We start from the raw sequence: 56716 nt of genomic DNA, 5'->3' as shown, positions 1-56716 counted from the left end.
CGCGTGTGGACCGCGTATGCGTGGCCTGGCGTCGCGGCGCTCGTCGGCGGATTGCTGCTGATCGGCATCCTCGCTTCGGCTCGCCTGCGCGCACGCGAACGCGTCGGCGCGGCGTGACGGGCGCGCGTCAGCCGATCCATGCACGGGGCGAGCAAAAACGACCATAAAAGCAGCTCGTACCGCCCGTTCGACAGACGAAACGCATATTCAGAAAGGCCTGTGTAAGAGAAGGCCCGCGACGCTAGGGAGCGCGCGGACGGCGTGCGCGGCGCGCCGAGCCTTGCCCCGCTTCGGTTTGCCGTGCCGGCGACGGACGCGCGCATGCGCCGCATCTCACACATTGCCTCGACACCGTCGCCTATACTCGTTGCAGGCGCGCCGCATGCAGTCGCGCCCAACGAGTACAACCATGTCGCATGGGACACAGGAGACGAGCATGCACTATTTCACGATCGGTGATTTCATTCTGGTCATCCCGATGGCACTGGCCGGGGCTCTCTTTCTCGGCGCTCTGCCCTGCAAAACCGAGTTCAGGCACAACACGTTGCGCGTGTTGGGCGCGCTGCTCGGAGTCATGTTTGCGGTCGTGCTCGTCGAAGGTCTTCCCGCGCTCGTCTAGCGAACCCCTCGCTCTTCGCACATGAGCGTCAAGTCGCCGTCTTGCGATGTTCGATAGAAAAGCCGCCCTCGCAGGCGGCTTTTTCCTTTTTGCGCCGGACAAATCTGCTCGCCGATCCTGTGCAAGAGCGCGGATCAGATGTGCTGATCCGTCGACGGCTTTTCCCACAGATTCACGCCGCCTTCCGTCGCATGACTGTCGATTTCCGCGAGCTCTTCCGCCGTGAACGACAGGTTCTTCAGTGCCGCGACGTTCTCGCGCACCTGCTCAGCCTTGCTCGCGCCGATCAGCGCCGACGTCACGCGCGGATCGCGCAGCGTCCACGCAAGCGCCATCTGCGCGAGGCTTTGACCGCGGCGCTGCGCGATGTCGTTGAGCTTGCGCACGCGCTCGATGTTCTGCGCGCTCAGATGCTCCTGCTTCAGCGAGCCGCCGCCCGCCTTGTTGACGCGCGCATCTTCGGGCACGCCGTTCAGGTACTTGTTCGTCAGCAGGCCTTGCGCGAGCGGCGTGAACGCGATCGCGCCCGAGCCGGTTTCTTCGAGCGCGCCGAGCAGGCCCTTTTCGATCCAGCGGTTCAGCATGTTGTACGACGGCTGATGGATCAGCAGCGGCACCTTGTATTCGGCGAGCAGCTTCGCCATTTCGCGCGTCTTTTGCGCCGAATACGACGAGATGCCGATGTACAGCGCCTTGCCCTGCTGCACAGCGCTCGCCAGCGCGCCCGCCGTTTCTTCGAGCGGCGTGTCGATGTCGAAACGATGCGAATAGAAAATATCGACGTAGTCGAGACCCATGCGCTGCAGGCTCTGATCGAGACTCGCGAGTATGTACTTGCGCGAGCCGCCGCCCTGGCCGTACGGACCGGGCCACATGTCCCAGCCCGCCTTCGACGAGATCAGCAGTTCATCGCGGTACGGCTTGAAGTCGTCCTTGAAGATGCGGCCGAAGTTCGTTTCCGCGCTGCCATACGGAGGGCCGTAGTTGTTCGCGAGGTCGAAGTGCGTGATGCCGAGATCGAACGACGTGCGCAGGATTTCACGTTGCGTCGAGATCGGCGTGGTATCGCCGAAGTTGTGCCACAGGCCAAGCGACAGCGCCGGCAGTTTGAGACCCGACTTGCCGCAAACGCGGTACTGCATGTCGGAATAGCGTGCTGAAGCTGCTTCGTAAGCCATTGATGGAGTCCTTGTCGAGAACAGGAGTGAAGTCCGCGGTGCATGACTGCGCATCGCGTGAAGGGGATTCTTAATGGTGATGCGTTGGGTTTCCAGTGTGCCGACACAACGTTTTGATACCGGTATCAAACATGGTATCAAAACGACGGTTCCAGCGCCCCGGCGCGTGCGGTACACGGCGTGCAATCGCGCGGCAACGGATCAACACACTATGTTAGCCAATCGCCGCGCGCGCTGCAGTTGCTCGAATTGCGGGACGGAGCCTAGACTCGGCGGTGTCGGTCACATAGACTTCCGCCACTTTCATCCATCGAAGAGGATTGTTCATGACCAAAGCGATTTCGCTCGCATTGATCGTCGGCGGCGTCGTGCTGCTGTACTTCGGCGGCCAGTCGTTTCATTCGTTCAGCAACGACGTGTCGCGCGCGTTCACCGGCGCGCCGACCAACAAGACCATCTTTCTGCTCGCGGGCGGGATCGCCGCGACGCTCGCCGGATTGATCGGGCTCGCGTCGTCAAAGCGCTAATCAGGCGCGAACCGCGTTCGACGGCCCGCGTTAGAACGCCACTTCGGGCTTCGACGCCGAGCGCGAGCCCGGCAGCGGCACATTGCTCGCGCCGTGATAGGTGAAGACCAGAGAAAACTTCACCTGATCGGTCAGATTCTTACCCGCCGAATGCAGCGTGTTGCAGTGGAAAAACACGACATCGCCCGACTTCAGCCTGGGCGACACCGCCTTCTGGATCAGCAGCTGGTTCTCCGGCAGATCGGAGCGGAAGAACTTGGATTCGTCAAAGCGCTCCGACGTGAAAGCCGACGCGTGCGAGCCCGGCACGAGCCATAACGCGCCGTTGTCGACGGTCTCGTCGCCGAGCGCGAGCCACACCGACACCAGATCGTCCCGTTCGAACGACCAGTACCGCACATCGCGATGCCAGCCCGTCAGGCTGCCATACGCGGGATGCTTGGTCATCATGCAGTTGTGATGCGCGCGCGACAGGCGCGGCTCTTCGCCGAAATACAGCTCCATCCAGCCGCGGATTTCGGGCGCCGTCGCCCATTCGGCGAAGCGCGGATGGCGCGCGTACGCATCGAGCAGCCGCCGCACCGTGTGGCCGCCCGGCGCGTGCTTCGACTCGGGCGCGCCGGGATAGCGCAGGTCTGCTTCGAATTCGATGGGCGCCGCGGCTTCGTGCAACTGATCGCGCGCGATCCGTTTCATCTCTTCGCAGCGCTCGGGCGCGATGAGATCCGGCACCACGACAAAACCCTGTTCCCGCAACACCTGTATCTGCTCTTTCTTCGAATGGACTGACATGGACGTTCCGCTCAACTAGTGTTCTTCGACAACCCGGTAGCCATTGTAAAACGGGCACGATCGGACGGTGTGCGTGCTACGCGTCCGGCATGCGATGCGAACGGGCGGCATTGCACGCGGCGTGGGCAGCCATGCACGTGCATCGAGCGCAAAGGGTGCGATCGGCCCGGCTTCGTCCTCGTAAAAACCCTGATCGCGCCGGACTTTCGACGGTCACCAATCACGTGTAGCCTTGCACGCATGTCGATTGCACTACACGCCTCATCGCCGTCGGCGCGGCCATTCGTCGCCGCTGCCGCTTCATACCGCCTTTCCTCAGGCTATTGCGTCCCATCCGTTGGCATAAATGGTGCTGCTTTCGCAGCACTCTTCGTCGCGAGTCACGCTGCCTGATCTAATGCCATGCATAGCCCATTGAGCACTCGACTCACCCGCGCGTTCAACGCCGCGCGTCCCGCACGCCGCCACGTGGTGCGTGCGCTCCGTCATCATTCCGCGCGCACGCGCGCGCTCGCCGCACAGTTGCGCGATGCGAAGCCCGTCGATAGCGTGCGCATGTGGTTCCGCACTTTCTTCAGCGCATTGCGCACGCAGGATGCCTCGCGCCGCCTGTCGCTGCGCACACTGCTGCGCAATCCGTCGTCCGTGCGCATGCTCGGCGTGTCGCCGCGCGCCGCGAAGCAAGTCGCGCTGGCGGGCGCCGCGAAGCCCGCGAGTTCGCCGCATGGCACGAGCCGCCGTCCGCGCCGCGTATCGGCAACGAGCGAAGGCTGGTTCGCATTCGCGCACTGAGGTTGGATCGCGGGATTCGGTTGCGGGGTTTGCGTCGCCCGGCTTCACGTCGTTTGATGTTCGCGTTTGCGTGCAACGATCGCGCCTGATGCGCGCCACGCTCCACGCGGGCATCGCCCGGGTTGCGCTGCATCACGCGCGTTTGTTGGACGCAAACGCGCGCCGAATGACGCAAAAGACAACGCCCTGCATGTGCTTCACAGCGCATGCAGGGCGTTTTTTGCTTCAGTCCCGGATCTGGCCGAACCGCGCGGCATTCAGCCGCGCGATGACTTCACTGGACCACTGAACCGGCTCAGGCGAGCGCCGCAACCGGCTCCGTGCCAGCGGCCTCGGCCAGCACGAGCGCCTTGTCGGCGGCTTCCCACGAGAATTCCGGCTCTTCGCGGCCGAAGTGGCCATACGCAGCCGTCTTTTCGTAGATCGGACGCAGCAGGTCGAGCATCTGGATGATGCCCTTCGGACGCAGGTCGAAGTGTTCCTGGACGAGACGCGTGATCGTTGCATCCGACACGCGGCCCGTGCCGAACGTGTTGACCATCACCGACGTCGGCTGAGCAACGCCGATCGCGTACGACACCTGGATCAGCGCGCGCGATGCGAGGCCGGCCGCGACGATGTTCTTCGCGACATAGCGGCCAGCGTAGGCAGCCGAGCGGTCCACCTTCGACGGATCCTTGCCCGAGAACGCGCCGCCGCCGTGCGGAGCCGCGCCGCCGTACGTATCGACGATGATCTTGCGGCCCGTCAGACCGCAGTCGCCCTGCGGGCCGCCGATCACGAACCGGCCGGTCGGGTTCACGAGGAACTTGATGTCGCCCTTGATCAGATCGGCCGGCAGCGTCGGCTTGATGATCTCTTCGATCACGGCTTCGCGCAGCGTCGACAGTTCGATTTCCGGCGCGTGTTGCGTCGACAGAACGACGGTGTCGATCGAATGCGGCTTGCCGTCGACATAGCGGACGGTGACTTGCGACTTCGCGTCCGGACGCAGCCACGGCAGACGGCCGTCGCGGCGCAAATTGGCCTGGCGCTCGACGAGGCGGTGCGACAGGTGGATCGGCAGCGGCATCAGCTCGGGCGTTTCGTCGCATGCGTAGCCGAACATCAGGCCCTGGTCGCCCGCGCCCTGATCGAGGTTGTTGTCGTGCGCGCGGTCGACGCCTTGCGCGATATCCGGCGATTGCTTGTCGTACGCGACGAGAACCGCGCAGCCGCGATAGTCGATGCCGTAGTCGGTGTTGTCGTAGCCGATGCGCTTGATGGTCTCGCGCGCGACCTGGATGTAGTCGACGTTGGCCGTCGTTGTGATTTCGCCCGCGAGGACGACGAGACCCGTGTTGCACAGCGTTTCCGCTGCGACACGCGAGTATTTGTCCTGCGCGAGGATCGCGTCGAGAATGGCGTCCGAAATCTGGTCAGCGACCTTGTCCGGATGCCCTTCGGAAACCGATTCGGAGGTGAAGAGGTAATCGTTAGCCACGTTACAGGCTCCTTTATTGGTTACGGTTGAGTTTCACGTAGCCTGCTTCGAGCCTGAAGCGGCGACGCTTTAGCGGATTTCTGCACGACCGGACGACAATCTGAAAGATCACCGCCCGCCCGCTTCGCCCCGCAAGTTGTCTATTAACTCGGCGAAGCCCTTATTATAGCGACTTCTTTCATTTGTCACAGAGTGTCTGCGCGTGCGGTATATCGACCTTTTCGCCGTTTGTCTCGCCGTTTCTCTTTATCCAGCTGGATCATGCGCGCCCATCGGAGCAGCCGCATGCTGAGCCGCCTGGGCGTCACATTCGCAATCGGGCTGCTCAAGCTGTTCGCACTGCTGCCGTATGGCTTCGTCGCGCGCCTCGGCGACGGCCTCGGCTGGCTGCTCTACCAGATTCCGAGCCGCCGCCGGCGCATCGTCCATATCAACCTGAAGCTGTGCTTTCCCGAGTGGAGCGACGAGCGCCGCGAGGAAGTCGCGCAGAAGCACTTCCGGCACGCGATCCGCAGCTATCTGGAGCGCAGCGTGCAATGGTTCGGCTCCGCAAAGAAGCTCGAGAAGCTGATTCAGCTCGACAGCGAAATCGATCTCACCGATCCCAATCTGCCGCCAACGCTGTTTCTCGGCTTCCATTTCGTCGGCATCGAGGCCGGCTCGATTTTTCTCAACTATTCGCTGAAGCGCACATGCGGTTCGCTGTATCAGCCGATGTCGAACCCGCAGCTTGAGGAAGTCGCGAAAGCGCAGCGCGGCCGTTTCGACGCCGAAATGGCGAGCCGCGCGGACAGCGCGCGCGTCGTGCTGCGCTGGCTGCGCGAGCGCAAGCCGGTGATGCTCGGCGCGGACATGGACTACGGGATGCGCAATTCGACGTTCGTGCCGTTCTTCGGCGTGCCGACGTGCACGCTGACGGCCGTCGGCCGGCTGGCGAAAGTCGGGCGCGCGCAGGTGGTGCCGTTCATTGGCGAAGTGCTGCCGAACTATAAGGGCTACCGTCTGAAGGTGTTCAAGCCGTGGGACAACTACCCGACGGGCGACGACGACACCGACGCGCGCCGCATGAACGAATTCCTCGAAGAGCACATTCCCGACATGCCCGAGCAGTATTACTGGGTGCACAAGCGCTTCAAGACCCGTCCGCCAGGCGATCCGGGCTTTTACTGAAACGTGCCTGCACACAGTGGGCGAGACTGACAACCCGTCACTTACAATAGCGGCATGAAACTGAAATTCACCAAGATGCATGGCGCGGGCAACGACTTCGTCGTGCTCGACGGCTACACGCAGCCGCTTTCGCTGACGGACGCGCAAGTGCGCGCGCTCGCGAACCGGCACTTCGGCGTCGGCGCGGACCAGTTGCTCGTCGTCGAGAAGCCGACCGTCGAAGGCGTCGATTTCAGATATCGCATCTTCAATTGCGACGGTGGCGAGGTCGAGCACTGCGGCAACGGCGCGCGCTGCTTCGTGAAATTCGTGCGCGACACGCGCCTCACCGACAAGCGCAGCGTCCGCGTGCAGGTGCAAAAGGGCGTCATCACGCTGACCATGCAGGACAACGGCGAAGTCGTCGTCGACATGGGCGCGCCTGTGTTCGAGCCGGCTCAAGTGCCGTTCGACGCGAGCGGCCTCGACGCGCGCCAGGAAAGCAACGATTCGCTCTATCCGCTCGACGTCAACGGCGCGACGCGCTGGGTGTCGGTCGTGTCGATGGGCAATCCGCACGCGGTACAGGTCGTGGACGACGTCGAGGCGTTTCCTGTGCTCGTCGACGGTCCCGTGATCGAGCATCACCCGCGCTTTCCGGAGCGGGTCAACGCAGGCTTCGTGCAGATCGTGAGCCGCGGCGAAATCAGGCTGCGCGTCTACGAACGCGGCGCGGGCGAAACGCTTGCGTGCGGCACGGGCGCTTGCGCGGCCGTTGCGGCAGGCATCCGTCGCGGGCTGCTGGACGCGCCCGTGAAAGTGCACACGCACGGCGGAATGCTCACGATCACGTGGAACGGCGAACCCGCCTCGCCGCTGATGATGTCGGGCCCGGCGGCCACGGTGTTCGAAGGCGAAATCGAAATAGCCGACTGAATCGGATTGAATCTCTTACCGCTGCGCGGTCCATGGACGGCAGCAGCCCAGCAGCAAGACAAGCAAGACAGCACACAAGCGCGCAACCGAAAGCCGAAATCATGAACGATCGCGAAGTCGCCGACTATCTGCTAGCCAACCCAGAATTCTTCGCCGAACACGCGGAACTGCTCGCGACCGTGCGGCTCGCGAATCCGCATGGCAAGGCCGCAGTGTCGCTGCAAGAGCGCCAGATGGACATGCTGCGCGACAAGAACAAGCATCTCGAACGGCGTCTCGCCGAATTGCTGCGCTATGGGCACGAGAACGACAGCATTGCGTCGAAGTTCGGCCGCTGGACGACGCGCGTGATGGCCGAGCGCGATCCGGGCGCGCTGCCGCGCACGATCGCCAACGGGCTGCGCGACGTATTCGATGTGCCGCAAGCCGCGCTGCGCGTGTGGGACGTGTCCGAGCCGTACTCGCAGGCGGACTTCACGCGTCATGTCGGCGAGGAAGTGCGCATCTTCGCGAACAGTCTCGCCACGCCGTACTGCGGCGCGAACACGGGCTTCGAGGCCGCGCAATGGCTGACGCCCGCCGTATCGGCCGTTTCCAGCGATGCTGCGACTACGGCTGACGGCGCGCCGCCCGCCAACGGCACCGAATCGATCGCGCTGATCGCGCTGCGCGATCCCGAGGCCAAAGACGAAGCCGCTGCGTTCGGCCTGCTGGTGATGGGCTCGCCCGATCCGCGCCGTTTTCACGACGGCATGGCCACCGACTTCCTCATGCAGATCGGCGCGCTCGCCAGCGCGGCGCTGAGCCGTCTGCTGCCGCGCTAGGCGCTCGTCACGTGAGCTCCGCCGATCCGATCGTCATCTATCTGTCGAGCCTTGAGCACGAGCGGCGGTTGTCGGCGCATACGCTGCGCGCCTACACGCATGAACTCGACGAACTGAAGAAGCTCGCGAACGGACGGCCGCTCGAAAGCCTTACGGCCACGGATATCCGCGGCGCGGTCGCGCGCGCGCATTCGGGCGGCCTGTCGGCGCGCTCGATCGGACACCGGCTGTCGGCGTGGCGCGCGTTCTACCGCTGGCTCGCGGGACGCATCGATTTGCCCGCAAATCCCGTCGCCACCGTGCGCGCGCCGAAGCGCGCGAAGACGCTGCCGAAAGCTTTGTCCGTCGACGACGCGCACACGCTGATGGAATCCCCCGTGACGGCCACCGCCGAAGGGCTGCGCGATCACGCGATGCTCGAGCTGTTCTACTCGTCGGGCTTGCGGCTTTCGGAGCTGGTCGGCGTCGACGTGCATTTCGTCGACGCCGACGGCTACCGCTCCGCCGGCTGGCTCAAGCTCGACGAGGCGGAAGTCGAAGTGCTCGGCAAGGGCAACCGGCGGCGCTCAGTGCCTGTCGGCAGCAAGGCGCTCGATGCGTTGCGCGCATGGCTCGCCGTGCGCGGCGAGCTGGTGAAGCACGATCCGCATCCGCTGTTTCTGTCGGCGCGCGGCAACCGGATGTCGCCGAACGTCGTGCGCGAACGCGTGAAGCGCGCGGCGCTCACGGCGGGCATTCCGGCGAACGTGCATCCGCACGTGCTGCGCCATTCGTTCGCGACGCACGTGCTGCAATCGAGTGGCGATCTGCGCGCCGTGCAGGAACTGCTCGGCCACGCAAGCATTTCTGCGACCCAGGTCTACACCGGGCTCGATTTCCAGCACCTCGCGCGAATCTACGACCAGGCGCATCCGCGCGCAAAAAAACGCGACTGACGCGGCTGGCGCTTTGCCGGCAACCAGTCATCTCCGCTTTGCCGCTTCGCGCGGCACATTGTTCCGCTGAAATTCTCACGAAGTCATGAATACCGTTACGCTGAAACCGTCGAAAGAGAAGTCGCTGCTGCGCCGCCATACGTGGGTCTACGCAAATGCGATCGATCGCGTCGACGGCAAGCCCGCCGCCGGCGCGACCGTGCTCGTGCGCGCGCACGACGGCCGCTTCCTCGCGCGCGCCGCGTGGAGCCCGCATTCGCAGATCCGCGCGCGCGTCTGGAGCTTCGACGAGAACGAGCCTGTCGATCACGCGTTCTTCAAGCGCCGCGTACAGCGCGCGCTCGCGCATCGTCAGGCGATGGTGCGCGGCACGGGCGCAGTACGGCTGATCTTCGGCGAGGCGGACGGCCTGCCGGGGCTGATCGTCGATTACTACATCGCTGATGATGCAACGAACGCGGTCGCGCTGGCGGATGCGGGCCAGCGCGGCCAGATCGTCTGCCAGTTCATGGCGGCGGGCGTCGAAGCGTGGAAGGACGCGATCGTGCAGGCGCTGATCGGCGCGACGGGATGTCCGAACGTCTATGAGCGCTCGGACGTGTCGATCCGCGAAAAGGAAGGGCTCGCGCAGACGACGGGCGTGCTCGCCGGCGACCCGCCACCGGAAACGCTGCTCGTCGGCGAGAACGGCGTGCGTTATCACGTCGACGTGCGCAACGGCCACAAGACGGGCTTTTATGTCGACCAGCGCGACAATCGCGCACTGGTGCAGGAGTTGTCGAAAGACCGCGACGTGCTGAACTGCTTCTGCTACACGGGCGGCTTTTCTCTCGCCGCACTCAAGGGCGGCGCGAAGCGGGTCGTGTCGATCGACTCGTCGGGCGAGGCGCTGGCGATCGCACAGCAGAACGTCGCGGCCAACGGCTTCGACGCGCAGCGCGCCACCTGGCTCGACGCCGACGCGTTCAAGACGCTGCGCCGCCTGTACGACGACGGCGAGCGTTTCGACCTCGTCGTTCTCGATCCGCCGAAGTTCGCGCCGTCGCGCGAGCACGTGGACCGCGCCGCGCGCGCATACAAGGACATCAACCTGACGGGACTCAAGCTGCTGCGGCCGGGCGGGCTGCTGTTCACGTATTCGTGCTCGGGCGCGATCGATGCTGAGCTGTTCCAGAAGATCGTCGCGGGCGCGGCCGCCGACGCGCGCGTCGATGCGCGCATCCTGAAGCGGCTGGGCGCGGGCGTCGATCATCCGCTGCTGACGGCGTTCCCCGAAGGGGAATATCTGAAAGGCCTATTGTTGCAAACCGCCTGATCGCCCATAGTTAGGCGTTTATTTCCCTGGCGGCGACGGGGCTTTCACCACCCGGCAGCGGCGCCCCGGCAGTTATGCTTCAATATTCCGTTGAATTCCCGGGGTTCGGGCCGTGCGCGGTCTGCACTCCAGATTGACGAACACAAGGCGACTTCACATGGCGAACAACATGATCCCAGTCACTATCCTGACCGGCTTCCTCGGCAGCGGCAAAACCACGCTGCTCAAGCGCATCCTGAACGAGAAGCACGGCATGAAGATCGCCGTGATCGAGAACGAGTTCGGCGAAGAGAATATCGACAACGACATCCTCGTTCAGGACACGGGCGAGCAGATCATCCAGATGAGCAACGGCTGCATCTGCTGCACGATTCGCGGCGACCTGTCGCGCGTGCTAGGCGACCTCGCCGCGCAGAAGCAGGAAGGCAAGCTCGATTTCGACCGCGTCGTGATCGAGACGACGGGCCTCGCGAACCCCGGCCCCGTCGCGCAGACGTTCTTCATGGATAACCAGATCGCCGACGAATTCCTGCTCGACGCGATCATCACGCTGGTCGATGCGAAGCACGGCAATCAGCAGCTCGACGAGCACGAAGTCGTGCAGCGCCAGGTCGGCTTCGCGGACCGTCTGTTCGTGACGAAGGCCGATCTCGTCGACGACGCGACGCTCGGCGACCTGCGTCACCGCCTGCTGCACATGAATCCGAAAGCGCAGATTCGCGTCGTGAACTTCGGCGAAGCGGACATCAAGGAAGTCTTCGATCTGCGCGGCTTCAATCTGAACGCGAAGCTCGAAATCGACCCGGATTTCCTCGCCGAAGACGAGCACGATCACGCGCATGACCACGACCACGACCACGACCACGATCATGACCACGCGAACTGCGATCACGATCATGGCCACTGCGATCACGAAGGCCACGATCACGGCCACCACCACCATCACGCGCATCACGACGACAAGATCAAGTCGTTCGTTTTCCGCAGCGATCGCCCGTTCGATCCGAACAAGCTCGAAGACTTCCTCGGCGGCATTCTGCAGATTTATGGCGAGCGTCTGCTGCGCTACAAGGGCGTGCTGTACATGAAGGGCGTCGATCGCAAGGTCGTCTTCCAGGGCGTGCATCAGATGATGGGCAGCGATCTCGCGGCCAAGTGGCAGCCCATTGAGAAGAAGACGAACAAGATGGTGTTCATCGGCATCGAGTTGCCGCAGGATCTGATTACGGACGGGCTCGAAGCCTGCCTCGTCTAAGCCGGTCTTATCTTTGTCTTGCGCGGGGCAGGCGTTTGATGTCTGCCCCAACCGCCATTTTCTCGCCGCTGACGCACGAAAATCGATTCAAACGCGCAGGCACGGCAATTAAACAGCCGGTTCCCGGTCAAAGCACGTGAAAACCCTGTTGTGAGAATACGTGTACGACCATCGCTTTTTAGTGCACAGCGCGTTATATTTTCACGATAAGTGGAGTTTGCGACAGGGATTTCCCCCGCTTGCAGCTTCGTATTGTGATTCAGTTACAATACGGCCCCACTGGAGAAAGACAACGATTTTGCCCGGTCTAAAACGCGTAGCCGCGTCGCAGCCGTGCCGGGCCTGAAGACGGCGCCGGAAAATCTCATCCGGGGATATCGCCGATAGCCGGCCGGCACACTCCGGCTCATAACGCGCTGCCGGGAAGCATTGCCTCAGGAGCATTGGAAGAATCGGTTTCCAGAGGAGTTCGGCCCCGCAACGGCGCTTCGGCGTCACGACAGCCTACCGTCCGTGTTCGCCGGCGCTCAATCGAGCGTCATCGAGGCGCCTTTGCGGGCAACACGAAAGTGCGGGCAATGATTTGCCTCACATTGAAGAAGCAAGCCAGATGACGACGAAACGACTCTTGACCGAAGCCGAAATCCTGAAGATGAGCGACAAGGATTACATGAATGAGGATCAGCTCGCTTTCTTCAAGAACCGGCTCGAACAGCTGCAGGCGGAAATCCTCCGCAACGCCGGCCAGACCACCGAAAATCTGCGCGAAACCGTGATCGTGCCGGACCCGGCCGACCGCGCGACGATCGAGGAAGAGCATGCGCTGGAACTGCGCACGCGCGACCGCGAGCGCAAGCTGCTGAAGAAGGTTCAGCAGTCGCTTGCGCGCATCGAATCGGGCGAATACGGCTGGTGCGAGGAAACGGGCGAGCCGATCGGCATTCCGCGTCTGCTTGCGCGTCCGACGGCAACGCTGTCGCTCGAAGCGCAGGAACGCCGCGAATTGCGCCAGAAGCTGTTCGGCGACTGATCGCCTGCGGCGCGGTTTTCGGGGTCCGCGCCCCATAGACGCTTCGTGAGAGGCGCACGGTGAACCGTGCGCCTCTTTTCTTTTGTAAAGCCGATCTTTAACGATGCGAGCGCTCATATCGGCTCCTCCTTCGTGCGGCAATCGGTAAATGCGCATCGCATCGGCCTTGATGCGGACTGACGCCAGCACCTTTTACCGCTGAATCCGCCGCGCACCTTTTCTGCTTTTCTCGCGCTGTTGAGACTTCCGCTCTTGATATGGCAGCGCCCGCCCTAAAATAATTTGGACATGCGTTGCACGCGCGCGCGGCACCTGGCATCGCGCGGCGTCCGCTCCGGATTCCGTGGTGGCGCATCGGCGCCTCCGCGTCCTCACTGTCGGTCGAAGTCTTCGCTTTGGCGCTGACTCCGGCCTCACGCAATTAATTGCGGTTTTGCAAAAGGAACGCATATGGAGCAATTTCACGGCACGACGATCGTTTCCGTGCGTCGCGGCGACAAGGTCGCGCTCGGCGGCGACGGCCAGGTCACGCTGGGCAACATCGTCATGAAGGGCGGCGCGAAGAAAGTCCGGCGCATCTACAACGGCAAGGTGCTGGTCGGCTTCGCGGGCGGCACGGCCGACGCCTTCTCGCTGCTCGACCGCTTCGAAGCGAAGCTCGAAAAGCATCAGGGCAATCTCACGCGCGCCGCCGTCGAGCTGGCGAAAGACTGGCGCACCGACCGCATGCTGCGCCGTCTCGAAGCGATGCTGATCACGGCCGACGCAACCACCACGCTGGTCATCACGGGCAACGGCGACGTGCTCGATCCCGAAGGCGGTATCTGCGCGATCGGCTCGGGCGGCGCGTATGCGCAGGCCGCTGCGAAGGCGCTCGCGGACAACACGGATCTTTCGCCGCGCGACATCGTCGAAAAGGCGCTGGTGATTGCCGGCGACATGTGTATCTACACGAATCACAACCGCGTCATCGAGACGATCGAGTAAGGACACACGATGAGCACCATGACTCCCGCCGAGATCGTCTCGGAACTCGACAAGCACATCATCGGCCAGCATCGCGCGAAGAAAGCTGTCGCGGTCGCGCTGCGCAATCGCTGGCGCCGCCAGCAGGTCGCCGAGCCGCTGCGCCAGGAAATCACGCCGAAGAACATCCTGATGATCGGGCCGACGGGCGTCGGCAAGACGGAAATCGCGCGGCGTCTCGCGAAGCTCGCGGACGCGCCGTTCATCAAGATCGAAGCAACCAAGTTCACGGAAGTCGGCTATGTCGGCCGCGACGTCGACAGCATCGTGCGCGACCTGATGGAAATCTCCGTCAAGCAGACGCGCGAGACGGAAATGCGCAAGGTCCGCACGAAGGCCGAAGATCTCGCCGAAGACCGCATCCTCGATATCCTGCTACCGGGCGCGCGCACGGTCGGCTTCGGCTCGGGCCACGAAGCGAGCGGCGACGAATCGAACACGACGCGTCAGACGTTCCGCAAGCGCCTGCGCGAAGGCGCGCTCGACGACAAGGAAATCGAGCTCGACATCGAGATGCCGCAGCCGGCGATGGACATCATGGGGCCGCCCGGCATGGAAGACATGACCGAGCAGATCCGTTCGATGTTCGCGAATCTTGGCGGCGGCAAGAAGACGCGCCGCAAGGTGAAGGTGAAAGAAGCGCTGAAGCTCCTCACCGACGAAGAAGCGTCGAAGATGCTGAATGACGAAGAGGTCAAGACGAGGGCCGTGCAGAACGTCGAGCAGAACGGCATCGTGTTCCTCGATGAAATCGACAAGATCGCGTCGCGCAACGAAGCGGGTACCGGCGAAGTCTCGCGTCAGGGCGTGCAGCGCGATCTGCTGCCGCTCGTCGAAGGCACGACGATCAGCACGAAGTACGGGATGGTGAAGACCGATCATATCCTGTTCATCGCGAGCGGCGCGTTCCACCTCGCCAAGCCCAGCGATCTGATTCCCGAACTGCAAGGCCGCTTTCCGATTCGAGTCGAACTCGATTCGCTGTCGGTGAAAGACTTCGAATCGATTCTCGTCGCCACCGACGCGAGCCTCGTCAAGCAATACCAGGCGTTGCTCGAGACGGAAGACGTGCACCTCGAATTCGCCGACGACGGTATCCGCCGTCTCGCGGAAATCGCCTACTCGGTGAACGAGAAGACGGAAAACATCGGCGCGCGCCGTCTCTATACGGTGATCGAGAAGCTGCTCGAAGAAGTGTCGTTCTCGGCGGGCAATCACGCGGGCAAGAGCGTGGTGATCGACGCGGCGTATGTCGATGGTGCGCTGAACGACGTCGCGCAAGACGAGGATCTGTCGCGCTACGTGCTCTGATTCGCGCGTCTCCCAGCAAGCACTCGAACGAAGAACCAGGCGAAACGGGCGGCGCTCCGCGAGGAGCGTCGCCCGTTTTCACATGCGTGCGAAGCACGCCATCTATCGCATTCGATGCGATGGCAAGGGCATCATTGCTTGACCGGCCGCTTCGCCAGCTTGCGCTGAAGCGTGCGCCGGTGCATGTTCAACGCGCGCGCCGTCGCCGAAATGTTGCCGCCGTTTTCGGCGAGCACGCGCTGGATGTGCTCCCATTCGAGCCGCGCCACCGACAGCGGCACCGGCTTTTCAATGGCCTCTTCCGCTTGCAGCACGCTCGCTTCCGTTTGCAGCGCAGAGAGAATCGTCTCGACGTTCGCGGGCTTTGCCAGATAGTTGTCCGCGCCATCCTTCACCGCCTGCACCGCCGTCGCGATGCTCGCGTAGCCCGTCAGCACCAGCATCCGCGCGTCGGGTTGCAGGTCGCGCAACGGCGCGACGAGATTCAGGCCCGAGTCGTTGCCCAGATGCAGGTCGACCGTGATCTGCCCGAACTTCTGCTGATTGGCCAGGCGGATCGCTTCGTCGGCATTGTGCGCTTCGGACACCGTGAAGCCCCGGCGCGTCAAACCGCGTGCGAGGATGCCGGAGAACACTTCGTCGTCGTCGATCACCAGAAAATTCTTGTCGCTCATGCTTGTTTCTCCGTATTGGACGACGCGGCGCCATGCCGGCCCGCGCCCGTTTGCTCGCGGGCCAAAGGCAACCGCAACACTGCGCGTGTTCCGCGCGGCTTGATTTCACTGACATCGGCGAGCTCGATCGATCCACCGAGCCGCGCCGCCGCCGAAAATGCCAGATACAGCCCGACGCCATGCCCGCCTTGCGTGCTGTCGACGGGCGCCGCGCCAAGCACGCTGCGCAACGACGCCGGCACGCCCGGCCCCGCGTCGCAGACTTCGAACTCGATCGAATCATGTGGAGCGAGCTTTGCGGCCAGCGTCACATGATCGCGGCTCGCGCGCGCGGCGTTGTCGAGCAGGATCGTGAGAATCTGGCTGACGGCAACCGTGTCGTCGATCGAGACGTCGGCAGGCGGCTCGCCCAGGCGCTCGAACTTGACGTGCGGATGGCGCAGCCGCCATTGATCGGCGAACGAACCGAGCCACTCGTCGACACGCTGGCGGCTGCCCTGCGTCGATGCGCGGCTGCGCAGACGCGCGAGCGCCGATTTGCACAAGGTCATCTGCTGGTCGAGGATGTCGAGATCGGCGACGTAGGGCTCAAGGCCTGCGTCGGTGCGCGCGGAATCGCGCAGTTCCTCGGTGAGCATCGCGATCGTCGAAAGCGGCGTGCCGATTTCGTGCGCGACCGTCGCGGCCTGCACGCCCAGCGCAACGGCGCGCTCGTCGCGCAACAGGCGCTGTTGCGCCTCGCCGAGCGCGGTATCGCGCTGACGCAGCGCGCGCGACATCCGCGCCACGAACCACGCGATCAGGCCAACGCTCACCATGAAGTTCACCCACATGCCGGCGCGATAGTAGTCGAACAGGTTCGCGGGGTTGTCGAGATTGAGCGGCACCGATTCGAAGCCGAGCACCGCATAACAGGCGACCGCGAACGCGGCGAGCCACGCCATCAGATGCCACGGCAACACGGCGGCCGCAATGGCCAGCGACGGCAGATACAGGGAGACGAACGGATTGGTCGTGCCGCCCGAGAGAAACAGCAGCGCGGACAGCGCACCGAGATCGACCCACAGTTGCCCGAACAGTTCGAGGCTCGACTCCGGCTTCTGACGCGACACGCGCAGCCACGTAAGCCCGTTGAAGACCACTTCGAGACCGATGATGAGGAGCATCGCCGGCAACGGCAGCTTCACGCCGACAAAAATCTGGACGAACGCGATCGTCACGAGCTGGCCAATGATGGCGAGACTGCGTAGCCAGAAGAGATGTCCGAGGTTGACCCGGCCAGTGAGGGTTATGCGCTGCATCCTGAAAGTTTACCTGTTGGGAGCGGCCCGATTCATCGATCGGACTTCCGAAACTATAGTTTCCATTGTTGTTTAACGTGCGCTCGCCACTCTTTACTGATAATGCTTAAGACGTCTCTTGATCCAGATCAAGTTCTTTTGGATTCCTTCCAGACACTCCTGCGTCATGCGGCCGCCGCGCAACAGCAACGCGATCAAACCGCCCATGACATCTGGCTTCGGGCCGCCTCCCATTGCTGCTGTCGCTGCCTTGCTGTTCGACATGCTGTATGGACCCGAGACATGGGTAACGGGTGGGAGGGGACATGGGTAAGACATCGGCCGCTCATTCTGGCTCATACAGGTTGACGATGGTGAAGCGATGGCGCATGAAATCGCAGATCGAAGCAGCCGTCGACGCATGGCACAACCGGCTCGCGGGCGAAAAACGGCTGAAGGTCAGTCTCGTCTGGACGGGCAGCCACGGGCATCAGCGAGATCCGTATAGCTGGGTCGGCCTCGAGCCTTACGTGGACTGCTTGCGCGAACTCGATGACGTCGCCTTCTATTCGCTGCAACCAGGCGCAGGGGCCGATGTCGCCGCCGCGCACTGCCGGGCTCGATATCGCCGACCACACCGCGGAGTTCGGGACGTTCGACGACACCGCCGCGTATATCGGCGCACTCGATCGGGTGATTACGGTGTGTACGCCGGCCTATTCCGGCGCGGCGGCCACGCCTTGCGCCGACGCACGTTCGCGCGCAATTGCATCGGCGAGACATTCGGGGCACAGACAGCCGGTGCCCGCCTTCAGCGCATCGGCGGGCAGCGCGGGCATCGAGACGCACCAGCACGTCGACCTGTCGCCGCGCGCGCCGCAGTCGAACACGCGGCGGCAGCGCGGGCAGCGCGCGCTGGATGCTTCGGAGAATTCGGGCGATTCGAATGGGGACGGGTTCATGACAGCAGGATGAAACCGGTCGGTGACACAAACATGATGCCACGTCCGGAGGACCGAGCAAAACGCCTGCCCGTCGCGACGAAAAACGGGCGCACGCGGTATTCCGACAAGCGTCGAACGGAGCTTCATTCGCATGAGAACTTTCCCGGCCGGATTTCGGACCAAAACCCTGTCCGGCGCCAGTCAGAAAGCGGTCGACAGCCGACCCCAAAGCGTCTGTTTTCGCAGTGCGGAAAAGCGGCCTTGATCGCCATGGCAGCACGCGTCGAAATCCCTGTTGCACCGCGCCAGTTGTGTACAATTCGGCCTTGTTTTAACCGTTTCCCTGTCCGAGCCGCCGCCATGTCCGAGATCCCCGACCTGTCCCAGATCGCACCCACGCTGAAGGCTGAAATTCTCGCCGAGGCTCTGCCCTATATTCGCCAGTATCACGGCAAGACCGTCGTCATCAAATACGGCGGCAACGCGATGACGGAAGAGCGCCTGAAGCAGGGCTTCGCGCGCGACGTGATCCTGTTGAAACTGGTCGGCATCAACCCGGTGATCGTGCACGGCGGCGGTCCGCAAATCGATCAGGCGTTGAAGAAAATCGGCAAGCAGGGCACGTTCATCCAGGGCATGCGCGTCACCGACGAAGAGACGATGGAAGTGGTCGAATGGGTGCTCGGCGGCGAAGTGCAGCAGGACATCGTCACGCTGATCAATCACTTCGGCGGCCACGCGGTCGGTCTGACGGGCAAGGACGGCGGCCTGATCCACGCGCGCAAGCTGATGATGCCGGACCGCGACAACCCGGGACAATACGTCGACATCGGCCAGGTCGGCGAAGTCGAGCAGATCAACCCGGCTGTGGTGAAAGCGTTGCAGGACGACGCGTTTATTCCCGTCATCTCGCCCATCGGCTTCGGCGAAGACGGCCTGTCGTACAACATCAACGCGGACCTGGTCGCGGGCAAGCTCGCCGTCGTGCTGAACGCCGAGAAGCTCGTGATGATGACGAACATCCCCGGCGTGATGGACAAAGAAGGGACGCTGCTGACGGATCTGTCGGCGCGCGAAATCGACGCGCTGTTCGCGGACGGCACGATCTCGGGCGGCATGCTGCCGAAGATTTCATCGGCACTCGACGCGGCGAAGAGCGGCGTCCGTTCGGTGCACATCATCGACGGCCGCATCGAGCACTCGGTGCTGCTCGAAATCCTGACGGAACAGCCATTCGGCACGATGATCCGCTCGCACTGAGCGCATCGTGCCCGCCGCGCTTTTATGCGGCATCCCGGCTACAAAGCAAGCTCAAAGCATCACGCGAAGCACGGCACGCTGGCCGTCGTGCTTCGCAGAAGGCATACTGGTCTTCGGTCTTTTCGCGCAGCACGCTGCGCTGTCTCACGCTTCTTCCCCGCACGCATCGCGCGCCGCCTGCTTCGCATCGCAGCCGTCGTCACCCTGCGCGCGACACATCACGCGTCACATCATGCGCACTTCCCGTCCGAAGCGTCGTCGGCCGCAGATTCACGCCGGCAATCCCGTCTGGCTGTTCGATCTCGACAACACGCTGCATCACGCGTCGCACGCGATCTTTCCCGCGATCAACACCGCGATGACGCAGTACATCATCGACGCGCTGCAAGTGGAACGCGACGAAGCGAACCGTCTGCGCACCGGCTACACGCAGCGCTACGGCGCGGCGCTGCTCGGGCTCACGCGCCATCATCCCGTCGATCCGCATGACTTCCTGAAAGTCGTGCACACGTTTCCCGATCTGCGCTCGATGCTGCGCAGCGAGCGCGGCCTGAAACGTCTCGTCGATGCGCTGCCCGGCCGCAAGATCGTGCTGACCAACGCGCCCGAAACGTACGCGCTCGACGTGCTGAAAGAGCTGGGCATCGAGCGGCTGTTCGAGCGCGTGATCGCGATCGAGCACATGCGCGACCAGCGCATGTGGCGCGCGAAGCCCGATCACGCGATGCTGCGCCGTGCGATGCGCGACGCGCACGTGCGTCTCGCCGATGCGATTCTCGTCGAGGACACGCGCAGCCATCTGAAGAACTATCGGCGTCTGGGCATCCGCACGGTGTGGATCGTCGGCCATTTGGCGCGTCAGCGGCGCGCGGACGGCAGCCTTGCGCGCCTGCCGGGAACGGGCCGCCCGCACTATGTCGACCGCCGGATTCGTTCGCTAAAATCGTTGAGACTGGGCACCCGCGCGGGACGCGAGGCGGGTCAACAACAGGGACGACAGACATGCAGCCTGTTCGCAAGCATGACGAGGACGTAACCGAAGAGCAGTCGACCACCGCGCGCGCCACACGCCTCAAACCCGGCGAGCGGCGCGTGCACATCCTCCAGACGCTCGCCGCGATGCTGGAGGTCCCGAGGAACGAAAAGATCACCACGGCGGCACTCGCGGCGCGGCTCGGCGTATCGGAAGCCGCGCTGTATCGTCATTTCGCGAGCAAGGCGCAGATGTTCGAAGGGTTGATCGAGTTCATCGAGCAGACGCTGTTCGGGCTCATCAACCAGATCATCGCGAAAGAGCCGAATGGCGTATTGCAGGCACGCGCAATCGCGCTCACGCTGCTCAACTTTTCAGCGAAGAATCCCGGCATGACGCGCGTGCTGACGTGCGAAGCGCTCGTCGGCGAGCATGAGAGGCTCACCGAGCGGGTCAACCAGCTGCTCGAACGCGTCGAGGCGTCGCTCAAGCAATGTCTGCGGCTCGGGCTGATGGATGCGTCGAACCAGAACGCGCCGGACGCGATCCCGCTTCCCGCCGACTACGATCCCGTCGTGCGCGCGAGCCTGCTGGTCAGCTACATCATCGGACGCTGGCATCGCTATGTACGCAGCGGCTTCTCGCGCGCGCCCATCGAACAGGCCGACGCGCAATTGCGGCTCATCCTTCAATGAGTCAACTTGAGTGATGGCCAGGCCGCGAGCGAATCCGCCGCAGCTCGCCAGCCCGTGCATCCCGCCGATTTTTCCGCGCGTTTTCCGCTATACTTTGCGCTTGACCGTTTCTGACGGTCCAATAAAGAAGCAGTACAGCGCGCCGATTTGCTGACTCGATTGCGGGCGCGCGAACCAGCGGATGTGATCTATCGGTCATCGCGGTTCACTATAAATGCGGCTAAAGAGGTCGTCAGCCGCGCACATTCTTCCTCCGCGCAATCGCCGACACCATTTAGCCGCCCCATGTCAGAAGGCGGAATGAATGGAATCGATCGGGATCGTCGCTCCACAAACAATGCATTTCTCCGAGCCGCTGCGCCTGCAAAGCGGCAGCTCGCTCGCGAACTACGACCTCGTGGTCGAAACCTACGGCGTGCTCAACGCCGCGCGCAGCAATGCCGTGCTCGTGTGCCACGCGCTCAACGCGTCGCATCATGTCGCGGGCGTCTACGCGGATGATCCGAAGAACGTCGGCTGGTGGGACAACATGGTCGGTCCCGGCAAGCCGCTCGATACGAACCGCTTCTTCGTGATCGGCGTGAACAACCTCGGTTCGTGCTTCGGCTCGACGGGTCCGATGAGCATCGATCCGTCGACGGGCCGTCCGTATGGCGCGAGCTTTCCCGTCGTGACCGTCGAAGACTGGGTGAACGCGCAGGCGCTCGTGGCCGACGCGTTCGGCATCGAGAAATTCGCGGCGGTGATGGGCGGCAGCCTCGGCGGCATGCAGGCGCTCGCGTGGAGCATGATGTACCCGGACCGGCTCGCGCATTGCATCGTGATCGCGTCGACGCCGAAGCTCTCCGCGCAGAACATCGCGTTCAACGAGGTGGCGCGCTCGTCGATCCTGTCCGACCCGGACTTTCACGGCGGCGATTACTACGCGCACGGCGTGAAGCCGAAGCGCGGGCTGCGCGTCGCGCGGATGATCGGCCACATCACGTATCTGTCCGACGACGACATGGCCGCGAAATTCGGCCGCGCGCTGCGTCGCGCGGAGGGCGCGGACGACGTGTACAACTTCAACTTCGATGTCGAGTTCGAAGTGGAATCGTATCTGCGCTACCAGGGCGAGAAGTTCGCCGATTACTTCGACGCGAACACTTATCTGCTGATCACGCGCGCGCTCGATTACTTCGATCCCGCGAAGGCCTACGACGGCGACCTCACGGCCGCGCTCGCGCACACGAAGGCGAAGTATCTGATCGCGAGCTTCGCAACCGATTGGCGTTTCGCGCCTGCGCGGTCGCGCGAACTGGTGAAGGCGCTGCTCGATCACAAGCGTCAGGTGACGTACGGCGAGATCGACGCGCCGCACGGCCACGACGCCTTCCTTCTCGACGACGCGCGCTATCACAACCTGATGCGCGCCTACTACGAACGCATTGCAGCCGAGGTGAACGCATGAACGAGCGCGCTTTCGATTATCTTGCGACGCGCCCCGATTTCCGCGCGATCGCCCGCTGGGTCGAACCCCGCGCGACGGTGCTCGACCTGGGTTGCGGCGACGGCTCGCTGCTGTCGCTGCTCGCCGAAGAACTCGAAGTCAGCGGCTACGGCATCGAGATCAACGATGCCGGCGTGCTTGCGTCGACGAAAAACGGCATCAACGTGATCCAGCAGAATCTGGAAGACGGCTTGCGTCTCTTCGAGGACGGCAGCTTCGATTTTGCGATCCTCTCTCAAACGCTGCAGACCATCCATCAGACGGCCGCGATCCTGCGCGAGACCGTGCGCGTCGGCAAGGAATGCATCGTTTCGTTCCCGAACTTCGGCTATTGGGCGCACCGTCTGTCGGTGTTGAAGGGACGCATGCCCGTGTCGAAGTCGCTGCCTTATCAGTGGCACAACACGCCAAACGTGCGCGTGCTGACGATCAAGGACTTCGAAGCGCTCGCGCCGGAAGTCGGCATCGAGATTCTCGATCGCGTGGTGCTGCACGGCGGACAGGTGGTGCGTTGGGGCGTGAACTGGCGTGGTAGTCTTGCGGTCTATCGCGTCAAGAAAAGCTAACGTCACTCAACTCATGTCGAACCCGCCACACGAGGCGCCCGCACTTACCGCTCACGAAGAACATCCCGGCTGGCGCGCGTTTCTCAACACGCGCATGCTGATCTGCGTCTTCCTCGGCTTCACGTCGGGGTTGCCGCTCTTCACGCTCGTCTATCTCGTCCAGGCCTGGCTGCGCTCAGAAGGCGTGAACCTGAAGGAAATCGGCCTGTTCGCGCTGATCCAGTTTCCCTATACGTGGAAATTCGTCTGGGCGCCGCTGATGGATCGCTATGTGCCGCGTCTGCCAGGCTGGCAACCGGGGCGCCGGCGAGGCTGGATGCTCGTCACGCAGATTCTCGTCGCCGCTGCGATCGCGTCGCTCGGCATCGTGTCGCCGCGTGATTCGATCTGGACGGTCGCCGCGCTGACGGCGCTCGTCGCGTTCTTCGGCGCGAGCCAGGACATTTCGATCGACGCCTATCGGCGCGAACTACTGCACGACGCCGAGCAGGGTCTCGGCAACGCGGTGCACGTGAACGCGTACAAGGTCGCGGCGCTCGTGCCCGGTTCGCTCGCGCTGATTCTTTCCGATCATCTGCCGTGGGCGACCGTGTTCATCGTGACGGCTGCGTTCATGCTGCCCGGCATGGTCATGACGCTCGTCGTGCGCGAACCCGAAGTGCACGGCGCGCCGCCGAAGAATCTGCGCGACGCGATCATCGAACCGTTCCACGAATTCATTCTGCGCGACGGCTGGCGCGGCGCCCTGTTCGTGCTCGGCTTCATCTTCCTGTACAAGCTCGGCGATACGATGGCGACCACGCTGTCCACTTCGTTCTTTCTCGACATAGGCTTCTCGCGCACGCAGATCGGCGTGATCGCGAAGACGACGGCGTTCGGCGCGAGCCTCGCGGGCGGCATCATCGGCGGCATCGCGCTGATGCGCATCGGCATTGGACGCGGGCTGTGGATATTCGGCATCCTGCAGATGGTGTCGACGCTCGGCTTTGCGTGGCTTGCGCATGTCGGGCCGACGTCGCCGGGACTGACGGTCGTCTACGACATCGCCGTCGCGCTGAGCGCGGCCACGACGAAGCTGCTGTCGCTGCTAGGCATCGGCTGGACCGTGCAGCTCGATCCGATGTCGGTTGCGCTCGCGATCGTCTACGGCTTCGAAACCTTCGCGACGGGCCTGACACTTGCTGCGTTCACCGCATACATCGCGAGCACCACCGACCCACGCTATACGGCGACCCAATTCGCGCTCTTCACGTCGCTGGCTTCCGTGCCGCGCACGCTCGCATCGGCGGCGAGCGGCTTTCTCGTCGCGCGAATCGGATGGTTCGACTACTTCATCGTCTGCACGGCGCTCGCTTTGCCCGGCATGCTACTGTTGTTCCGGATCGCCCCTTGGAGAAAGCAGTCGTGATGGTGTTCGCGTCACGGCGCGCAGCCAACCGATCGGCCCTGCGCGCCCGTTCCGCTGAGGCTCCTGCATATCGCGTGCTCGTGCGGGCGCATGCATTGCGTCTGGCCGTCAGCGCTGCGTGCGTGATGTTGGGCGCTGCGTCGTGGCAGGCGCGCGCCGCCGACACGGCGTCGAATGTCAGCGCGCCGCCCGCCGCGAATGCATCCTCCACGGCCGGCGCGCCCGCTGCTCCTTCGGCGCCGTCTGCACCGTCAGCGCCGAAGGCCGAATCGGCGGCGTCGGGCGCATCGGCGCCAACGACGGCGGCCTCCGCGCCGCCGCCCGCTCCCGTCACGGCGCGGAATCCCGCGCCTGCTTCGGCCGCGTCTGCGCCGACCGCCTTCCAGCCGAGCCAGCAATTGCGCTACGGCAACTACGCTGTGTTTCGCAATCTGATTCCATCGCCGATGCTGGAAAGCCAATCCGCTGAGGAATTCGATCAGATCGCGCGCGGCGCCGAGCACATGAACCGGCTTTACCCGCCATCGGATGCGCGCGTGACGCGCGTGCAGTCCATCGTCGACAAGCTGATCCCTTATTCGCTGAAGTGGAGCGATCGCGCGAAGAACTGGAAGTGGGACATCGCGGTGCTGCGTTCATCGGACATTCGCGCGTACTGCCTGCCGGGCGGCAAGATCGTCATCTATGGCGGCATGCTCGACAAGGTGCGCCTGAACGACAACGAACTCGGCATGCTGCTTGGTCACGAGATCGCGCATGCGCTGCGTGAACACGCGCGCGAGCGTCTCGGCGAACAGCAGGCCGCGCAACTGGGCTCGGGGACGATGCCGCCGCTCTTCGGTCTCGCCGATCTCGGCGAAGCGCCGCTCGGCATCGGCACGCAGCTGCTGGAAATGAAGTATGAACGCGCCGACGAAACGGAAGCCGATGTGATCGGCAGCGAGATTGCGTCGCGAGCGGGCTTCGATCCGCGCGCGGCGATCACGCTATGGGACAAGCTCGCCGTCGCAACGCGCAATAACCGCGATCAGGGCTTCATCTACGTGCATCCGTACAACCCGGTGCGCCGCGCGGACATCATGAAGCGCCTGCCCGACATGCTGCCGCTGTACGCAAAGGCGATCGGCAAGACGGTCGATGCGCTGCCCGACTACGCGGGCATCGGCCGCCCGCGCCGCACGACCGCGAGCGACTGACGCGCGAGCGGTTATGTCGCGAGCGTGTGGTTGTAGTCGACGGTCAGCGGCGCGTGATCGCTGAACTTGATGTCGCGGAAAATCGAGGTCTTTTTCGCGGTGGCCGCAATGCCCGGCGTCGCGATCTGATAGTCGATACGCCACCCGACGTTCTTCGCGTACGCCTGACCGCGATTGCTCCACCATGTGTATTGCTCGGGCCGCGGGTCGAGCGTGCGGAAAACGTCGACGTAACCGACGTCGTCGAAGAGCTTCGTCAGCCACGCGCGTTCTTCCGGCAGACAGCCCGAGTTCTTCTGATTGCCCTTCCAGTTCTTGATGTCGATTTCCTTGTGCACGATGTTCACGTCGCCGCACAGGATCACTTCGCGCTCTGTCGACAGCTCGGCGAGATGCGGCATGAACACATCCATGAAACGGTACTTGGCCTGCTGGCGCTCGTCGCCGCTCGACCCCGACGGCACATATACCGAGATCACCGACAGATTGCCGAAACGCGCCTCCACGTAGCGCCCTTCGGGATCGAATTCTTCGCTGCCGAAGCCGATCACGACTTCATCCGGCTCGTGACGCGTATAGACGCCCGCGCCGCTATAGCCCTTCTTCACGGCGTGCTGAAAATAGCCGGTAAAGCCGTGCGGCGCGAGGAATTCAGGCGTCATGTCGTCCTGCGAGCATTTGATTTCCTGCACGCACACGACATCGGCCTTCTGCTCGCCGAACCATTCGAAAAAGCCTTTCTTGGCTGCCGAACGGATGCCGTTCAGATTGGCGGTGATCACACGCAACATGTTTTTCCTTCGTTATGTTTTCGTTTATTCGACGACGTGACGTTCACTCGACTATCACGCCTTTTAGCGATTCTTTGGCGGGTGGGAATTCGAGCTTCAGCGACTCGAACGTGCGCAGCAGCAGCTCGCCGACCATCACGTTGCGATGCGTCTTCGAGTCGGCGGGTATCACATGCCACGGCGCGTATTCCGTCGATGTCGTCGCGAGTGCTTCCTCGTACGCGACCTGATACTTGTCCCACAGCTTGCGCGCGTCGAGATCGGAGACGTCGAATTTCCAGTGCTTCGTCGGATCGTCGATGCGCGATTGCAAACGCTCACGCTGCTCGTCCTCCGATATGTGCAGCATGCATTTGATGATCGTCGTGCCGTTTTCCGCCAGCATCCGTTCGAAGTCGCGAATGTGCCGGTAGCGGCGATTGCGTTCGTCCTTGTCCAGCGAGCCGAGAACATAAGGCACGAGCACGTCTTCGTAGTGGCTGCGATTGAAGATCGTCAGTTCGCCGGCCGCGGGTGCCTGCGAATGCACGCGCCACAGAAAGTCGTGCGCGAGCTCGATCGGCGTCGGCGCCTTGAACGGCACGATGCGCAAGCCGAGCGGATCGACTTCATGAAACACCGCGCGTATCGTGCCGTCCTTGCCGCTCGTGTCCATCCCTTGCAGCACGAGCAGCACGCGCTGAACACGCTGCGCGTGCAGGCGCTCCTGCTGCGCGTCGAGCAGCGTGCCGATTTCAGCGAGACGCTCGCGGTCGGTCTCCTTCGATCCCGTTGAAAACGGCTTCGACGACGGATCGATGCTGGCGAGAGAAAATTTCGACTTGTTGCCGTCGTCGAAAAAAGGCACACGATATCCGTCGAGACCGTTCTTCTTTGCCATTGCTGTTTTCTCCTGTTTCTCCTTCGCGGCGACACGTCACGCCGATTGAAAAAGCAAACGGGCCGTTGCGCCACTTTCGATGCGACAACAGCCCGTCATGGCCCCGCGCGCGACACGCTGCGCGCAAGAGCCGATCCCGCTACCGATCCCACTACGGCACTCAGCCCAGCTTCTTCCTCAGCAACTCGTTGACCTGCTGCGGATTCGCCTTGCCCTTGGTCGCCTTCATCGCCTGACCGATCAGCGCGTTGAACGCCTTTTCCTTGCCCGCGCGGAATTCTTCAACCGACTTCTGGTTCGCGGCGAGCACCTCGTCGATGATCGCTTCGAGCGCGCCCGTATCCGAAATCTGCTTGAGCCCCTTCGCTTCGATGATGCGGTCGGCGGCGGCTTCGTCGGTGGCTTTCTCTTCCCAGATCGACAGGAAGATTTCCTTTGCGATCTTGTTCGAGATCGTGCCGTCGGCGATACGTTGCAGCACCAGCGCGAGTTGCGCGGCCGAAACCGGGCTGTCGGCGATGTCAAGGCCTTCGCGGTTCAGCTGCGACGACACTTCGCCCATCAGCCAGTTCGCCGCGACCTTGGCTTGCGCTGCACCGACCTTCGCCACGACGGCTTCGTAGTACGCGGCCATTGCCTTGCTCGACGTGACGACGCCGGCATCGTACGAGGTCAGGCCGTACTGCTCGACGAAACGCTTCTGCATCGCCGCGGGCAATTCCGGCAATTCGCCCCTCACGCGCTCGACCCACGACGCGTCGATCACGAGCGGCATCAGATCGGGATCGGGAAAATAGCGGTAGTCGTGCGCGTCTTCCTTGCTGCGCATCGAACGAGTTTCGCGCTTGTCCGGATCGTACAGACGCGTTTCCTGCACCACCGTGCCGCCGTCTTCGATCAGCTCGATCTGACGGCGCACTTCGTACTGGATCGCTTCTTCGAGAAAGCGGAACGAGTTCAGGTTCTTGATCTCGGCGCGCGTGCCGAATTCCTTCTGGCCGAACGGACGGACCGACACGTTCGCATCGCAGCGGAACGAGCCTTCCTGCATGTTGCCGTCGCAGATGCCGAGCCACACGACGAGACCATGCAACGCCTTCGCATACGCAACGGCTTCGGCGGCGCTGCGCATTTCCGGCTCGGTGACGATTTCGAGCAGCGGCGTGCCGGCGCGATTCAGGTCGATGCCCGTCATGCCCGCGAAGTCTTCGTGGAGTGACTTGCCCGCGTCCTCTTCGAGGTGAGCGCGCGTCAGGTTGATGGTCTTTTCGTACGCCGGCACGCCCGCCTTTTCGTTCGCCGGCACCTGGATCGTGATCTGGCCGCCCTGCACGACGGGAATCTCGTACTGGCTGATCTGATAGCCCTTCGGCAGATCAGGGTAGAAGTAGTTCTTGCGCGCGAAGATGCTGCGCGGCGCGATCGTCGCGTCGATCGCGAGACCGAACTGGATTGCGCGCTCGACAGCGCCCTTGTTCATCACGGGCAGCACGCCCGGCAACGCCAGATCGACGGCGCAGGCCTGTGTGTTGGGCTCGGCGCCGAACTGCGTCGCCGCGCCCGAGAAAATCTTCGAGACCGTCGACAGTTGCGTGTGCGTCTCGAGACCGATAACGACTTCCCATTGCGTTGTCATAACTCAAACTCCCGCCGGCGCCTTGCGATGCCAGTCGGTGACGCGCTGGAACGCGTCCGCCACCTGGAGCATGCGTGCTTCGTTGAAATAGTTGCCGATGATCTGCAGGCCGACGGGACGCTGCGCATTCGCGCCCGCGCCGAAGCCGCACGGCACGCTCATGCCGGGCAAGCCAGCGAGGCTCACCGACAGCGTGTAGATATCCGCCAGATACATCTGCACGGGGTCGTCGCCCTTCGCGCCGATATCCCACGCGACCGACGGCGCGACGGGGCCCATGATCACGTCGCACTGCTTGAACGCTTCCTGGAAGTCCTGCGCGATGATGCGGCGAATCTTCTGCGCCTGCAGGTAGTACGCGTCGTAGTAGCCGTGCGACAGCACATACGTGCCGACCAGAATGCGGCGCTTCACTTCAGGGCCAAAGCCTTCGGCGCGCGACTTCTTGTACATGTCGAGCAGATCGCGATACTCGGCCGCGCGATGACCGTAACGCACGCCATCGAAACGCGACAGGTTCGACGACGCTTCCGCCGGCGCGATCACGTAGTAGACGGGAATCGACAGCTCGGTCTTCGGCAGCGACACTTCGACAAGCGTCGCGCCGAGCGCTTCATATTGCTTCAATGCGGCGTCGATGGACGCGCGCACGTCGTCGGCGAGCCCCGCGCCGAAGTACTCCTTCGGCAAGCCGATGCGCAAGCCCGCGAGCGGCTTGCCGGCCGCGTTGTCCGAATCGTTCGCGCCCGACCAGGTCTGGCCGAGGTAGCGCGTGTAGTCTTCATGATCGTGCGTGAGGCTCGTCGAATCGCGCTCGTCGAAGCCCGCCATTGCGTTGAGCAGCAGCGCGCAATCGGTGGCCGTCTGCGCCATCGGGCCGCCCTGATCGAGCGACGAGGCAAACGCGATCATCCCGTAACGCGACACGCGTCCATAAGTGGGCTTGATGCCCGTGATGCCGGAGAACGAAGCGGGCTGACGGATCGAACCGCCCGTATCCGTGCCCGTCGCGGCAGGCGCGAGGCGCGCGGCGACAGCCGCTGCCGATCCACCCGACGAACCGCCCGGCACCGCCTTGCGGTCCCATGGGTTTTGCACCGGGCCGAAACGCGAGTTCTCGTTCGATGAGCCCATCGCGAACTCGTCCATATTCGTCTTGCCGACGCACACCATGCCCGCGCGCGCGAGTCGCTCGACGACGGTTGCATCGAACGGGCTCACATAGTTTTCGAGCATCTTCGAGCCGGCCGTCGAGCGCCAGTTGCGCGTAACGAATACGTCCTTGTGCGCGATGGGCAGGCCCGTCAGCGGACCGGCGTTGCCCGCGGCGAGCTGGGCGTCGGCGGCTTTCGCCTGCGCGAGCGTCTGCTGCTCGTCGACGTGAACAAATGCGTTCAGCGCCTCATGGTCTGCGATCCGCTTCAGATACGTCTGCGCCAGTTCGACTGCGGAGCATTGCTTCGCGTCGAGCGCGGCACGCAGCTCCGTCAAGCTTTTTTCATGCATTGCGTTTTTCCTGGAAAGCGCGACGGCGCGATGCGCCGCCGTGTTGGCATCCGGCCGCCCGCCGGCAGGCCGGGCCGAAAAATGCGGGACGTGTCGCGCGCGCAACGTCGCACGCGTGACACAGAACCCTGTGCTTAATCACGCCTGCCCTGGCGCTTACTCGATGACCTTCGGCACCAGATACAGGCCGTCTTGCACAGCGGGCGCCGGGCGCTGGTATTCATCGCGATTCACGCTTTCGGTCACGGCGTCTTCGCGCAGACGCAGCGCCACGTCTTCGATCTGCTCGATGGGGTGGGCAAGCGGCGCGATGCCCGTCGTGTCGACCGCCTGCATCTGCTCGACAAGACCAAAGAAATCGTTGAGCTGCGTGAGCGTGTGCTCCGCGTCGGCATCGGGCAATTCGAGCCGTGCGAGATGGGCGATGCGTTTCACATCGGTCAGGGTCAAGGCCATGCGATCACCGGAAAAGTGGCGGTCTGCCGCAACGATGAAAAACGATGCTGCGACAGCAGGTTAGGTCATTGGAGCAGGCCCTCGAAATTGGGGCCGGCGACGGCAAAAAGTGCCGTTCGTTTCCTTTAAATCAAGCAAAATTATAAGGTATCATTACGCGTTCGACCCAAACCCGGACCGACTTACCAAGGCCTTTCTGGCATTTTCAGAGATCGCTGAACGACAGATCTGCCGCCTTGCTATAGCCTCCGGTGCGTTTTCCTCGCAGTTTCATGCTTCCACGGCCGCAACGGCCGAACGTGAGGCTGCTAACTTTATTCCGCTGCCGCCCTATGCATACGATGCGAGGCCCGGCCCCAAGCGAGACAGGAATTTGAATGTTCGGTTTTTTGCGCAGCTATTTCTCCAACGATCTGGCCATTGACCTCGGCACGGCCAACACGCTGATCTACATGCGTGGCAAGGGTATCGTTCTCGACGAGCCGTCCGTCGTTTCGATTCGCCAGGAAGGCGGCCCGAATGGCAAGAAGACCATTCAGGCAGTCGGCAAGGAAGCAAAGCAAATGCTCGGCAAGGTGCCGGGCAACATCGAGGCGATCCGCCCGATGAAGGACGGCGTGATCGCCGACTTCACCGTGACGGAACAGATGATCAAGCAGTTCATCAAGACCGCGCACGAATCGCGCATGTTCTCGCCGTCGCCGCGCATCATCATCTGCGTGCCGTGCGGCTCGACGCAGGTCGAACGCCGCGCGATCAAGGAAGCGGCACACGGCGCGGGCGCATCGCAGGTCTATCTGATCGAAGAACCGATGGCGGCTGCGATCGGCGCGGGTCTGCCGGTGTCGGAAGCGACGGGCTCGATGGTCGTCGACATCGGCGGCGGCACGACGGAAGTCGGCGTCATCTCGCTGGGCGGCATCGTGTACAAGGGCTCGGTGCGCGTCGGCGGCGACAAGTTCGACGAAGCGATCGTCAACTACATCCGCCGCAACTACGGCATGCTGATCGGCGAACAGACGGCCGAAGCCATCAAGAAGGAAATCGGCTCCGCGTTTCCGGGCTCGGAAGTCAAGGAAATGGAAGTGAAGGGCCGCAATCTGTCGGAAGGCATTCCGCGCAGCTTCACGATTTCGAGCAATGAGATTCTCGAAGCATTGACCGATCCGCTGAACCAGATCGTGTCGTCGGTGAAGATCGCGCTGGAACAGACGCCGCCGGAACTGGGCGCCGACATCGCCGAACGCGGCATGATGCTGACGGGTGGCGGCGCGCTGCTGCGCGACCTCGACCGCCTGCTGGCAGAAGAAACCGGCCTGCCCGTGCTGGTCGCCGAAGATCCGCTGACGTGCGTCGTGCGCGGCTCGGGCATGGCGCTCGAACGCATGGACAAGCTCGGCAGCATCTTCTCGTACGAGTAAGCTTGTCAGTCCCCATGTCGGTAACACGCACTGAAAGGCTGGCTCCGCCAGCCTTTGTGCGTTGTGCGCGCAACCTGGCGCGCTGAAGTCACACCCACTCGCTCACGCTCCCGGCGACCATGGAATACAGTCCGCCGCCCCTGTTCAAGCAAGGCCCCTCGGCACTCGCACGACTGATTTTCTTCGTGCTGGTGGCGCTCGCCCTGCTCATTTCCGACGCGCGCTTCAATACGCTCGAGATCGTTCGCGGCGTGCTCGGCGCGGGCTTGTATCCTTTGCAGCGCGCGGCGCTCGTGCCACGCGACATCTTCATGGGCGCCGCCGATCTCGCCGTGACGAGCGCAACGCTTCGCAGTGAAAACGCGAAGCTGCGCACACGCAATCTGCAATTGTCGCAACAGGCCAACGAGGCCGCGCAGCTCGGCGCTGAAAATATGCATCTGCGCAATCTGTTGCAGCTATCGCAGAAGATGACGACGCAATCGATTCCCGCCGAAATCCAGTACGACACGCGCGATCCCTTCACGCAAAAGGTCGTGATCGGTCGCGGCTCGCAGCAGGGCATCAAGGGTGGTTCGCCTGTCGTCAACGAAGACGGCGTGATCGGCCAGGTGACGCGCGTGTTCCCGATGCAATCTGAAGTCACGCTGCTCACCGACAAAGATCAGGCCGTGCCCGTGCAGATCGTCCGCACCGGCTTGCGCAGCGTGATCTATGGCACGCCCAAGGGCGACGCGCTCGATCTGCGTTTCGTGCCGATCAGCGCCGATGTGCTCGCGGGCGATGAACTGGTGACGAGCGGTCTGGACGGCGTGTATCCGCCGGGGCTGCCCGTCGCGAAGGTCGTGCGCGTCGACAAGCAGGCGGACACGGCGTTCGCGCGCGTGATCTGCCAGCCGATCGCCCCCGTGCGCGGTGCTCGCGACCTCCTCGTCCTACATTACGAAAGCAACGTGCCGCCGCGCCCTGCCGACGAACCGGATCCAGCCGCCGCCGCGAAGGAAGCGAAAAAGAAGAACGCGAAAGCGCCGGAGAAAGGCAAGCCGGGCGAGAAGGACGCGAAGCCGGCACCGGCCGCGTCGACGCCCGCTGCGGCGGCGGCACCGGCTGCGATAAAGGCGGCGTCGTCGGTCAAGCCCGCCGGCAAGGCCACGACCGATAAGAAGCCAGCCGCTGAAAAGGGCGCGAAGCCACAAGCCGCGCAAGGGGCCCAGCAATGAATCGCCCTCAGTACATCCTGCAGCCCGTCAATCCCTACTTCATCGCGTTCAGCCTGGCCGCCGCGTTCCTGCTGAACATGATGCCGTGGGGACGCCTGATCGGCGTGCCCGATTTCGTCGCGCTCGTGCTGCTGTTCTGGAACGTGCATCAGCCGCGCAAGGTCGGCATGGGCATCGCGTTCATGCTCGGCCTGTTGATGGACGTCCACAACGCAAGTTTGCTCGGCGAACACGCACTCGCGTACACGCTGCTCTCGTATGGCGCGATCACGATCCATCGCCGCGTGCTGTGGATGCCGATCGGCGTGCAGATTTTCGCCGTGATGCCGTTGCTCGTCGTCGCTCAGTTGGTGCCCTTCGTGATCCGCCTGCTGACGGGCGCTTCGTTTCCGGGCTGGGGTTATCTGATCGACGGTTTCGTCGAGGCCGCGCTCTGGCCTATCGCGAGCATTCTGCTGTTGATGCCGCAGCGCCGTCCCGCCGATCCGGACGATACGCGGCCCATCTGACCACGCGCGCCGCCCGCTCGCTCATGAACGCGCATCCGTGTTGCCGCCTTCACGATCGTCAGGCGGCGCAACGCGCGTTGCGGCAAGATGAAGCGGCGCCAAAGCCGGCTGCGTATGGGGACGCGACCCGGCGCATGAGCCGGCGCATGACCCGACACATGACCGTCGAACTGATTCAAACCGCATAACCGGCAGTCCCTGCCCAATCGCATGACCGAATTCAAGGACACCCAGCAGCAGCTCACGAAATTCCGCCTGCGCGTCGCGGCGGCGGGGCTGTTCGTGTTCGTCTGCTTCGGGCTGATCGCATTCCGCTTCCTGTTCCTGCAGGTCTGGCACTACAGCAAGTACTCGCTGCAAGCCGACGAGAACCGCATCTCGGTCGCGCCAATCGTGCCGAACCGCGGCATCATCATGGACCGCAACGGCGTCGTGCTCGCGAAGAACTACTCGGCGTACACGCTGGAAATCACGCCGTCGAAGCTGAATGACTCGCTCGACAACGTGATCGACAATCTATCGACGGTGATCAACATCGATGCGCGCGATCGCAGGCGCTTCCGCAAGCTGCTGGAGGACTCGAAGAACTTCGAGAGCCTGCCGATCCGCACGCGTCTCACCGATGACGAAGTCGCGCGCTTCACTGCGCAGCGCTTCCGCTTTCCGGGCGTCGAAGTGCGCGCGCGCCTGTTCCGTCAATATCCGCTCGGACCGACGGCCGCGCACGTGATCGGCTATATCGGCCGCATTTCGCAGCGCGACCAGGATCGCATCGACGATGCGAGCGATCAGAACGACAGCGATCCCGATCACTACGACCCGCGCCTCGACGCGAACAACTACAAGGGCACCGACTACATCGGCAAGATCGGCGTCGAGCAGAGCTATGAAACGGAGCTACACGGCCTGACGGGTTTCGAGGAAGTCGAAGTGACGGCGGGTGGGCGGCCCGTGCGCACGCTGTCGCGCACGCAGGCGACGCCGGGCAATAACCTCGTGCTGTCGCTCGATATCGGCTTGCAGCAGGTCGCCGAGCAGGCGTTCGCGGGACGCCGCGGCGCGCTGGTCGCGATCGAACCGTCGACGGGCGACGTGCTCGCGTTCGTGTCGGCGCCGAGTTTCGACCCGAACTCGTTCGTCGACGGCATCGACCAGCAGACCTGGGACGAGTTGAACAACTCGCCCGATCACCCGCTGCTCAACCGTCCGCTGCACGGCACCTATCCGCCCGGCTCGACGTACAAGCCGTTCATGGCGCTCGCCGCGCTGACGCTGCATAAGCGCACGCCGCAATGGGGCTTCCAGGACCCGGGCTCGTACACGTTCGGCGGCCACACGTTCCGCAACGACGTACCGCAAGGCCAGGGCTGGATCGACATGAACCGCGCGATCATGGTGTCGAACGACACGTACTTCTACATGCTCGCGCATGATCTCGGCGTCAATGCGATCGCGAACTTCATGAAGCCGTGGGGCTTCGGCCAGATAACGGGCATCGACATTGCCGGAGAAGCGCGCGGCATCCTGCCCTCGACGGACTGGAAGCGCAAGGCATACCGCAAGCCTGAGCAGCAGAAATGGTACGAAGGCGAGACGATCAGCCTCGGCATCGGCCAGGGCTACAACTCGTACACGATCCTGCAGCTCGCGCACGCGACGGCGACGCTCGCGAACAACGCCGTCGTCATGAAGCCGCACCTCGTGAAGGAAATCGAGAATCCGATCACCCGCGCGCTGCGCGCCACCGTGCCGAAGGACGATGGTCGCATCGACGTGAAGCAGTCGGACATCGACGTCATCAAGCGCGGCATGGAAAACGTGACGATGAACCCGTCGGGCACCGCGTATCAGGTGTTCCGCAACGCGGCGTATCTGTCGGCGGGCAAGACGGGGACGGCGCAGGTCTTTTCGCTGCAGGGCCAGAAGTACCACGGCCATGCGCTCGCCGAACATCTGCGCGACCACGCGCTGTTCATCGCGTTCGCGCCCGCCGACAATCCGAAAATCGCGCTCGCGCTGATCGTCGAAAACGGCGGCTGGGGCGCGCAAGCGGCGGGCCCGATTGCGCGTCGCGTGCTCGACTATTATCTTGTCGACCGCGCGAAACCCGGCGTCGAGGCCGCGGCCGTCACGGCGGCCGCGTCGGCGACGGAAGAAACGTCGGCACCCGTGATCGGTAGCGCGCCGCCAGCGCCCAACGGCGAGATTCAGCCCGTGGCGGTCGCGGCGGGCTTCACCGCGCTGCCGCCGCCCGTGGGCGCATCGACGCCGCGTGCAGCGCCCGCATCGGATGCGTCTGGCGCAAATGCGGCGGGCGTCGCAGCCTCAGGCGCCGTGGCGGCTTCGGCATCGGCTGCATCGGCTCCGGGCTCGGCTACTGCACCCGTGCCCGCTTCGGCAGCCAAATCCACGAAATACGCCAAGGCGCCGCGCGGCGCGTCCACAACGGCCGCGCCATCGACGGCAGCGTCATCCGTCACGTCGGCGACGACGGCCGCGGCCCCCGTCAAGGCCTCCGACGCGCGCAAGTCACCACACAAACCCCGCCCGGCCAGCGAATCGCGGCCGGCCGCTGCTGCGCCATCACGCAACGACGAATCGCAGGCCGCCCCGCGCGGTCCTGTGTCCGGCGGCATCGACGAGTAAGGAGAAAGGCATGCAAATCGACAAGCGCGCCTGGCTCGATCGCATCAAGAACATGTTCGCGGGCTTCGATCGCCCGCTCGCACTGATCGTATTTCTGCTGCTGTGCGTCGGCATCGTCACGCTCTATAGCGCGAGCATCGACATGCCCGGACGTGTCGAAGACCAGTTGCGCAACATCATCCTGACGTTCGCGCTGATGTGGGTGCTGGCCAACATCCCGCCGACGACACTGATGCGCTTCGCCGTTCCGATCTACACATTCGGGGTTGCGTTGCTGGTGGCCGTCGCGATGTTCGGCCTGACGCGCAAGGGCGCGAAGCGCTGGATCAACGTCGGCGTGGTGATCCAGCCGTCGGAGATCCTGAAGATCGCGACGCCACTGATGCTCGCGTGGTACTACCAGCGGCGCGAGGGCAATATCCGCTGGTGGGATTACATCGTCGGGCTGATCATTCTCGCCGTGCCCGTCGGCCTGATCGCGAAGCAGCCCGATCTCGGCACAGCCGTGCTCGTGTTCGCATCGGGGCTTTTCGTCATCTACTTCGCGGGACTGAGTTTCAAGCTGATCGTGCCCGTGCTGGTCGCAGGCGTGATTGCCGTCGGCGCGATTGCGACTTTCCAGGACAAAATCTGTCAGCCCGAAGTGCAGTGGCCGCTGATGCACGATTATCAGAAGCACCGCATCTGCACGCTGCTCGATCCGACATCCGACCCGCTCGGCAAAGGCTTCCACACGATTCAGGCCGTGATCGCGATCGGTTCCGGCGGGCCGCTCGGCAAGGGCTGGCTGAAGGGCACGCAAGCTCACCTCGAGTTCATTCCGGAGAAGCACACCGACTTCATCTTCGCGGTGTTCGCCGAGGAATTCGGCCTGGCGGGCGGCCTGGTGCTGCTCACGCTCTACATGGCGTTGATCGCGCGCGGGCTGTTCATCGCGGCAAACGGCGCGACGCTGTTCGGCCGATTACTGGCCGGATCGCTGACGATGGCGTTCTTCACCTACGCATTCGTGAACATCGGCATGGTGAGCGGGATTCTTCCCGTGGTGGGGGTGCCTTTGCCGTTCATGAGTTACGGCGGCACTGCGCTGACGACACTCGGCTTTGCGATTGGTCTCATCATGAGCGTCGGGCGACAGAAGCGTCTGATGCAGAGTTAATGCACGAGCCTAACGTCCCGCCTGCATAGCAAAACGGCGCCTGAAACTGTCAGGCGCCGTTTTTTATTGAGGCTTCGCTTCGTGCGACTCGCGCAGTTGCGCGCTCAGTTGCTGGTACTTGAGACGCGCAGCCGGATCGCCTTGCGCGGCAGCCGCCGCGTAATAGGCGCGCGCCACGTTCAGATTCTGCGGAACACCGTCGCCGCCGCGCTCATAGAACGAACCCGTCACGTACTGCGCGGTCATGTCGCCGCCCTCGGCGGCCTTCTTGTACCAGACGAACGCCTGCTGGTTGTCGCGCGCGGTGCCGCGTCCGTCGAGAAACTGGTTCGCGAGCGCCAGCTCGGCCTGAATGTGCCCCTGCTGCGCGGCCTTCAGAAACCATTGATGCGCCTCGACGGGATCTCGCGCGACGAACTCGCCGTCGTCGTACATCTTCCCGTACACGTATTGCGCGTGCGACATGTTGGCGTCGGCGGCCTTACGCAGCCACTTCTTGCCCTCTTCGACATTCACGGGACCGCCTTCGCCGTTGAGCAGCATCATCGCGTAGTTGAATTCGGCGAGACGGCTACCGCGCTGCGCGGCCTTGCGAAACTCGGCGAGTGCCGACGTAAAGTTGCCGGCGTTGTAATCGGCGACAGCCGTTTGCGTTTCGAGATCCGACGCGGGCGGCATTTTGCCCTGCGCATGCGCCGCCGCACCCGCCGCCAATGCGGTCCATACGACAGCGCGAGCCGCGCAACCTGCTATGCGCGCCACGCTCAACGACAACAGCTTCATGACCGAACCTCCTGCAATGCCTGTCGCGTGGTGCGCAACAGCCACATTACGTCGGCGGCGAGCGCGATGAAACGAAAGCCTTCCGACCGGTATTGGCGCGCGCTCGCGACATCCATGGCAAAAATGCCCGTCGCGACGCGCGCCCGATGCGCAACATCCAGAATGTGCTTCATCGCGTCCTGGACTTCAGGGTGTTTCGAATCGCCGAGATGACCGAGACTCGCCGCGAGATCCGCCGGCCCGACGAACAGGCAATCGATGCCCGGCGTCGCCGCGATCGGCTCCAGATGCTCGAGCGCGCGCCTCGACTCGATCTGCACGATCGTGGCGATTTGCGCGTTTGCGTTCTGCAAATAGTCGCGTCGCATTCCATATGCCGCTGCACGAACCGCGCCCGCGACGCCACGCAGGCCATCCGGTCCTTCCAGCGTCGCATATTGGGTCAGCTGGACGGCGTGAGCCGCTTCGTCAGCCGTCTCGATGTTCGGAAACATCAGCGTGCGCGCGCCTGCGTCCAGCACGCGCTTGACGAGCCACGGCTCGACGGCGGGCAAGCGAACGACGGGCTCCGTCGGCAAGTGCGCCGCCGCAATTGCGCGCAATTGCCCCGTCACGTCGATACTATCGTTCGGCGCGTGCTCCATATCGATCAGCAGCCAGTCGAAACCGGCGTGCGCGAGCGCTTCGGCAGCACTGTCGCTGCCGAGCGAGAGCCACAGTCCGAACAGCGGGTCCGGCTCTTTCAGGCGCAGCTTGAGAGGATTCGTGAATGTGCTCATTGCGCGTCCCCGTCGCAGTCGAGCGCGGCCGTGGGCAGACTTGAGCGAAAGACTACGCGGCGCGAACGGCCGACGTGAAAGGTGTCGTAGTTGAGGCGGGCGTGGCGCCCGCTGCAAATAGCGGTGACCGGCATGTCTCGCTCCGTGTGATTATCGAAACGATCATACCTTGACAATAACCCGTTTAGTCGCGGACAACGTCGGCCCAGCAATTCGGCGTCTCATACAGACGCACCTTATGCAGACGCAGATTGACACCGTAGTGCGCGTCATAGACGTTCGCGAGAATCTCGAACGCGACGGCCGCGAGATTTTCGACGGTCGGAATGCGGTCGAGCACGACCGTCTTGTGACCGGCCATCGTGTCGAGAAAACCGCGCACCTGCGTATCGCCCTCATAGACGAGGAACGCGTGGTCCCACTTGTCGACGAGATGCTCATTGGCGAGCGCCTTCACGTCGGCGAAATCCATCACCATGCCGCGATCCGGCGCGCCTTCCGTTTCGACGAGGTCGCCTTGCAGCGTGATTTCGAGCACGTAGCGATGCCCGTGCAGATTACGGCACTGGCTGCGGTGATCGGGAATGCGGTGGCCCGCGTCGAATTCGAGTTTTCGGGTAATCGTCAGCACGGCAAATCAGGGAATGTTCAGGTACTTGTGAGTCTGCATCGACAGGCGCCACTGCGGATGGCGCTTGCACCAGTCGATTGCGAGCTTCGTGTTGATGTCGCGCGAAGGGCCGTCCATCGGCTGCACGAGGAAATAATCGAAGTCGAGCTTCGCGTAGTCGGCGAGGCGCTGGTTCTCCTGCGGCACGACCACTTTCAGTTCGTTGCCTTTGGTCTGCACGAGCGGCGCGTCCGCTTTCGGACTCACGCAAATCCAGTCGATCGTATCGAGCACGGGCAACGAACCGTTCGTCTCGATGGCGACCTCAAAACCGGCCGCGTGCAGCGCGTCGACGAACGGCTGGTCGATCTGCAACATCGGCTCGCCGCCCGTACACACGACGAAACGCTGATCTTCGCCGTCCGGCCACAACGAAGCGATCTTCGCTGCCAGCTCTTCGGGCGTGCGGAATTTGCCGCCATTCTCGCCGTCGGTGCCGACGAAGTCGGTATCGCAGAACTTGCACACTGCGTCGGCGCGATCTTCCTCACGGCCCGACCACAGGTTGCATCCGGCGAACCGGCAAAACACGGCCGGGCGCCCTGCGTTCGCGCCTTCGCCCTGCAACGTGTAGAAAATTTCCTTGACCGCGTACGTCATGCTGCTTTCTGCCTGATGCTCCGTGAAGCCTGTTGATGTCGCTTTCGCTTAGGCCGGTTCCGTGACCTGCTCGCCGTTCAGATACGCTTCATACCCGCGCTTGCGCAAACGGCACGCAGGGCACTCGCCGCAGCCAAAACCCCATGCATGTAACTCCGAACGCTCGCCGAGGTAGCACGTGTGCGTTTCGATGCGGATCAGCTCGACCAGTGCGTCGCCGCCCAGCGTATGCGCGAGACGCCACGTGTCGGCCTTGTCGATCCACATCAGCGGCGTTTCCAGCACAAAGCGGCTGTCCATGCCGAGATTCAGCGCGACTTGCAGCGCCTTCATTGTGTCGTCGCGGCAATCCGGGTAGCCGGAAAAGTCCGTCTCGCACATTCCGCCGACCAGCACGCGCAGCCCGCGACGATACGCAATCGCCGCCGCAATCGTCATGAACATCAGATTGCGGCCGGGCACGAACGTGTTCGGCAGTCCGTTGGATGCCGCGTGAATCTCGATGTCGCGCGTCATCGCCGTATCGCTGATCGAGCCGAGCACCGACAGATCGATCATGTGATCGTCGCCGAGCCGCGCGCCCCACTCGGGGAACGTGCGCGCCACCGCGCTGCGGAAACCCTCGCGGCATTCGAGTTCGACCCGGTGCCGCTGCCCGTAGTCGAAACCCAGCGTTTCGACTGTTTCGTACCGATCCAGCGCCCAGGCGAGACATGTGGCCGAATCCTGGCCACCGGAAAACAGCACCAGGGCGCTACTCTTGGCGTCTTTGCGGGTCACTGCGAAACTCCGTGTAGGTTGAATGCCGCGCACAAGCGATGCCTGGCGGCCTCGCGGCGCACGGGCCGGCACCGATGCCGGCTCAAGCAGTATAGGCTGCGGCTTTCACGCGCCAAGCTGCCGGGATTTATACCGCCAATAGTCCGCCAGGGAGTTTCACGCCGCACGATGCCTCGGACCTGAAACGAAAAAGGACTTGCGAAGAACACACGGCAAGTCCTTGATAAGGCATGATTTTATCACGCGGAGTTCGGCCCCGCTTGCGGCCACCGCGCGATGTCCCGCGACGAATCGGCATATCGTCCGCACATAGAAAAAGCCCCAGGAATCTTGCGATTTCCTGGGGCCGAATCCTGGTGGCCTGGGGCGGAATCGAACCACCGACACGCGGATTTTCAATCCGCTGCTCTACCAACTGAGCTACCGGGCCAACGAAGAAGCGAGAGTATAGCAAGCGATTTTCTGTTTCTCAAGCCCTTCCCGAAAAAACTTGCTGCTGAAAGAGCTTTCCGCTTACTCGCCCTTGTTCTTGCCAAGATCGACGCCTAGCTGCTTGAGCTTGCGATACAGGTGCGTGCGTTCGAGCCCGGTCTTTTCCGCGACGCGCGTCATGCTGCCGTTCTCGCGCGCAAGGTGGTACTCGAAGTACGCGCGCTCGAACGCATCACGTGCGTCACGCAGCGGAATATCGAACGAAATCGACGCCGTCTGCGCCGACAGCATGCCGCCGCCCAGGTTGTCCGCGGACATCATCGGCAACGCTGCCGCCGATGCCACGGCCGACGCATTCGCCGTCATCGCAGGCTTCGCCGCCATGCCGCCCGCAGCGGGCGCCGCGCTGCCGCGCGCCAGTCCCTGCTCGACCGCCTTCAGCAGCTTTTGCAGCGCGATCGGTTTTTCGAGGAAGTTGAGCGCGCCGATCTTCGTCGCTTCGACAGCGGTGTCGATGGTCGCATGGCCCGACATCATGATGACGGGCATCGTCAGAAGCGCTTGCGCGGCCCACTCCTTGAGCAGCGTCACGCCATCGGTATCGGGCATCCAGATGTCGAGCAGCACCAGATCGGGTGCCTGACGAAGCCGGTAGTCACGCGCCTCCTGCGCGTTTTCCGCGACGTCCACGACATGACCCTCGTCGCTCAGGATCTCCGAGAGCAATTCCCGGATGCCCATTTCATCATCTACCACCAGGATGGTTGCCATTTACGCTGCCCTTGTCTGCACTGTTGCTTTTGTCTTTCCCTGCGGCACGCTGCCGTGCACCGCCTGCGGCCCGCTTCCAGGCGCCGCAGCATTGTTATCTGCGAGTTGAAGGAAGAGGATGGAAATTTGCGCGCCTTCGATTACATCGCCCGCTTTCAGACGATTGCGTATATCGATTCGTGCGCCGTGTTCATCGACGATCTTCTTGACCATGGCAAGTCCGAGACCTGTACCTTTGGCCTTGGTCGTCACATAAGGTTCGAACGCGCGCGTGAGGATGCGCGCGGGGAAGCCCGGACCGTTGTCCGACACGGTCAATCGCACCGCGACGCTCACTTTGCCGTCTGCATCGGGATCGCCATATTCTACTGTCCTCGTCTCGAGCAACACACGGGGGTGCTCGACATCGGCGACAGCATCCTGCGCGTTCTGCAGCAGGTTATGGATCACCTGACGCAATTGCGTCGCGTCTCCGCGTATAACGGGCAAGTCCGCCATTTCGACGACAATCGCGCTCTTGCCCTCTTCGATTCCATACAGCGTGAGCACTTCGCTCACGAGTTCGTTCAGTTGCAGATTCGCAAGCACGGCAGGCGGCGTGCGCGCATAGTCGCGGAAATCGTCGACCATCTGCTTCATCGCCGCAACCTGATTCACGATTGTAGTGGCGCCACGTTTCAATACTTCGGCATCCGACGGCGCGAGCTTGTCTGAAAGCTTCATCTGCAAGCGTTCAGCCGAAAGCTGGATCGGCGTCAGCGGATTCTTGATCTCGTGCGCGAGACGCCGCGCGACTTCGCCCCATGCGATCGAACGCTGCGCGGAAATCACGTCGGAGATATCGTCGAACACGACGACATAGCCGGACGTCACTTCTTCATCGTCGGTGTCGTTGCCCGCCGCCGATACGAGCCGCGCGCCGCGCGCGAGCAGCGTCAACGGATCGGTTTCGCCCGGTATTTGCAGGGCCATCTGCTGCTGCCAGTGGCCCGTGTCGTCCTGACCGCCGCCCGCCGCTTCGAGATCGGCAAACGCCTTGCGCACCATCGCGCCGAATTCGCTCAACACGCCGATGCGATCGAGCGACGAGCCGAGCATCGACGCAAACGGCTGACGGAAGATGCGCTCCGCGCCGCGATTGACCGTCATCAAACGAAACTGCCGGTCGAACACGAACACGCCCGCCGTCAGGTTTGCAAGAATGCTTTCGAGGTATGCCTTCGAATGTTCGAGCGCGACGCGGTTCGCCTCGACGGCTGCGCGTGCTTCCGACAACTGGCGCGTCATCGCGTTGAACGACTGCGTGAGGAAGCCGAGTTCATCGCGCGACTTGATTTCGCGCTTCGGCGTGTAGTCGCCTTCCGTCACTTCTTTCGTGCCCTGCGCGAGCAGGAAGAGCGGCCGCGCCAACTGATTGCCGAGCGCGAGCGCGAGCATCATCGCGATGAACGTCGCGAGAAAGAGCGCGAGCGTCAGCGTGCCGATGTACATCTTGCGCAGACCTGTTCGCCCGATCGCCTTCTCCTGGTACTCGCGATACGCGCGCTGCACGGCATCCGCATTGCGCGCCAACGTCTGCGACACAGGCTGCGTGAGTTGCAGGAAGCGCTCAGTGGGTTGCAGCAGCGACGCGTTCGTGTCGGGAATGCGCTGCACGATGCGCAGACGCAATGCGCCCTTTGCGCCGCGTGCTTTCGGATCGCCGTCCACTTCCCCTTCGATCGACGCAAAGCCGCGTCCGCGCGCCTGATCGATCATCATCGCAGTGGGCAGGTCGCTCGGCACAAGCGATGCGTAGTTGCCCGTCGCCTGCGCGACGACGTGCATGTCCGGCGCCGCGCCCGACATGCTGCGCGTCGGCTCGACGATCGTCGCGTCCTGCACGCCGAACTGATCGCGCAGACGCAGCAGCGTGAGCGTCGTCCCTGCGGAATCGGCGCTCGCGAGTTGCTCGGCCATCAGACGGCCCTTGGTTTGCAGATCGGACAGCGATGCGTCGAGCATCCCGCGTCCGAGATTCAGCCCGGACGTCAGCGCGGTTTCCACATTCACGTCGAACCACGACTCGATACTGCGCGACACGAACTGATACGACACGATGTAGATGATGCCGCCCGGCACCACGCCGACGAGCGCGAAGAAGAACGCGAGTTTCGCGAGCAGCCTCGTGCCGAATTTGCCCTTGCGTAATCGCGAGACGATGATCACCACGAGCACCGCGACGATCAGCATGAAGATCAGCGCAACCGCGACGTTGGCCGCGTAGAGCCAGCCGTAATAGCGGTCGAAGAACTCGGTGTTCGCGCTCGCCGCCGCGAGCAGCACGAGCAGCAGGACGGCCGTGACGGCCACCGTCGACACGAGCAACCGGACGACGACGCTGCTGACACTGGTGGCGCGGCGCACTTTATTTAGCACGTTCGGTCACCGTGAAGGTAAATCGCTTCCAGTCGGAAGCAAGATTCCAGTCGCGGTTGTTGACCGCGTCGATCTGGAATGGCTTGGGCATCAGTGCGATATCGAGCTGCATGCGCACCGATGCGTTATACGTTTCTCCCGCATGAACCTGGTTGCGATCGATCACATGCCACGACGTGACATGCTTGATGACGGCAAGCGCCTCGTTGAGCGAGGCGAAGCCGAGTTGCAGGCCGCCCGTCGATACGCGGTACTCGCGCGTGAGCGGCTGGAACGATAGTCGAATGCTTTGCGATACGCTCACCGGCTGTTCATCGAACCAGTACCAGCGCGGCCGGCTCAGTTCGAAGTCCGTTGTGAAGTAAAGCGGTATGCCCTTGTTGACGGCATCTTCGAGATTGCTGTTCAGCTCGAAATCGAAGCGCGCGTCGAGGCTCCAGCCGCTGCCGTCGGATTGCAGCGACGCGCGCTGCACGGCGATCGATTCGGCACGCGCCGGTCCGGCTGCCGTCAGGCAAAGGGCCAGCGCAATCCAGAGCGCGGCCGCGAGCCGTAGCGGAAGAAAGCGTTTGATGATCACCGTTTCTGAAAGCGCGCGTAGAAGAATCCGTCGTGGTCTAAGCTCGAACCAGTGCTTTGTCCGGCGCGGGCACCAGCCGAAACGTCGGCGGGCGCGCGGGCGACTGCTGGGAGCAGTTGCCCCGGCGCGTCCAATCGTACCGCATCCGCGTGTCGGTTTCCAAACCACTGAGCCTGCAACTCGCCTTCTTCGGGAAAGATCGAGCACGTAACGTACAGCAATTCGCCGCCCGCTTTGACGAGCGGCCACAGCGCTTCAAGAATGCGGCGCTGTTCTTCGACGAGCGCGGGAATATCCGACGCACGGCGCAGCCAGCGAATATCCGGATGACGACGCACGATGCCCGATGCGGAGCACGGCACGTCGGCAAGAATGCGATCGAATGGCTGATCGGCGGCGTCATGCCATTGCGCAGGATTGCCTGCATCGCCGATGCGCACATGAGCGCTCAGCTTCAGACGCCGCAGGTTTTCGCCGATACGCCGCGCGCGCGTCGCATCGCTTTCGAGCGCGATCAGGTCGATGTTCGCGAGTTCGAGCAGATGTCCCGTCTTGCCGCCGGGCGCCGCGCAAGCATCGAGCACGCGCATGCCGTCGCGCACGCCGAGCCATTGCGCCGCGAGCTGCGCGCCCGCGTCCTGCACGGAGACGACACCTTCGTTGAAGCCCGGAATGCGCTCGACGGGCATCGGCGCGTCGAGACGCACTGCGTGATCGCCGATCTGCGTTGCCGGAATCTGATGCTCACGCAACGTTTGCAGATACGCATCGACCGTCGCGTGGCGCGCGTTCACGCGCAGCGTCAGCGGACCCTGGCTGTTGCCAGCGGTGAGGATGTCTTGCCACGCATCGGGCCAGGCTTTGCGAACGGCGTCGATCCACCAGACGGGGTAATTCCAGCGAGCGACTTCATCGTTCTGCGCGTCGGCGAGCAGCATTTCGCGCTCACGCAAAAAGTTGCGCAGCACCGCGTTGACCAGTCCCTTCGCGAACGCAAACTCGCGCCGCGCGCCGATTGCATTCACCGCCTGATCGACGACCGTAAAGGGCGCATAGGCAGCGTTGCTCTCTTCATCCACGAGCAACGCGAGCGCACAGACCAGCACGTGTCCGACATGCGGCGGCGGAGGTTTGCGCACGAGCTTCGCAACCAGCCCTTCGGCCGTGCCGAGCCGGCGCATCGTCCGGTACGCGATGTCTTGCACGGCGCCACGCGACGCCGCCGCGACACCTTCGGGCAGTGACATGAAAATCGAATGCAAGGCTGCGGGCAACGCCGCGCCCTGGCGAACCGCGCCGACGGCTTGGGCTGCGCAATCGAGCGCGAAGCCGAGCGATTCGGGCGCGAGATGCAACGTCGACAGGCGAGTGTCGCGTGAACGCGATGGCGGCGAAATGGGACGCTGAGAAGGCTTTCGGGTCATGAACAGGCGGAAAACGGGCGCTTAACGGAGAGTGTCGCGCAAACGCCACATTGTAGCGTGACGCCGACTGCGGACCGGCGCGCCGCCTTCACGGTCTTTGAAAGCGCGTCTTCTCTCGATCGAGTCTTTTCAGCGAGTGCGTGGGTTCCGAGCCAGAACGAAAAAGGGGCGAGTCGGTCTCGCCCCTTTGCGCTGCCGTCGCGGAATGCAGGGACAGCGCGATGCCGTCGCTCGTTCAGTCGAAGCGCCCCGTGCGGGCCATCTCCGTCAGACGTGCAATCCGCTCCTCGGTGGACGGGTGCGTCGAGAACAGGTTCTGGATGCCGCCGCCCGACAGCGGATTCATGATCATCATCTGCGCGGTAGCCGGATGCGCCTCGGCCGTCGGGAACGGGATGCCGTGCGCGTAGCGGTGGATCTTGTCCAGCGCCGACGCGAGCGCCTGCGGATCGCCCGAAATCTGCGCGCCGCCACGGTCCGCCTCGAACTCGCGCGCACGCGAAATCGCCATCTGGATCAGCGCGCCCGCGATCGGCGCGAGAAGCGCGACGGCGATGCTCGCGATCGGATTCGCCGGACGGCCATTCTCGTCGCGACCGCCGAAGAACATCGCGAAGTTCGCTAGCGCGGAAATCGCGCCGGCCATCGTCGCCGAAATGGTCGAGATCAGGATGTCGCGATGCTTCACGTGCGCGAGCTCGTGCGCCATCACGCCGCGCATTTCCCGCTCGGACAGCGCGCGCAGAATACCCGTCGTCGCCGCCACGGCCGCGTGTTCGGGATTGCGGCCCGTCGCGAACGCGTTGGGCTGGTCTTCGTCGATCAGGTAGACGCGCGGCATCGGAAGATTGGCGCGCGTCGCCAGTTCCCGAACCATCCGGTAGAACTGCGGTGCGCTCGTTTCGTCGATTTCCTGTGCGTTGTACATGCGCAGGACCATCTTGTCCGAAAACCAGTACGAAAAGAAATTCATCCCGAGCGCGATCAGCAACGCGAGCATCATGCCGCGCTGGCCGCCGATCATGCCGCCGATCACGATGAAGAGCGCCGTAATCGCGGCCATCAGCATCGCGGTTTTGACCCAGTTGAACATATCCAGTACTCCTTGCCCGCCACGCGGTTCCCTATTACTGCCGCCAATTCGCGGCGAATGATTGTAAGCGAACTGTTAGATATGGACGAGCGGGAAAAATTCAATCACCGCGTTGCCGTGGCGAGCTTGATTCCAAGCCCCACGAATGCACTGCCGACGCCGCGGTCCAGCCACTTCTTGACGCCCGGCTTACCGGAGAACTTGCGCGTGACGCTGCCCGCAATCCACGCGACAAAGCTGTTCCACACCATGCTCATCACGACGAAAACGACGCCGAGCGTCAGGAACGCAAACGTCTTGTGATCGCTGCCTGCAGAGACGAACTGCGGAAAGAACGACACGAAGAACAGCACGACTTTCGGGTTCAGCACGTTGGTCCAGAAGCCTTGCAGGAAAAGCTGGCGCAGCGACTTCGGCGCGCCGGTCGCGCGTGCGGCGCCGGCTGCCTCGGCAGCTTCAGGCTTCGTCAGGATGAGCCGCACGCCAAGATAAATCAGATAGATCGCGCCGACGAACTTGATCACGGTGAACGCGGTGGCGGACGCGGCCAGCAGCGCGGTCAGCCCGAAGGCGCAAGCGAGCGAGTGCACGCAGCACCCCGCCGAGATGCCCAGCGCCGACATCAGCCCCGCGCCGCGCCCTTGCGCGACGCTTCGGCCGACGATGTAAGCGGTGTCGGGACCAGGCGTGACGTTGAGCAGAAAAACGGCAGCGATGAAGAACTCGAAATGGGTGATGCCGAACATGGAGGCCTCTTCAGACAGGGTTGCATCGAAGATTCTAACGCGCCGCAAGACGTCGGCGTGACCTGGCCGAACGGCAGATTGCGCGCCCGATAACCTGTCGCTTATTGTGGCTGCACGAGGTCGAAATGCTGGCCCGCAGCGAGCGTCGACCCGGCCAGGAAATCGCGAACGGCAATACGCTTGCCACCCGGCTTCTGCAGTTGCGCGATGCGCAGCGCGCCTTCGCCGCACGCCACGACGATGCCTTCCGGCGACACATCGACGATCGTGCCAGGCTCGGCCTTGCGTGATGCTTCGACCGCGCACGCCGACCAGATTTTCAGCACCGTCCCGTCGAGCGTCGCCGCGCCGCCTGGGAACGGATCGAACGCGCGCACTTGCCGCTCGAGTTCCGCCGCAGGACGGCGCCAGTCGAGCGCCGCCTCGTGCTTGCCGATTTTTTCGGCATAGGTGGCGCCGTCGCCGGGCTGAGGCGTCGAATCGAGCTTGCCGTTGCGCTCCAGTTCGATCAGCGCATCGACGATCAGCTTTGCGCCCGCTTCCGCGAGACGGTCGTGGAGCGTCGCGGTCGTGTCGGTGTCGAGGATCGGCATGCGCGCTTCGGAAATCATCGCGCCCGTATCGAGGCCCGCGTCCATCTGCATCAGCGTGATGCCCGTTTGCGCGTCGCCGGCCTCGATCGCGCGGTGGATCGGCGCGGCGCCGCGCCAGCGCGGCAGCAACGACGCGTGAATGTTGATGCAGCCGTGCGGCGGAATATCGAGCACTTCCTGCGGTAGCAGCAGACCGTAAGCGGCTACCACGATCACGTCGTGCGCCGCGGTGCGCAATTGATTGATGGCGGCCGTGGCTTCAGCCGGGAACTTGCCGTTACGCCGCAACGAGGGTGGTTGCGCCACCTCGATGCCGTGCTGCTGCGCGTAGCGCTTGACCGGGCTCGCCTGCAATTTCATGCCGCGTCCCGCCGGACGGTCCGGTTGCGTGAGGACGAGCGGCACCGGAAAGCCGGCTTCGTGAATCGCGGCGAGCGCCGCGGCGGCGAATTCCGGCGTGCCGGCAAAGATGACGCGCAACGAATGGCTCATGACGTCACATCGCGTGCGCGAGCTTTTTCATCTTGCTCTTGATGCGCGTCTGCTTGAGCGGCGACAGATATTCGACGAACACGCGGCCCATCAGGTGATCCATTTCGTGCTGGATACACACGGCGAGCAGCCCTTCGCAGTCGATCTCGAACGTTTCGCCCTTCTCGTTCAGCGCGCGCACGCGCACTTTCTCGGCGCGCTCGACGTTGTCATAGATGCCCGGCACCGACAGGCAGCCTTCCTCGTTGATCTTCTTTTCGTCGCTCGACCAGATGATTTCCGGATTGATGAACGCGCGCAATTCGTCGTGCGCGTCCGATACGTCGATCACGATCACCCGCTCGTGCACGTCGACCTGCGTGGCCGCGAGGCCCACGCCGGGCGCGGCGTACATCGTCTCAGCCATGTCCGCGACGAGCTTGCGGATACGGTCATCGACCTTTTCGACCGGCTTCGCGATCTTGTGCAGACGTTTGTCCGGGTAATTGAGGATGTTGAGTAAAGCCATGGTCCTGAAATTGATTGGGGCGCCGACGCAGTTGAACACAGTCGCGCATTAGCCATTCGGCCAGGTTGTCCGCCGATCGCGACACGCAGAGGATAGATGGTGACCGAACCGAATCGATTCAATGCCCAAACGCATGTCGGCCGGCGCGCGCGAACGCGGCGCAGCAGTGGTTTCGGTTTATTTCAGATGATGAAAATTTTAGCATAGCGACCGCCACGCCGGTTGCCGTGCGCGAGGACGCGAGCGATGCAGACCCTTCCCTTCACTGACCACGAACTGTCCGCCTGGCTGCGGCTCGCGATGGCGCCCGGATTGAAGCCGGCCGCGTTGCGCCAGCTGCTGACCGCCTTCGGCCTCCCGGACGCGGTGCTCGCGCAGCCGTTCGCCGCGCTTGCTCAGGCAAGCGACGAAGCCTCCGCCCGCGCCGCCCTTGCGCCGCCTGCACCGGACTTCGCCGCACAGTTGGATGCGGTGCGAGCATGGCGCGAACAGCCCGGCAACGCGCTCGTCACGCTCGACGATCCCGCCTACCCGCCCACGCTCCTGACCATGCCCGATCCGCCGCCGCTGCTATATGTAAAGGGACGCATCGAGTTGCTGCATGCGCACGGCGTCGCGGTCGTCGGCAGCCGAAGCGCGACGCCGCAGGGCCTCGAAGACGCCGCCCGCTTTGCGGGCGCGCTGTCCGACGCGGGATTGACGGTGGTGTCGGGGCTCGCGTCGGGCATAGACGGCGCGGCACATCGCGGCGCGCTTCAGGGGCGCGGCAGCACGGTCGCCGTTATCGGGACGGGCGCCGATATCGTCTATCCGCCGTCGCATCAGGCTCTTGCACAACAGATCGCCCAGCGCGGCGCGATCATGTCGGAATGGCCGCTCGGCACTCCGGCCCGCTCCGCGCACTTTCCGCAGCGCAACCGGCTGATTGCCGGGCTCGTGAGCGGCGTGCTGATCGTCGAGGCAGCCATGCGCTCGGGCTCGCTGATCACGGCCCGGCTTGCCAACGAAATGGGCCGTGACGTATTCGCGATTCCCGGCTCGATCCACGCCCCACTGGCTCGCGGCTGTCACCGAATGATCAAGCAGGGAGCGAAGCTCGTCGAAACGCCCGAAGATGTGCTCGAAGAGCTGGGATTCGCCATGCCGCCGTCTTCGCCAGCGCCTGTGCCGAGGCGTCAGCTGCGGGCGATCGCGCAGATGCGGTCCGCCGACGAATCCGCACGCGGAGAAGGCGATCGCGGATTGACTGCCGAGGCCAGGCGCCTGCTCGACGCACTCGGCCATTCCCCCGCGACACTTGAAATTCTGGCCGAGCGCACCGAGATGGACGACACGTTGCTGCAAAGCACGCTGCTGAGTCTCGAATTGGCCGGTGAACTGTGCGCGCTGCCCGGCGGCCGATACGTTCGCGCTGCGCACAATGCATAACGCGTCGTGCTACATTCGCGCCAAATAACCATGTCATGCCGAAGGAACCGTCATGCCCGCGCTCAACCTGGACACAGACTCGAAACGGATCGCCGAGCGCGTCAATGACCGCGAGACGCTGTTCGTTGCGTGCCTGTGCGCGGAATGGTGCGGCACCTGCCGGGAGTACCGTGTCGCGTTCGACGTGCTGGCGGACAAGCATCCCGACGTTTGCTTTGCGTGGATCGACATCGAGACGCACGCGGACCGTTTCGATGACCTTGACGTTGAGAATTTCCCAACAATTCTTATCGAAGACGGCACGACCACTCGCTTCTTCGGAACAGTCTTGCCGCAAGCGACGATCGTCGAACGGATGCTCGTCGATCTGACGGCGCTGCCGGGCGTCAAAGGTGCGCCAAAAGTGCGCCCAGCGTTGCTCGAAGCCTGATTCGTACCCGAAACGCAACAAATCACGCCTGTTTGCGCCGCGCGCGGTGGCGGCGGCCGTCGAATCGGCACGGCGATTGCGGAAATCGCTGCCGGACGCAGCAAGAGTCGCACGGCGGGCCACGAAAGGCGCACCTGACAATGGCCGTCACACGCTTGCCCAATCGATCTGCGCGCAATTATGATGAGCCGCTTTTTTGGACCAACCGATTGCCGCTTCTGTGGCGTGTGCTATAAAGCGGTCGTTAATGGGTGCCAAACCCGGGCGGGAAAACCCGAGGTACCAACCCGAATCCACCAATTTATTTTCAGTCATGTCCAAAGCACTGATCATCGCCGAAAAGCCATCCGTCGCGAACGACATCGCGCGGGCTTTGGGCGGTTTTACCAAGCATGACGAGTACTTCGAGAGCGACGATTTCGTCCTCTCGTCGGCGGTCGGCCATCTGCTCGAGATCGCCGCGCCGGAGGAATATGAAGTCAAACGGGGAAAATGGAGTTTTGCCAATCTCCCCGTTATTCCGCCCCATTTCGACCTGAATCCGATTGCAAAAAGCGAATCCAGGTTGAAGGTGCTGAATAAGCTGATCAGGCGAAAAGACGTCGACCGACTGATTAACGCATGCGACGCGGGGCGCGAGGGCGAGCTGATTTTCCGCCTGATCGCGCAGCACGCGAAAGCGAAACAGCCGGTGCAGCGTTTGTGGCTACAGTCGATGACGCCCGCCGCGATCCGTGAAGGCTTCGCCCAATTGCGCAGCGACGCCGAGATGCAGCCGCTCGCGGACGCCGCGCGGTGCCGCTCGGAAGCTGACTGGCTCGTCGGCATCAACGGCACGCGCGCGATGACCGCGTTCAACAGCAAGGGCGGCGGCTTCTTCCTGACCACGGTCGGGCGCGTGCAGACGCCGACGCTGTCGATCGTCGTCGAGCGCGAAGAGAAGATCCGCCGCTTCGTGCCGCGCGATTACTGGGAAGTGAAGGCGGAATTCGTCTGCGGCGCGGGTTTCTACGAAGGCCGCTGGTTCGACCCGAAGTTCAAGAAGGACGAATTCGATCCGGAGAAGCGCGATTCGCGTCTCTGGAGCTTGCCGGCTGCGGAAACGATCGTCGCCGCGTGTCGCGGGCAGTTGGGCAATGTGACGGAAGAATCGAAGCCGTCGACGCAGCTGTCGCCGGCGCTGTTCGACCTCACCAGCCTCCAGCGCGAAGCCAACGGCCGATTCGGCTTCTCGGCGAAGAACACGCTCGCGCTCGCTCAGGCGCTGTACGAAAAACACAAGGTGCTGACTTATCCGCGTACCGACGCGCGCGCGCTGCCGGAAGACTACCTGGAGACGGTCAAGCACACGATGGAGATGCTCAAGGAGAGCAACAACTATCTGCCGCATGCGAAGCAGGTGCTCGACAAGGGCTGGGTGAAGCCGAACAAGCGCATTTTCGATAACTCGAAGATCAGCGATCACTTCGCCATCATCCCGACGCTGCAGGCGCCGAAAGCGTTGTCGGAACCTGAGCAGAAGCTGTACGACCTGGTCGTCAAGCGCTTCCTCGCCGTGTTCTTCCCGGCCGCCGAGTACCGCGTGACTACGCGCATCACGGAAGTCGTCGGCCATCATTTCAAGACGGAAGGCAAGGTGCTCGTCGAAGCCGGCTGGCTTCAGGTCTACGGCCGCGAAACGGGCGGCGAGGACGCGAACCTCGTCCCGGTGAAGAAGGACGAGAAGGTCAAGACGGACAAGATCGCCGCGCAGCAACTCGTTACGAAGCCGCCCGCACGCTACAACGAAGCGACGCTGCTATCGGCGATGGAAGGCGCGGGCAAGCTTGTCGAAGACGACGAACTGCGCGAAGCGATGGCCGCGAAGGGGCTCGGCACGCCGGCCACGCGCGCGGCGATCATCGAAGGCCTGCTAGGCGAAAAGTATCTGGTCCGCGAAGGCCGCGAGCTGATTCCGACCGCGAAGGCTTTCCAGCTGATGACGCTCCTGCGCGGCCTCAGCGTGAAGGAGCTGACCGCGCCCGAACTGACGGGCGAATGGGAGTACAAGCTGTCGCAGATGGAGCGCGGCAAGCTGCCGCGCGACGCGTTCATGCAGGAAATTGCCCGCATGACGCAGACCATCGTCAAGCGCGCGAAGGAATACGATTCGGACACGATTCCCGGCGACTACGCGACGCTGCAAACGCCCTGCCCAAATTGCGGCGGACAGGTAAAGGAAAACTATCGCCGTTTCGCCTGCACGAAATGCGAGTTCTCGATTTCGAAGATTCCGGGCGGCCGGCAGTTCGAAATCGAGGAAGTCGAAGAGTTGTTGCAGAAGAAGGAAATCGGGCCACTGTCGGGTTTCCGCAGCAAGATGGGCCGGCCGTTTTCCGCGATTCTCAAGCTCTCGTTCGACGACGAAACGAAGAACTACAAGCTCGAATTCGACTTCGGTCAGGATCAGGGCGGCGAAGACGGCGAAGCACCGGACTTTTCCGAGCAGGAGTCTGTCGGCGCGTGTCCGAAGTGCGGCGGCAAGGTCTTCGAGCATGGCATGAGCTACGTCTGCGAGAACTCGGTCGCGAATCCGAAGACGTGCGATTTCCGCTCGGGCAAAGTCATCCTGCAACAGGAAATCGCGCGTGAGCAGATGGCCAAGCTGCTGCAGGGCGGACGCACCGACTTGCTGACGAATTTCAAATCGTCGCGCACGGGCCGCAACTTCAAGGCTTATCTCGTCAAGCAGAACGACGGCAAAATCGGCTTCGAGTTCGAAAAGAAGGAGCCGAAGGAAGGCGCAGCCAAAACGGCGGCCGCGAAGTCCGCGAGCAAGGCAGCGCCTGTCGCCGCCAACGCCGATGCAGAGGCCGCAAACGAGGCACCCGTGAAAAAGGCCGCAGCAAAAACGGCCGCTGCCAAGAAAGCGCCGGCAAAGAAGGCCGCCACCAAGACGGCAACGAAGACCACGGCGCGCAAGACGGGCTCATAAGGTCCGCGCGGTTCTCGCCGCAACCGTCCCGCGCAACAAAAAACGCAGTCAGCCTTTAACAGGCGACTGCGTTTTTTTTTATCTTCCGCGACAACGTGCCGCGCCTGTGCGCGGCATGCCCGGCCGGTTCACTTCAACAGTCAGTGCGTAGACGAAGCGACACTCCGCGAACGGTTCATCGTGCGCGTCGACGGCTTTGCCGGAATGTCAGCGTCCAGCAGGCTCGACAGGGGCTCGGCGCCATCGAACGCTTCGGGCGGCATCGACATCGCCGCGGACTCCAGCATCGCCGGCGTCCGGTCCATGCCATCCTTCGCCCACTGCTCGCCAAGCTGACTGTTCGGCGTCTGGTTGAAATGCTCGACGAGGTGATCGATGAACGTGCGGACCTTGGCCGGCAGATGACGCCGGCTCGGATACGCGATGTTGATCTCGACCTGCGGCAGACGGTAATCGCTCAACAGACGCACTAGCTTGCCGCGCGTCGTATCGCGGCCGATAAGGTAGCTCGGCAGGATCGCGATGCCCATGCCGAGTAGCGCGAACTGACGCAGCATTTCGGTGTTGTTCGCGACGATCACGTTCGTCGGACGCACGCGCACTTCGCCGTCCGGGCCCGTGAACACCCGCTCGTCGCCCCAATATTCGGACGGCAGCGACAGGCACGGATGCTCCAGCAACTGCTCCGGCCGCGTCGGCGTGCCGTGCTTCTCGAGATAAGCCGGCGTCGCGCAGACGGTCATGCAGCCGGTCGTCAGGCGGCGCGTCACGATGCTCGCGCTGCGCATATGGCGCGCGATCACGACGCCTACATCGAAGCCTTCTTCGACGAGATCGACCTGACGGTCGACCAGCGTCACATCTGGAATCACCTTCGGATAGCGCTCGGCATACGTCTGGAGCACGGGAGCGAGGTTGTGCAGACCGAACACGACGGGCGCGACGATGCGCAGCGTTCCGACGGGCTCGTGATTGCGCGCGACGACCATCTGTTCGACGTCCTCGAGTTCGTCGAGGATCTGGCGGGCGCGTTCGAGATAAACCTGGCCGGATTCGGTCAGCGAAAGGCTACGGGTCGTGCGGTTGAGCAGTCGGGTACCAAGACGGCCTTCGAGATCGGCGACGTGACGGGTAGCGACTGCGTTTGAAATATCCATCGCGCTAGCCGCGCGGGCGAAACTTCCGAGATCCGCCACCTTGACGAATACTCGCATCGACTGCAAATGATCCATGGACAACTCCTGCCGTATTACAGCTCCCTCGGAACAGGAAGCACACTTGGAATTTTCCTACGACCAGGGAAATCCTGCAGAAGTTGCCCAAGATTCCGGAAA

At 63.2% G+C, this 56716-nt stretch carries 54 protein-coding genes, 1 tRNA gene and 1 pseudogene (1 of these 56 cut by a window edge); 29 read left to right on the top strand and 27 right to left on the bottom strand.

Annotated features, from left to right (window positions below):
• Window positions 1-117 carry the final stretch of an MFS transporter gene (locus tag AABE10_RS22540; protein WP_342935453.1) on the top strand. Its footprint begins 1155 nt before the window's first position, so 117 of the gene's 1272 nt are visible here — the last part of the coding sequence; its start codon lies off the left edge, out of view; it ends in the stop codon at window positions 115-117.
• Window positions 118-436: 319 nt separating this feature from the next.
• Window positions 437-619 (top strand): hypothetical protein, encoded by a 183-nt coding sequence (locus AABE10_RS22535; RefSeq protein ID WP_342935452.1) that lies wholly within the window; start codon window positions 437-439, stop codon window positions 617-619.
• Window positions 620-753: 134 nt separating this feature from the next.
• On the opposite strand, the gene mgrA is transcribed toward AABE10_RS22535, so the two are convergent.
• Window positions 754-1797, bottom strand: coding sequence for an L-glyceraldehyde 3-phosphate reductase (gene mgrA, locus AABE10_RS22530; protein ID WP_342935451.1), 1044 nt, complete (start codon window positions 1795-1797; stop codon window positions 754-756).
• A gap of 326 nt (window positions 1798-2123) precedes the next feature.
• On the opposite strand from mgrA, the gene AABE10_RS22525 reads away from it, so the two are divergent.
• Entirely contained in the window at window positions 2124-2324 is a 201-nt protein-coding gene (locus AABE10_RS22525) for a DUF3185 family protein (protein ID WP_342935450.1), read from the top strand.
• Window positions 2325-2354: 30 nt separating this feature from the next.
• On the opposite strand, the gene AABE10_RS22520 is transcribed toward AABE10_RS22525, so the two are convergent.
• Complete coding sequence (locus AABE10_RS22520) at window positions 2355-3116, bottom strand: phytanoyl-CoA dioxygenase family protein (protein WP_342935449.1); 762 nt, start codon at window positions 3114-3116, stop codon at window positions 2355-2357.
• A gap of 402 nt (window positions 3117-3518) precedes the next feature.
• Between AABE10_RS22520 and AABE10_RS22515 the strand changes: the two genes are divergently transcribed.
• The gene (locus tag AABE10_RS22515) at window positions 3519-3908 is read left to right on the top strand and encodes a hypothetical protein (protein ID WP_342935448.1); all 390 of its coding nucleotides are present in this window, start codon (window positions 3519-3521) and stop codon (window positions 3906-3908) included.
• Window positions 3909-4203: 295 nt separating this feature from the next.
• Here AABE10_RS22515 and metK read toward each other — a convergent pair whose 3' ends face one another.
• A complete protein-coding gene (metK, locus tag AABE10_RS22510) occupies window positions 4204-5391 on the bottom strand; it encodes a methionine adenosyltransferase (RefSeq protein ID WP_342935447.1) in 1188 nt (395 codons plus the stop codon).
• Between the two features lie 261 nt (window positions 5392-5652).
• Between metK and AABE10_RS22505 the strand changes: the two genes are divergently transcribed.
• The 9 genes from AABE10_RS22505 to hslU all read left to right on the top strand — a co-directional run bounded on the left by AABE10_RS22505 (window position 5653) and on the right by hslU (window position 15172).
• Window positions 5653-6561, top strand: coding sequence for a lipid A biosynthesis lauroyl acyltransferase (locus tag AABE10_RS22505; RefSeq protein ID WP_342935446.1), 909 nt, complete (start codon window positions 5653-5655; stop codon window positions 6559-6561).
• A 54-nt stretch (window positions 6562-6615) separates the two neighbouring features.
• A complete protein-coding gene (gene dapF, locus AABE10_RS22500) occupies window positions 6616-7476 on the top strand; it encodes a diaminopimelate epimerase (protein ID WP_342935445.1) in 861 nt (286 codons plus the stop codon).
• Between the two features lie 101 nt (window positions 7477-7577).
• Window positions 7578-8300, top strand: coding sequence for a DUF484 family protein (locus tag AABE10_RS22495; protein ID WP_342935444.1), 723 nt, complete (start codon window positions 7578-7580; stop codon window positions 8298-8300).
• Window positions 8301-8311: 11 nt separating this feature from the next.
• Complete coding sequence (gene xerC, locus AABE10_RS22490; RefSeq protein ID WP_342935443.1) at window positions 8312-9235, top strand: tyrosine recombinase XerC; 924 nt, start codon at window positions 8312-8314, stop codon at window positions 9233-9235.
• Window positions 9236-9320: 85 nt separating this feature from the next.
• Complete coding sequence (locus AABE10_RS22485; protein WP_342935442.1) at window positions 9321-10550, top strand: class I SAM-dependent rRNA methyltransferase; 1230 nt, start codon at window positions 9321-9323, stop codon at window positions 10548-10550.
• A gap of 169 nt (window positions 10551-10719) precedes the next feature.
• Entirely contained in the window at window positions 10720-11805 is a 1086-nt protein-coding gene (locus tag AABE10_RS22480; protein ID WP_342935441.1) for a GTP-binding protein, read from the top strand.
• 610 nt (window positions 11806-12415) lie between these two features.
• Window positions 12416-12835, top strand: a complete 420-nt coding sequence (gene dksA, locus AABE10_RS22475; protein WP_085228454.1) for an RNA polymerase-binding protein DksA — start codon at window positions 12416-12418, stop codon at window positions 12833-12835.
• A 450-nt stretch (window positions 12836-13285) separates the two neighbouring features.
• Window positions 13286-13822: an ATP-dependent protease subunit HslV gene (gene hslV / locus AABE10_RS22470; RefSeq protein ID WP_152760428.1), complete on the top strand. Its 537-nt coding sequence runs from the start codon at window positions 13286-13288 to the stop codon at window positions 13820-13822.
• Between the two features lie 9 nt (window positions 13823-13831).
• Window positions 13832-15172: an ATP-dependent protease ATPase subunit HslU gene (hslU, locus tag AABE10_RS22465; RefSeq protein WP_342935440.1), complete on the top strand. Its 1341-nt coding sequence runs from the start codon at window positions 13832-13834 to the stop codon at window positions 15170-15172.
• A gap of 131 nt (window positions 15173-15303) precedes the next feature.
• Here hslU and AABE10_RS22460 read toward each other — a convergent pair whose 3' ends face one another.
• From AABE10_RS22460 to AABE10_RS22450, 3 genes are all read right to left on the bottom strand, one after another.
• Window positions 15304-15846, bottom strand: a complete 543-nt coding sequence (locus tag AABE10_RS22460; RefSeq protein ID WP_087732213.1) for a response regulator transcription factor — start codon at window positions 15844-15846, stop codon at window positions 15304-15306.
• On the bottom strand, window positions 15843-17147 hold the full coding sequence (locus tag AABE10_RS22455) for an ATP-binding protein (protein ID WP_342935439.1): 1305 nt from the start codon (window positions 17145-17147) through the stop codon (window positions 15843-15845). Before AABE10_RS22455 ends, AABE10_RS22460 begins: the two co-directional genes overlap by 4 nt.
• 93 nt (window positions 17148-17240) lie before the next feature.
• Window positions 17241-17411 carry a hypothetical protein gene (locus AABE10_RS22450; RefSeq protein WP_342935438.1) on the bottom strand — a complete coding sequence of 57 codons (171 nt, stop codon included), beginning with the start codon at window positions 17409-17411 and terminating at the stop codon, window positions 17241-17243.
• A 125-nt stretch (window positions 17412-17536) separates the two neighbouring features.
• Between AABE10_RS22450 and AABE10_RS22445 the strand changes: the two are divergent.
• Window positions 17537-17837: pseudogene (locus tag AABE10_RS22445) on the top strand (hypothetical protein); the annotation flags it as partial.
• 5 nt (window positions 17838-17842) lie between these two features.
• On the opposite strand, the gene AABE10_RS22440 reads toward AABE10_RS22445, so the two are convergent.
• The gene (locus AABE10_RS22440; protein WP_342935609.1) at window positions 17843-18088 is read right to left on the bottom strand and encodes a cysteine-rich CWC family protein; all 246 of its coding nucleotides are present in this window, start codon (window positions 18086-18088) and stop codon (window positions 17843-17845) included.
• 342 nt (window positions 18089-18430) lie between these two features.
• Between AABE10_RS22440 and argB the strand changes: the two genes are divergently transcribed.
• The 7 genes from argB to AABE10_RS22405 all read left to right on the top strand — a co-directional run bounded on the left by argB (window position 18431) and on the right by AABE10_RS22405 (window position 25657).
• Complete coding sequence (gene argB / locus AABE10_RS22435; protein ID WP_087732217.1) at window positions 18431-19330, top strand: acetylglutamate kinase; 900 nt, start codon at window positions 18431-18433, stop codon at window positions 19328-19330.
• A gap of 232 nt (window positions 19331-19562) precedes the next feature.
• Complete coding sequence (locus AABE10_RS22430) at window positions 19563-20366, top strand: pyrimidine 5'-nucleotidase (protein WP_342935437.1); 804 nt, start codon at window positions 19563-19565, stop codon at window positions 20364-20366.
• Window positions 20333-20998, top strand: coding sequence for a nucleoid occlusion factor SlmA (slmA, locus tag AABE10_RS22425; protein WP_342935436.1), 666 nt, complete (start codon window positions 20333-20335; stop codon window positions 20996-20998). Before AABE10_RS22430 ends, slmA begins: the two co-directional genes overlap by 34 nt.
• 304 nt (window positions 20999-21302) lie before the next feature.
• Complete coding sequence (gene metX, locus AABE10_RS22420; RefSeq protein WP_342935435.1) at window positions 21303-22448, top strand: homoserine O-succinyltransferase MetX; 1146 nt, start codon at window positions 21303-21305, stop codon at window positions 22446-22448.
• Window positions 22445-23053 (top strand): methionine biosynthesis protein MetW, encoded by a 609-nt coding sequence (metW, locus tag AABE10_RS22415; RefSeq protein ID WP_342935434.1) that lies wholly within the window; start codon window positions 22445-22447, stop codon window positions 23051-23053. Before metX ends, metW begins: the two co-directional genes overlap by 4 nt.
• A 13-nt stretch (window positions 23054-23066) precedes the next feature.
• Window positions 23067-24461, top strand: coding sequence for an AmpG family muropeptide MFS transporter (locus tag AABE10_RS22410; RefSeq protein ID WP_342935433.1), 1395 nt, complete (start codon window positions 23067-23069; stop codon window positions 24459-24461).
• Window positions 24461-25657: a M48 family metallopeptidase gene (locus tag AABE10_RS22405; protein WP_342935608.1), complete on the top strand. Its 1197-nt coding sequence runs from the start codon at window positions 24461-24463 to the stop codon at window positions 25655-25657. The genes AABE10_RS22410 and AABE10_RS22405 overlap by 1 nt, the downstream gene beginning before the upstream one ends.
• A gap of 11 nt (window positions 25658-25668) precedes the next feature.
• On the opposite strand, the gene AABE10_RS22400 is transcribed toward AABE10_RS22405, so the two are convergent.
• The 5 genes from AABE10_RS22400 to gatC all read right to left on the bottom strand — a co-directional run bounded on the left by AABE10_RS22400 (window position 25669) and on the right by gatC (window position 30926).
• Complete coding sequence (locus AABE10_RS22400; protein WP_342935432.1) at window positions 25669-26448, bottom strand: exodeoxyribonuclease III; 780 nt, start codon at window positions 26446-26448, stop codon at window positions 25669-25671.
• A gap of 43 nt (window positions 26449-26491) precedes the next feature.
• The gene (locus AABE10_RS22395; RefSeq protein WP_342935431.1) at window positions 26492-27328 is read right to left on the bottom strand and encodes a PPK2 family polyphosphate kinase; all 837 of its coding nucleotides are present in this window, start codon (window positions 27326-27328) and stop codon (window positions 26492-26494) included.
• A gap of 160 nt (window positions 27329-27488) precedes the next feature.
• On the bottom strand, window positions 27489-28964 hold the full coding sequence (gene gatB / locus AABE10_RS22390) for an Asp-tRNA(Asn)/Glu-tRNA(Gln) amidotransferase subunit GatB (RefSeq protein WP_342935430.1): 1476 nt from the start codon (window positions 28962-28964) through the stop codon (window positions 27489-27491).
• A gap of 3 nt (window positions 28965-28967) precedes the next feature.
• A complete protein-coding gene (gatA, locus tag AABE10_RS22385) occupies window positions 28968-30470 on the bottom strand; it encodes an Asp-tRNA(Asn)/Glu-tRNA(Gln) amidotransferase subunit GatA (protein WP_342935429.1) in 1503 nt (500 codons plus the stop codon).
• A 156-nt stretch (window positions 30471-30626) separates the two neighbouring features.
• Window positions 30627-30926 (bottom strand): Asp-tRNA(Asn)/Glu-tRNA(Gln) amidotransferase subunit GatC, encoded by a 300-nt coding sequence (gatC, locus tag AABE10_RS22380; protein WP_342935428.1) that lies wholly within the window; start codon window positions 30924-30926, stop codon window positions 30627-30629.
• A gap of 377 nt (window positions 30927-31303) precedes the next feature.
• On the opposite strand from gatC, the gene AABE10_RS22375 reads away from it, so the two are divergent.
• The 5 genes from AABE10_RS22375 (at window position 31304) to rodA (ending at window position 37881) form a co-directional block, all read left to right on the top strand.
• A complete protein-coding gene (locus AABE10_RS22375) occupies window positions 31304-32347 on the top strand; it encodes a rod shape-determining protein (protein WP_004189550.1) in 1044 nt (347 codons plus the stop codon).
• 119 nt (window positions 32348-32466) lie between these two features.
• On the top strand, window positions 32467-33567 hold the full coding sequence (gene mreC / locus AABE10_RS22370) for a rod shape-determining protein MreC (protein ID WP_342935427.1): 1101 nt from the start codon (window positions 32467-32469) through the stop codon (window positions 33565-33567).
• Window positions 33564-34076 (top strand): rod shape-determining protein MreD, encoded by a 513-nt coding sequence (gene mreD / locus AABE10_RS22365; protein ID WP_087732228.1) that lies wholly within the window; start codon window positions 33564-33566, stop codon window positions 34074-34076. Before mreC ends, mreD begins: the two co-directional genes overlap by 4 nt.
• A 210-nt stretch (window positions 34077-34286) precedes the next feature.
• Window positions 34287-36722, top strand: a complete 2436-nt coding sequence (mrdA, locus tag AABE10_RS22360; protein ID WP_342935426.1) for a penicillin-binding protein 2 — start codon at window positions 34287-34289, stop codon at window positions 36720-36722.
• Between the two features lie 10 nt (window positions 36723-36732).
• Window positions 36733-37881: a rod shape-determining protein RodA gene (rodA, locus tag AABE10_RS22355; protein ID WP_342935425.1), complete on the top strand. Its 1149-nt coding sequence runs from the start codon at window positions 36733-36735 to the stop codon at window positions 37879-37881.
• Window positions 37882-37944: 63 nt separating this feature from the next.
• On the opposite strand, the gene AABE10_RS22350 is transcribed toward rodA, so the two are convergent.
• The 14 genes from AABE10_RS22350 to def form a co-directional block, all read right to left on the bottom strand.
• Window positions 37945-38664, bottom strand: coding sequence for a tetratricopeptide repeat protein (locus tag AABE10_RS22350; RefSeq protein ID WP_342935424.1), 720 nt, complete (start codon window positions 38662-38664; stop codon window positions 37945-37947).
• Window positions 38661-39443, bottom strand: a complete 783-nt coding sequence (locus AABE10_RS22345) for an HpcH/HpaI aldolase family protein (protein WP_342935423.1) — start codon at window positions 39441-39443, stop codon at window positions 38661-38663. The genes AABE10_RS22350 and AABE10_RS22345 overlap by 4 nt, the downstream gene beginning before the upstream one ends.
• A gap of 184 nt (window positions 39444-39627) precedes the next feature.
• Window positions 39628-40071, bottom strand: a complete 444-nt coding sequence (queD, locus tag AABE10_RS22340; RefSeq protein ID WP_342935607.1) for a 6-carboxytetrahydropterin synthase QueD — start codon at window positions 40069-40071, stop codon at window positions 39628-39630.
• Window positions 40072-40080: 9 nt separating this feature from the next.
• Window positions 40081-40713, bottom strand: a complete 633-nt coding sequence (gene queE / locus AABE10_RS22335; RefSeq protein ID WP_342935422.1) for a 7-carboxy-7-deazaguanine synthase — start codon at window positions 40711-40713, stop codon at window positions 40081-40083.
• A gap of 48 nt (window positions 40714-40761) precedes the next feature.
• The gene (gene queC / locus AABE10_RS22330) at window positions 40762-41493 is read right to left on the bottom strand and encodes a 7-cyano-7-deazaguanine synthase QueC (protein WP_342935421.1); all 732 of its coding nucleotides are present in this window, start codon (window positions 41491-41493) and stop codon (window positions 40762-40764) included.
• A gap of 354 nt (window positions 41494-41847) precedes the next feature.
• Window positions 41848-41923, bottom strand: a tRNA-Phe gene (locus AABE10_RS22325).
• 83 nt (window positions 41924-42006) lie between these two features.
• A complete protein-coding gene (esaR, locus tag AABE10_RS22320) occupies window positions 42007-42696 on the bottom strand; it encodes a response regulator transcription factor EsaR (protein ID WP_342935420.1) in 690 nt (229 codons plus the stop codon).
• Window positions 42697-45114: a PAS domain-containing sensor histidine kinase gene (locus tag AABE10_RS22315; RefSeq protein ID WP_342935419.1), complete on the bottom strand. Its 2418-nt coding sequence runs from the start codon at window positions 45112-45114 to the stop codon at window positions 42697-42699.
• Window positions 45104-45694, bottom strand: coding sequence for a DUF4390 domain-containing protein (locus tag AABE10_RS22310; protein WP_087732236.1), 591 nt, complete (start codon window positions 45692-45694; stop codon window positions 45104-45106). The genes AABE10_RS22315 and AABE10_RS22310 overlap by 11 nt, the downstream gene beginning before the upstream one ends.
• Window positions 45691-47118 (bottom strand): 16S rRNA (cytosine(967)-C(5))-methyltransferase RsmB, encoded by a 1428-nt coding sequence (gene rsmB, locus AABE10_RS22305; RefSeq protein WP_342935418.1) that lies wholly within the window; start codon window positions 47116-47118, stop codon window positions 45691-45693. Before rsmB ends, AABE10_RS22310 begins: the two co-directional genes overlap by 4 nt.
• Window positions 47119-47353: 235 nt before the next feature.
• Window positions 47354-48211 carry a zinc metalloprotease HtpX gene (gene htpX, locus AABE10_RS22300; RefSeq protein ID WP_342935417.1) on the bottom strand — a complete coding sequence of 286 codons (858 nt, stop codon included), beginning with the start codon at window positions 48209-48211 and terminating at the stop codon, window positions 47354-47356.
• A 104-nt stretch (window positions 48212-48315) separates the two neighbouring features.
• Window positions 48316-48957, bottom strand: a complete 642-nt coding sequence (locus AABE10_RS22295; protein WP_342935416.1) for a LysE family translocator — start codon at window positions 48955-48957, stop codon at window positions 48316-48318.
• 101 nt (window positions 48958-49058) lie between these two features.
• A complete protein-coding gene (gene fmt, locus AABE10_RS22290) occupies window positions 49059-50042 on the bottom strand; it encodes a methionyl-tRNA formyltransferase (protein ID WP_342935415.1) in 984 nt (327 codons plus the stop codon).
• 4 nt (window positions 50043-50046) lie between these two features.
• Window positions 50047-50550, bottom strand: coding sequence for a peptide deformylase (def, locus tag AABE10_RS22285; protein WP_342935414.1), 504 nt, complete (start codon window positions 50548-50550; stop codon window positions 50047-50049).
• A 246-nt stretch (window positions 50551-50796) separates the two neighbouring features.
• Between def and dprA the strand changes: the two genes are divergently transcribed.
• From dprA to AABE10_RS22270, 3 genes are all read left to right on the top strand, one after another.
• The gene (gene dprA, locus AABE10_RS22280; RefSeq protein WP_342935413.1) at window positions 50797-51978 is read left to right on the top strand and encodes a DNA-processing protein DprA; all 1182 of its coding nucleotides are present in this window, start codon (window positions 50797-50799) and stop codon (window positions 51976-51978) included.
• Between the two features lie 52 nt (window positions 51979-52030).
• Window positions 52031-52408 carry a thioredoxin family protein gene (locus tag AABE10_RS22275; protein WP_342935412.1) on the top strand — a complete coding sequence of 126 codons (378 nt, stop codon included), beginning with the start codon at window positions 52031-52033 and terminating at the stop codon, window positions 52406-52408.
• A gap of 313 nt (window positions 52409-52721) precedes the next feature.
• Complete coding sequence (locus AABE10_RS22270) at window positions 52722-55382, top strand: DNA topoisomerase III (protein ID WP_342935411.1); 2661 nt, start codon at window positions 52722-52724, stop codon at window positions 55380-55382.
• Between the two features lie 140 nt (window positions 55383-55522).
• On the opposite strand, the gene AABE10_RS22265 is transcribed toward AABE10_RS22270, so the two are convergent.
• Entirely contained in the window at window positions 55523-56614 is a 1092-nt protein-coding gene (locus AABE10_RS22265) for a LysR family transcriptional regulator (RefSeq protein ID WP_342935410.1), read from the bottom strand.
• Between the last annotated feature and the right edge of the window lie 102 nt (window positions 56615-56716).

This window comes from Paraburkholderia diazotrophica, assembly GCF_038900755.1.
In the GTDB taxonomy this organism is placed as follows: Bacteria; Pseudomonadota; Gammaproteobacteria; order Burkholderiales; family Burkholderiaceae; genus Paraburkholderia; species Paraburkholderia diazotrophica_A.
Note: the sequence above shows the minus strand (reverse complement) of the source record. Positions and strands in the feature narration are given on the sequence as shown.

What these genes read in the sequence shown, in the direction of transcription:
- AABE10_RS22430 (WP_342935437.1), top strand. Translation starts at nt 19,563, where the DNA reads ATGCGCACTTCCCGTCCGAAGCGTCGTCGGCCGCAGATTCACGCCGGC.
- AABE10_RS22410 (WP_342935433.1), top strand. Translation starts at nt 23,067, where the DNA reads ATGTCGAACCCGCCACACGAGGCGCCCGCACTTACCGCTCACGAAGAA.
- AABE10_RS22400 (WP_342935432.1), bottom strand. Translation starts at nt 26,448, where the DNA reads ATGTTGCGTGTGATCACCGCCAATCTGAACGGCATCCGTTCGGCAGCC.
- AABE10_RS22460 (WP_087732213.1), bottom strand. Translation starts at nt 15,846, where the DNA reads ATGAGCGACAAGAATTTTCTGGTGATCGACGACGACGAAGTGTTCTCC.
- AABE10_RS22345 (WP_342935423.1), bottom strand. Translation starts at nt 39,443, where the DNA reads ATGAGCACATTCACGAATCCTCTCAAGCTGCGCCTGAAAGAGCCGGAC.
- mrdA (WP_342935426.1), top strand. Translation starts at nt 34,287, where the DNA reads ATGACCGAATTCAAGGACACCCAGCAGCAGCTCACGAAATTCCGCCTG.
- hslU (WP_342935440.1), top strand. Translation starts at nt 13,832, where the DNA reads ATGAGCACCATGACTCCCGCCGAGATCGTCTCGGAACTCGACAAGCAC.
- AABE10_RS22525 (WP_342935450.1), top strand. Translation starts at nt 2,124, where the DNA reads ATGACCAAAGCGATTTCGCTCGCATTGATCGTCGGCGGCGTCGTGCTG.
- gatB (WP_342935430.1), bottom strand. Translation starts at nt 28,964, where the DNA reads ATGACAACGCAATGGGAAGTCGTTATCGGTCTCGAGACGCACACGCAA.
- metX (WP_342935435.1), top strand. Translation starts at nt 21,303, where the DNA reads ATGGAATCGATCGGGATCGTCGCTCCACAAACAATGCATTTCTCCGAG.
- AABE10_RS22265 (WP_342935410.1), bottom strand. Translation starts at nt 56,614, where the DNA reads ATGGATCATTTGCAGTCGATGCGAGTATTCGTCAAGGTGGCGGATCTC.
- AABE10_RS22375 (WP_004189550.1), top strand. Translation starts at nt 31,304, where the DNA reads ATGTTCGGTTTTTTGCGCAGCTATTTCTCCAACGATCTGGCCATTGAC.
- AABE10_RS22440 (WP_342935609.1), bottom strand. Translation starts at nt 18,088, where the DNA reads ATGAACCCGTCCCCATTCGAATCGCCCGAATTCTCCGAAGCATCCAGC.
- AABE10_RS22480 (WP_342935441.1), top strand. Translation starts at nt 10,720, where the DNA reads ATGATCCCAGTCACTATCCTGACCGGCTTCCTCGGCAGCGGCAAAACC.
- mreC (WP_342935427.1), top strand. Translation starts at nt 32,467, where the DNA reads ATGGAATACAGTCCGCCGCCCCTGTTCAAGCAAGGCCCCTCGGCACTC.
- dapF (WP_342935445.1), top strand. Translation starts at nt 6,616, where the DNA reads ATGAAACTGAAATTCACCAAGATGCATGGCGCGGGCAACGACTTCGTC.
- AABE10_RS22405 (WP_342935608.1), top strand. Translation starts at nt 24,461, where the DNA reads ATGGTGTTCGCGTCACGGCGCGCAGCCAACCGATCGGCCCTGCGCGCC.
- argB (WP_087732217.1), top strand. Translation starts at nt 18,431, where the DNA reads ATGTCCGAGATCCCCGACCTGTCCCAGATCGCACCCACGCTGAAGGCT.
- esaR (WP_342935420.1), bottom strand. Translation starts at nt 42,696, where the DNA reads ATGGCAACCATCCTGGTGGTAGATGATGAAATGGGCATCCGGGAATTG.
- AABE10_RS22515 (WP_342935448.1), top strand. Translation starts at nt 3,519, where the DNA reads ATGCATAGCCCATTGAGCACTCGACTCACCCGCGCGTTCAACGCCGCG.
- hslV (WP_152760428.1), top strand. Translation starts at nt 13,286, where the DNA reads ATGGAGCAATTTCACGGCACGACGATCGTTTCCGTGCGTCGCGGCGAC.
- AABE10_RS22495 (WP_342935444.1), top strand. Translation starts at nt 7,578, where the DNA reads ATGAACGATCGCGAAGTCGCCGACTATCTGCTAGCCAACCCAGAATTC.
- mgrA (WP_342935451.1), bottom strand. Translation starts at nt 1,797, where the DNA reads ATGGCTTACGAAGCAGCTTCAGCACGCTATTCCGACATGCAGTACCGC.
- dksA (WP_085228454.1), top strand. Translation starts at nt 12,416, where the DNA reads ATGACGACGAAACGACTCTTGACCGAAGCCGAAATCCTGAAGATGAGC.
- AABE10_RS22395 (WP_342935431.1), bottom strand. Translation starts at nt 27,328, where the DNA reads ATGGCAAAGAAGAACGGTCTCGACGGATATCGTGTGCCTTTTTTCGAC.
- AABE10_RS22275 (WP_342935412.1), top strand. Translation starts at nt 52,031, where the DNA reads ATGCCCGCGCTCAACCTGGACACAGACTCGAAACGGATCGCCGAGCGC.
- AABE10_RS22505 (WP_342935446.1), top strand. Translation starts at nt 5,653, where the DNA reads ATGCGCGCCCATCGGAGCAGCCGCATGCTGAGCCGCCTGGGCGTCACA.
- AABE10_RS22485 (WP_342935442.1), top strand. Translation starts at nt 9,321, where the DNA reads ATGAATACCGTTACGCTGAAACCGTCGAAAGAGAAGTCGCTGCTGCGC.
- AABE10_RS22295 (WP_342935416.1), bottom strand. Translation starts at nt 48,957, where the DNA reads ATGTTCGGCATCACCCATTTCGAGTTCTTCATCGCTGCCGTTTTTCTG.
- rodA (WP_342935425.1), top strand. Translation starts at nt 36,733, where the DNA reads ATGCAAATCGACAAGCGCGCCTGGCTCGATCGCATCAAGAACATGTTC.
- AABE10_RS22535 (WP_342935452.1), top strand. Translation starts at nt 437, where the DNA reads ATGCACTATTTCACGATCGGTGATTTCATTCTGGTCATCCCGATGGCA.
- rsmB (WP_342935418.1), bottom strand. Translation starts at nt 47,118, where the DNA reads ATGACCCGAAAGCCTTCTCAGCGTCCCATTTCGCCGCCATCGCGTTCA.
- AABE10_RS22270 (WP_342935411.1), top strand. Translation starts at nt 52,722, where the DNA reads ATGTCCAAAGCACTGATCATCGCCGAAAAGCCATCCGTCGCGAACGAC.
- dprA (WP_342935413.1), top strand. Translation starts at nt 50,797, where the DNA reads ATGCAGACCCTTCCCTTCACTGACCACGAACTGTCCGCCTGGCTGCGG.
- AABE10_RS22455 (WP_342935439.1), bottom strand. Translation starts at nt 17,147, where the DNA reads ATGCAGCGCATAACCCTCACTGGCCGGGTCAACCTCGGACATCTCTTC.
- def (WP_342935414.1), bottom strand. Translation starts at nt 50,550, where the DNA reads ATGGCTTTACTCAACATCCTCAATTACCCGGACAAACGTCTGCACAAG.
- AABE10_RS22520 (WP_342935449.1), bottom strand. Translation starts at nt 3,116, where the DNA reads ATGTCAGTCCATTCGAAGAAAGAGCAGATACAGGTGTTGCGGGAACAG.
- mreD (WP_087732228.1), top strand. Translation starts at nt 33,564, where the DNA reads ATGAATCGCCCTCAGTACATCCTGCAGCCCGTCAATCCCTACTTCATC.
- AABE10_RS22450 (WP_342935438.1), bottom strand. Translation starts at nt 17,411, where the DNA reads ATGTCGAACAGCAAGGCAGCGACAGCAGCAATGGGAGGCGGCCCGAAG.
- gatA (WP_342935429.1), bottom strand. Translation starts at nt 30,470, where the DNA reads ATGCATGAAAAAAGCTTGACGGAGCTGCGTGCCGCGCTCGACGCGAAG.
- gatC (WP_342935428.1), bottom strand. Translation starts at nt 30,926, where the DNA reads ATGGCCTTGACCCTGACCGATGTGAAACGCATCGCCCATCTCGCACGG.
- fmt (WP_342935415.1), bottom strand. Translation starts at nt 50,042, where the DNA reads ATGAGCCATTCGTTGCGCGTCATCTTTGCCGGCACGCCGGAATTCGCC.
- queE (WP_342935422.1), bottom strand. Translation starts at nt 40,713, where the DNA reads ATGACGTACGCGGTCAAGGAAATTTTCTACACGTTGCAGGGCGAAGGC.
- metW (WP_342935434.1), top strand. Translation starts at nt 22,445, where the DNA reads ATGAACGAGCGCGCTTTCGATTATCTTGCGACGCGCCCCGATTTCCGC.
- slmA (WP_342935436.1), top strand. Translation starts at nt 20,333, where the DNA reads ATGCAGCCTGTTCGCAAGCATGACGAGGACGTAACCGAAGAGCAGTCG.
- AABE10_RS22350 (WP_342935424.1), bottom strand. Translation starts at nt 38,664, where the DNA reads ATGAAGCTGTTGTCGTTGAGCGTGGCGCGCATAGCAGGTTGCGCGGCT.
- htpX (WP_342935417.1), bottom strand. Translation starts at nt 48,211, where the DNA reads ATGTTCAACTGGGTCAAAACCGCGATGCTGATGGCCGCGATTACGGCG.